This is a genomic window from Streptomyces sp. SN-593 (genome assembly GCF_016756395.1).
GTDB classification, from domain to species: Bacteria; Actinomycetota; Actinomycetes; order Streptomycetales; family Streptomycetaceae; genus Actinacidiphila; species Actinacidiphila reveromycinica.
Genome location: NZ_AP018367.1, coordinates 1 through 46,032, shown reverse-complemented (window position 1 = coordinate 46,032; position 46,032 = coordinate 1). Strand labels below are relative to the sequence as shown.

Below are 46,032 nucleotides of genomic sequence, written 5' to 3'. Positions count from 1 at the left end.
GGCGCCTCGCGCCGAACGCAGATCGCGCCATTACGCTAAAGCGTAATGCGTAGATTCCTCTCTATCCGCTAAAGCGGATAGAGAAAAGCGGTATCCGGCGGGATCGATCCCGCCGGATACCGCTCGGAGGTTACTCCTTGTTTTCTTCAGTTGCGTCGGTCATTTCGTGTGTGAGTTCAATGCTCAATTCTTGAGCGATTGGTGCGAGTCGGTCGTAAACTTCGCAGAGCGTTGCGCTCGGCATGAGCATTGATTGGCCTTGTTCGAGGGTCGGCCCTGTGAGGATGGCGAGTCCGTTCGCGCTGACGGTCTTTCCGTAGCTGTTGGCCAGACGTTCGGCGAGTTCGTTGCGGGGGGCGAAGAGGAAAATCAAAGGGCTGTGGCCGATGTGCATGGTGATTTGCGGTGTCAGCTCGATGGACTGGATTGGGCCCCAACCCGCTTCGGCCATGATCATTCGGGCTCGCATCGTTTCGGTGATGGAACCGATGATGTCGTTGGTGTCGCCTTCGGCTGCGATGCCGAGGACATGCCCTTGGGTGTCGATCACGGTGGTCATGACGGTGTCCTCCTGGTGGTGGGGTATGCCTGGTGAAGTGGGCTGCCACTGCCCGGGACCTGCTCGGCCGTTGGCCGGAGGCAGGTCAGACCTTGCTCAGCGTCGGAGGAGCGGTACGCGCTCGTACGGTCGCACGAGATACGGGCGTCCGCCCTTGCTGATGGTGTACACGTGAATCCACGCGCCCTGATCCGTGACCTTGGCGACGGTTTCGGTGTTCCCGGCGATGGTGACGAGATCGCCCTCGCGCAAGTCCTTGGGGCTCACAACGACCATGAGGTGTCCTCTCTGTGGTGGTGCGTCTGGTGAGGCCGGTTGTGCCACGAACCGGACCAACGAGTTAAATCTATCCGAGTTTCATCAATAGGGCATGTCGACACGCTGTGATCTTTGATGTGGGTTTTTTGGAGGGTGTAGGCCAGTAGGCCACCGGGTTCTCTGTGTTGTATCTGTGCAGGTGGGAGCTACTTTTTGGGGGTGGCCTACTGGCCTACTGGGTTTTTTCGGGGGCGGGTTTTCGGGTGCGGAGCACCCCGAATCCCCTTCGGGCCGGCCGCGTAGTGGCCGGCCTCTCCTGGGGGTGCGGAGCACCCCCAGGAGAGGCGTTGGTGGAGTGCGGCCGCGCAGCGGCCGCGTGTCCCGTGGGGGTGCGCAGCACCCCCCACCCGCTCCCGCGGGCTTGATTCGGAGTGCTGCGCCCAGCCCCCGCCGCTCCCGCCCCGCCGCGCCCCGCCGCGCCCCGCCGCGCCCCGCCGCGCSCYGCCCGCTGTTCGGTGTCGACACGCTGTGATCTTTGATGTGGGTTTTTTGGAGGGTGTAGGCCAGTAGGCCACCGGGTYCTCTGTGTTGTATCTGTGCAGGTGGGAGCTACTTTTTGGGGGTGGCCTACTGGCCTACCGCTTTTGTAGGGTCCCCGGACGGGCCGGGCTCATGGGCAACGGGCAACCCCTTCCGTTGCCGACGGCGCCTCGGGGATCGTGATGGGATGCAGACGACATTCCTTGACGGGCGCGGCCCCGTTGCTGCTGTGATCCGCTCCATTGGCGTCCGCCACGCGGGCGCCCACGACCTAGTGGACACCGGCCTCTACCTTGATCTGCGGCGCGCCCTGCGTAATCCCGCCGACGATCCCGCTTTGCGGGACGGAACCGGGCTGGACGCGGCGGTGCGCGCCCACGTGCTGGCCACATCCGGAGCCCGCGAGCTGATCGCGCGGGCCGCCGTCCAGCTCCAAGTCCTGGCTGACGAGGTGCCCATGGGCTGCCTGGTCCGCCTCACCGTGGCGTGCCAGGGCGGCCGCCATCGATCGGTGGCGGCCGCCGAGGAGATCGCCCTGCGGGTGTGGGCCGCATGGCGCGGCGAGCGAGGCATCGAGGTGGAGCACCACCACATCGACCGCCCGGTGTTGCCAGCTGCGGGTTGCACTCTATTCGGTGGATAATGTTTTATTTGGCGTTCTTATCGAGATGTGTTCTTTTTAATTGGCCGAGGGCGTTTAGTGTCATGACGTTTATCGAGCAGTGCTGCGGCGAGATCTCCGGCTGTTGGGTTGGTGCTGGCAGTCAGGTACTGGATGCCTTTTCCTGTGGGCGGTTCACCGGTGCCTGCGTGTGGGTGTCGACGTCCGGCGGCGGTACGCCATCCATAATGCTCATTCCAGACCAGGGCCGGTGCGGCGGCGTTGTCCCCGAGGAGTAGTACGGCGGTGACGGATTGGCTGCGTACGGAAAATTCGGGGCCGCGGTTGACGGTAATACCGACGTTGTTGAGGTGCGCGGCGACCTCACGGACGTATGGAACAGCAGCGGCGAGCCGATGCAGTGCGTGAGCGTAGGGACGCAGGCGCCGCAGTGTGCCGGCGGCGAGAGCATGTTGCTGAGCCGTCGCATCGTCGCCGACGATCGAAAGGGCGCGGGCTGCGTCGGTGTCGCTGATGTCCGGCTGATCGCCGAGCAGGTCGGCTAGGCGCTGGCCGAGATGCTGCGAGACGGCGCGGCGGGCTGCGCCATATGAGATGCCGAGATGTTGCGAGACGGCGGTCGTCGGCAGGGTGGGCTGGCGGTCGAGCAGGTCGGCAACGGCGCCCTGGATCTCGTCGCGCGGCAGCCAGTCACCCGCCCCGCCTGGTCGCCCGCCGTGCCCCTGCCCGGGCCTGTTCGCTTGCCAGCGTTCGATGGCGTGCCGTGGCCAGTGGTCGACGCCGTGGACAGTGATCGGCTTCTCGGTTTCAGGTGAGCTTGGGTGCATGTATCGGTCCCAGGAGTCCGGGTCGACGCCGACCAGGGCGGCAGCCTCGTTGCGGTCGAGCAGGTCGTCCGGGTGGGCTGCCATGTCTAGGGCAGGGACCGCTGCTCCAGTTCGGTACGCGAGCTGCTGCTCGGCGTCCCAGAGGAGTGTCCGGGCCGTGGGGTGGCTGATGGGGCCGGGCCTGCCTGGTACGCGGGCAAGCTTCTTGGTGCGCCAGCTCCCGATGGTATAGCCCTCGGCAGCTGCCAATTCGGCGCTGGTGATGACGTGCTCTCGGCGGCCAGCGTGGATCACGTGCAGCCCTTCGGGTCGTGGAATGAAACAGTAGAAACTAAAAAACGCTATCCGAATAACATCAATTACGCCACATGGGCGCGCCGACGCAGAGATCCGCACGATGCGACTGGATACACTGACTGCTGCGCATCGCAGTCCTTCGACGGTGGTGTGTCTGGTGGCCGGCGCCCGTGCCACCCGCCTCGGCGGACTGAGGGCGCCGGCTTTTTTCGTCGTCAGTGTCAGAACGTGCTGCCTGGTCCGCCGAATCCCTTGATCTCCATGGAGCGGATCTCGGTGAACTTCCACCCGGTGCCCGGGGCGTAGCGCTCCCCGAACAAGTTGTTCAGTGCATCGAGGGTGCCGGTGTTGTCGCCGGCGAGGAAGGCATCGGTGGCGGGGCCCATCGCGTCGTTGCTGAAATTGACACTGATGTCGCGCCACCGCTCGTCTTTGCGCTTGCCGGTGTCCACGGTCACCTTGGCCCGGATCGCCACGTGTGCACCGGAGTTGGAGATCCGAGCTGCTCGACGGCCGTTCATCGCGGACTGCCGTGCCGTCGGTGACGACAACACGGCCCGCGCCAGTTTGGCCGCGTTGCCGGTGGGCTGATCGGAGACGCGCTTGTCCGCCGCCGCAGCGGTGAGCTTGGCGATGTGCTTCGCTTGTCGCACTCCGGGCACGCGGCCGCGGGCTTCTTGACGTGCCCAGGCCCGGATGGTGCGGGGGGTGACGCCGGCGGCGCGGGCGGCTTCGTCCACTCCGCCGTGGGTCTTGATCGCCCCGGTCACGGTGGTGGTGGCCTGCCGTTCGTCGCGGACCCAGCGCCGCACAGTGCCGGGGCTAACACCGACCGCATCTGCCGCCCGGGCGGCGCCGCCCATGAGGCGCACCCGGTCGGCCACGGTGCGCGGGAGGTCGCCGATCCACGCCTGCCACAGGACCGCCGCCTGGTCTCGGATGGCCATCAGTAGCTCCATTCCTCGGGCGTGGTGAATGCGTCACCGGTGGGGAACCATCGTCCCGGCCGCAGGTGGGGCCAGATGTCGGCGGCGAGCGCCGCGCCCTCGGGCTTGAACGCCCCGAGGTGCGATTCGAGCTTGAGCCCGGGAACTGCGGTGGCGAAGTCCGGGTCGTCGACGACCCAGTAGACGCAGTCGGTCTTGACCGCGATCGGCAGCAGCCCCGATGCGTCGTGCACCTTCATGATCGCGCGGGTGAGGTTCGCCTGGTGGGCCGCCATGGCAGCCTGTTGGACGTCGGGCCGGAACAGCTCCGAGGCGTCGATGTCGCGTGCAGGGTTGCCGCGCAGGTGATCGGAGTTGAAGAGGCCCAGGGAGTGTGTGTACACGTCCTTGACGGTGCCTCCCACGGTCGGGTCAGCGTCGGGACCGAGGGCCTTGCGGGCGGCAGAGAGCTGCTTGTACCAGGGCTCCAACATTCGGTAGTGGTCGGGCCAGATCCAGGCTTCGATCACCTCGATGTCCAGTCCCAGGTCCTTCTGCGCGTAGGCCAGGGTGGGCGTGAGGTACAGGCGCGGCGTTCCGTCCTCGCGGTGCGGGCCGAAGGGGTTGAACGTGCCCCAGTGCTGCCAGGCCGGCGGCTTCGCCAGCCAGTACCCGGGCACCTTGGGGTCGAACGTCGGCGCGGTGTGGTGCTCCACCTTGCCCCGTCCGCACGCCAGCGAGCTGCACACGCTCAGGTACGCGGCCCGCGCGTCGTAGGAAAGGATGAACCGGCGCTTGAGTTCGGCCTCGGTCGGTCGGCGGTCCCAAACCCGGGCGGTGTACAGGTTGCGGAACTCGAGCGCGGGAGGCGGCAACTCGGCGCGGTCCAGCGGCACGGCCCGCCGCCCGCGCTTCGGCCGCATCGCCCGCAGCAGCTCGTGACCGGTGGTGCCGGGGCTGCGCCTGTAGGTGACGCCAACCGTGTCGGCGAGCTGCTGCACACGACGTGCGATCAGGGCTGGGGCGGGGTTGTCCTCCAGGAATCGGTCACCGTGCAGCACCGCGTACGGGGCGATGACGATCTGTGCGGAGATGTTACGGCCGCCGCCCTCCCGGACTCGCCAGATACGCAGGGGGTCGCCCCACCGTTCTACGGTCCAGCCGTCGGCGCGGGCCTGCGCGATGAACGGGTGACCGAGCTGCTGTTGCAGTGCTGCTCGCCGTTCGTCGGCGGGGGCGTCCTCCAGCACCGGCAGGTTCATGGCCTCGGCCAGGGCCTCGGTGACGTAGATCTGGCCGTCGTCGGGACGCCAGCGGGCGCTGACTCCGGTGCCGCGGGCGCGGCCGCCGTGCCCGAGGCCGAGTTCGTCCACGAGCCAAGCCAGGCGCCCGGCGTGCAGCTGGGCGACCGGTGCCGGCAGCGGCAGTACCTCGCCGTCCGGCAGGTGCAGCCCATCGACATCGGCGACCGCCACGGCTGCGCGCCACGGTGTCGGTGCGGCGGAGTCCGTGTCGTCGTCTTGGTCTTGGTCCTCGGGTCCGTCGCTCTCGTAGTACGGCGGCTCAACGCCCCGCTCAGGGCCTTGAGCGGGGCTCTGCGGGCCGCTTGAATCCTCGGCGGCCATCTGAGCCACGGAGGGGGCGGCCGGGTCGCTGGTGGCCTCCTGGCCGTTTTGGGTGGGGGGTTCATCGGTGTTGTCGAACAAGTCGAGCTGAGTCAACGGGTCCTCCGGCTCTTCGTCCGTGACCTCGGGCGCCAGGTTCTCAGAGGCTGGGCGGGTTTGCGGCGGAACGGACGGCTGGGATGTCGGAGCAGCGGCCTGCTGTGCGGTCGGCGGTCCGGCGACGGGAGTGAACGGGGCGGGCTGAGGAGTAGGCGGGGTGTCCGGGCGGGGCGGCAGCCCTGCGGCATCCCCGCTGCCGTCTCCTTCGTCCAACTGCGCTGCGGCCAGGTCCCACACACGGCGGCGGCCGCCGGGCATCGGCCGCCGCGGCTTGACCCAGCGTCCATTGCCGACGGACTCGTACTCCACCGCGATCACGCCGGCCTGGCGCAGAGCGCCGGTGAGCATGTCAGCGGTGGCGGTGAACGCCTCTTCTGCGTCGTGGGCCTCGCGGATCGCGATACGGGTCGCGGTCTTGTGGTCCAGCCACAGCCGTTCCACCGGTTCGGGGTCACCATCCCCTTGCACTCTGGTGACGACGCCCACCCGGGTGCCTCCCGCGCGCAGCACGGGGGGGGTGACCGGGTCGGCGCCGGCCTCGGTGGTGGACCAGCCGTAGCGCATCGCGGTCTGACGGTCCGAGGGGCAGAGACCATCCTGTCCCACTAGGTGGGCGCGCCCGGCGGCGAAGGCGCTTGCCAGGTAGCCGAGCAGACGGCGGTGCGCCGCCTGGTTGGCCAAGAGCTGGCGCTCACGGTCGGCGGCGTCCACCAGCGCGGCCCAGGCGGTGGCCCACCATCCGGCGGCCTCCTCGGCGCTCACGGCCTGGACCTCCTGGAGGTACCGAAGCATCATGTGCCAGCCGCTGGCGAACTGGCCCAGATGCTCAGCGGGCCGGTCGCCGCAGTACGGGCGCAGCCGGTGCGCATAGTGGTCGGCCAACTCGCCTACCTCGGCGTGCAGTTCCTCGTAACGGTGCGCGATCCACTGCACGTATGAGGCGGTCAGCAGGGCGCAGTCCGCTGCGACCTCGGGGCGGGAGATGGCCACTACGTTGTCGAGGTTGATCTCGTCGCGGTTCATGTGGATGGTGAGCATCCGCTGCTGCGCGGAGTCGGTAGACGCGAGCACTTCCGACGTCTGGATGAACGAGCCGCGCGGGCCGCGCTGCTCGTCGAGGTCAAGCTCCCCGTCCTTGTAAACCAGCCGGATGCGACCCTCGCCGTTGTACTGGGTGCGGCTCAGTCGGCTGGTGCGCACTGCGGCGTCTCGGACGCTGCGGTCCGGGGCGCTGTCGTCCCCGAGGACGATTGTGTCCTTGAGGCGGTAGAGCACTTCGTTCGTGCCGAGTTGGGTGGAGCCGGTGTCCGAGATGGACAGCAGGGACTCCGATCGGGACAGCCCTGGTGCGTGGTGGCGGACCACGATGGTGCCGACGCCCGTCTTCACGCTGCCGGGCAGGCCGTACAGGCAGATGGAGGAGGGGCAGCGGCCGAACGGTGCGCGGTAGACGAGCCCCAGCATGGCGACTGCGGCGAACTCTGGCACGAATCCGGGGATGGACAGCGACGACAGGGCGGCGCGGCGGATCTCGCTGGGCTCCTGTGACGGAGCGGGCAGCGCGAGCAGGCCCAGTCGGCCAGGGAACGACGTGCGCAGCGGCACCAGGCCGTCGACGGTGATGCCGCCGGACGCGGTGACGTACATGTGTCGGCCGTCCGGCAGGCGGCGCCAGCCGGTCGCCGCGTACACCGGGACACGTTCGGCGTCCTCGCTCAGTGCGCGGATCGCGTCGCGGATCTGGCTGACGGCGGTCTTGCTCGACTTGTAGTAGACGTTCTGCCAGGGCAGGTTGTGCAGCCACGCCCCGGTGTCAAACGACTTCAGGCTCACGTGCATGAGCACGGGCTGGTCGCTGTGCTTGGGGTGGACGAGCTCCAGGACGTAGCCGCTGGTCGCCCGCTCTCTCTCCGGTTCGTCCTCGGTGGACGCCGTTTGCGGGGTGTCGGCGGTGTCCTTGTACTCGACGCGCACGATGCGGGCCGCCACGCCCAGGATCACGTCGAAATTCGTTTCGTACTGCTTGGTGCCCTCATCGTCGGTGCCCAGCAGCTTCCGGGTGACCTTCACGACTTCGCCGTGGCGCAGGGTGTATTCGTCGCGGCGGTTGGGTCGCCCGTCGTCCCCCGCGATCGGCTCCCCGACCGAGGCCGGCGAGGTGTGCACCGTGCCGGACGCCGAGCTGATGGTAGGCACCGTGGCCCGGTCGGGGTCGAGGACGTCCTCGGGCACGGCGACCAGGCCGTCCAGGTCCAGGCCCGCGTCAAGGTGGTCGACCAGGTCGGCACCCTTCGTCTCGACGGGGGTGTGCAGCACCGAGACCGATGCAGCGACCGGCAACAGCGCATCCCGGATCGCGCGCGCCGACCGGTACCCCGGTGTATCGCGGTCCGCGAGGATCACCACGTGCAGCCCGGTGAACAGCGCGGACCACTCGGGATTCCACCGTGTCGACGCCGACCCCGGCTTCGTCGTCGCCAGCAGCCCCATGCCGACGGCGGCGTCCACGACCTTCTCGCCCTCGCCGACGTAGACCGTCTGCCCTGGCAGGGACCGCAGCAGCTCCGGCAGCCGGTACAGCGGCGGGTCCTCCGGCATGTGGAACTCCACACCCGGACCGGTCTTCTTCGGCCGCTCCCACGAGATGGACTTCGCCGGCTTCTCAGCGGTTTCGCACACGGAGCAGCCTGGGCACTCCCGGCGGATCTTCTCCCCCACCACTACGCCGTCGACGTCGACGTAGGTGTACCGGGCTGTCTCGACACGCTTGCCGGGAGGAGTGGCGCAAACCGGCTTCTTCGGTGCCTTCTGGGTAGGCACTGTCTTGCGGTCAGCGCGCCGGTCCTGAGAAACGCTGCTCAGCGGCCGGCGCTTCCTGCCCTCCGGCATCGGGTCGTCGTACAGGTCCGCCCGGGACAGGCCGAGCGCGCCCAGCACGGCGTCGGCGGCGCAACCTGCGTGGCAGTAAATGAGCGTTTTACGCTCGGATGGGTGGTAGTCGATCGCGAGCGACGGGGCCGCGTCGTCGTGTGCAGGGCAGGTGGCCTTCGCCTTCTGTGACCTGCGATATTCGAAGCGTGACCCACCGGCGCTCAAGCGCGACAGAATCAAGCCGTATGAGGCGGTGCTCTCGGAGAACGCGGCCGACATTGCTACCCTTCAAGGGTTGGGCAGACAACACGCCACACCGTTGACGCGGTGCAACGCCTTGACTTAGCGGTAGGGCTCTGGGTGTGAGGTCAGCTTTTGCGGGGTCCGCCGGGTGGTGCCGGGGGGCCCCGCATCATTCACGGGCTCATACGGCCGCTGCCTTCCGCCGGGCCGCCATCCGGGCGGAACGCTTCTGCATCCCGAGTAGCCGCTTCACGGCCTTCCCGAGAGCTTCCTCTTCGCGAACGCGCTCGATCTCCGCACCCACCCTCCGGGCGAGGTCGGGGTCCGCCGCGTGGATGCGCAGTAGCGCCCGCGTGAGGTCGGTCGTGGTGGCGCGGTGCTGATCGCGCGACGCTTTGAGGAGTGCGAATTCGGTAGCGGGCAGGTCCGCGGTGACGCGGGTCGGCTTAGGGGCATCCGGAGACTCGCCCGCCTGGAGATCGGTGCTGCCCGGCACAGGCGCTGCGTGCTGTGGCATTTCACCCTTCCCATCGCTTGATCTACATCGACGTACTGACGCTATCGGTACGGACGGCGATCATGCCAGACGTACGCGGCGTGTCATGTGGGAATCTTGACAGGGCGCCAGGCGTCCGCCGATATCTCGGCGGAGCGGGTCGCGGACCGCGGGATACCGTGAGGGACGGCGTCCCGCCAGGTGAGAGGCCCAGCCGCGCAGAGGGGGAACGCATGCATCACACCATGACCATTGAGGTGACTGACGGGGGCGTCTGGGTGGACGGCGCCCAACTGCCACTGCCGGGTGGGGTGGTCGACGTCGACGCCGCCCGTGCGGCGGCTCTCCAGGTGGTGGTCGACGCCGCCCGGGAGGGTGGGCGTCCTGTCAACGTCACCGCGCTCGACCCCGATGGCCCCGTGTGGCAGCTCCACGTTCAACCTGACGGCACGGTCCGCGACGGCCACGTGCGCGACGAGCTGCACGACGACCCCGCCGGCCACCGCATCCCGGCGCAGTGGCGGGCCCGCCTCGCCGAAATCGACACGGCCGTCATCGGAGGCCGGCCTCGCGCCGCAGTGGTGCTCGCGCACCAGTTGGTGGACGACATCACCGCCGACAGCGGAGACCGCCATCCGTGGGCGCTCCAGGCCCTGGAGGTCTACGCGCAGGTTCTCCTGGTGAGTGGTGACGCGGCTGCGGCGGTCGGCCAGTACATCGCGGCCGCCCAGCGATGGGCGGAGATCGGTGATCCCGCCGATTCCTACTGGCGGGCCGCATGCCGAGCGTTCGAGGCGTGGCGAGCCTGCGCCGACGTGGCCACCGCTGTGTGGAGTGGCGAGCGCCTGGTCGACCTGCTCCGCCTGCCAGCGGCCGGCGACCGTTCGCTGCCTGCCGTGCGGACCGTTGTGGATCGGCTCGACGGGCTGTACACCCACGTCGGGTGAGAACCCCCGGCTCCTGGTCAGTTGTTGGGCAGACATGGAGCCGGGGGCGTTCCCCTTCAGGCGGAGTCCGGGCGCGGTGTGAGGTGGCGCCGGGGGAGTCCGCCGAGGTGCCCCCGGCCGGTCGGGGGGCGGATTAGCGGGCCGGCCGGGGGCGGACTGGGTGGTCATCTGGTCATCGAGGCCGACCGGATGCAATGCAGGTCTTGCCCAGGAACAGTCGACTAGTCAGCAGGCCGGTGGCGATGTAGCTCTCCACCACTGGGCGGGGGGCGCAAGGCGTGAGTGGGTCCAGGCCCGTCAGGATGACCACGGGACCGCCGTCTGCAACGAAACGCGCCCAGGTAGCGCCGACGGGAGCGTGCATCTGAAAGGGGCAGTCGTCCAACTCCAGCAGGACGGATGCTGTGGGACCCAGCAGCAGGCGTGGACCCACATCCGGCAGTACCTCAGTGGGCAGAGCCAATCCCAGCGCGTCGGCCAGGCCGCACATGGAGGCACAGATGCCGTCGGGATCTTCTCCCGCGCGACGGGCCGGGGGGTGCGCGATCAGGAAGAAGCCGATGTGCCCGGCAGGCGTGGCATCGAGCCACGTCCAGACGGCGGCCGTCGCGAGGAGACCCGCGCTTGGGCGGACGGGCGAAAAGGGAGTCGTCATCACCCCTCCTCACGCTGGTATGAGACGCCGAATTCAGCCCACACCACGTTGCCGACTGCTTCGGGCTCTACAGCCCACTGCCGGGCCAGGGCAGCGACCAGCAGCAGTCCGCGTCCCCGTTCGTCCATAGGGGAGGGGCAGCGCTGATGAGGACGGCCCGACCCTAGGTCGTGGACTTCGACCCTCAACAGGTCGCTGGAACCGGTGAGTTGGACCCGGACCTGGGCGCCGGCCCCGTACAGCACGGCGTTGGTCGCCAGCTCGGACATGCACACCACGATGGTGTCGATCTGCTCAATGCCCCACGTGCTCAGTACACGACTTGCCCAGCGACGTGCGTTTCCCACCTGACGCGGCTCACGGGCGAAGCGCTGAGCGGCGAAGGCAATGCGATCAAGCGTTTGCATCGGCTAACCCCCTGAGTGGATCAGTACCTACAGGTAACCGCCCCGCGGCGCTTCGGAGTACCGTCAAGGGGGGTGTCGAACGGTGTCGGTTCACAGGGGCAGGTGCACATGACGAAGAGGCCGAATGCGAAACTCCGGCAGGCCCTGGAGCTGTCCGGCATGAGCCGTACCGAGTTCGCCCGCCGCGTGCGAGCCGCAGCTCTGACCTGGGGAGAACCGCACATCAGTCCTGATGCAACAGGAGTCCGACGCTGGCTGGATGGAGAGATTCCGCGGGCACCCGCACCGGACATCATCGCCGATGTTATTTCGGGCGAAGTCGGCTATCGAGTTACTACATACGATTTGGGGCTTTCTGACGCACCCAGCACCGACCGGGCGATCCTCTACAACCCGTCGATCGCCGTTACGGTAGAGGCCGTTGCCGATCTGGGGAGGGCCGACGTGGACCGTCGCTCGTTTCTTGCTGCTGCCCCTTTTACCGCTGTCGCCGCTGTCGGGCCCTCCCGAGACTGGCTCCTCTCGACGCTTGACCAAGAGCCCGAATCCGGTCCGCGGGTGCGCTTCGAGGACGTCACCGCGGTGAAGAACATGTTCGGGGAGTTCCAGAAGATGGACGTCCTCGGAGGGGGCGGGAGCGGCCGGCTCATCCTCGCCGCGTACGTCTCGACCCACGTACTCCCGCTACTGCGCCGCACCTACACGGACGACGTCAGGCGTGCGCTCTGTGAGGCGGCCTCTGAGCAGACGTACCTCCTGGGGTGGATGGCATACGACAACGGTGAACACGGCATCGCGCAGCGGTACCTCGTACAGTCGCTCCGCCTCGCAGAGGAGTCACGGAACCCTGCTCTGGGGGCGCACGTCCTCGCCGGGATGGCCGACCAGGCCACACTGCTAGGCCACCCCGAGGAGGGCCGGCGCCTTGCGCAGGCAGGCCGGGCCGGCCTGGGCAAGGCGTCGCCCGCGTGCATGGCGGACCTCTGGGCGCTGGAGGCTCGGGCCCTCGCCCGCATGGGGCAGACCGCCGAGGCGTCCCGTGCCGTCTTCCGCAGCGAGGCTGAGTACGCCCGCGTGCAAGGCGGTGACGAGGCGGAATGGGCTACCTTCATCGACCCCGCCTACCTGCACGGCGAGTACGCAGTGACCTTCCGCGACCTCGGACAGGGCGCGCGAGCCGAAGAGCACGCACGCCAGTCCATCGCACACGCACGGAAACAGAACCGGGCCCGCCGGGGCGCCATGTCGCACGCCGCCCTGGCCGTCTCCCATCTCCAGCGCCGCGACCTGGAAGCCGCGCACGCTGCCGGACTGCGCACGCTGTCCCTGACAACGCAGGTCAAGAGCACCCGCGCGGTCGAGGCAGTCCAGGACCTCCAGACTCGGATGCAGCAGGTCGCCGGCGCTCACCGACTTGTCGCGGACTTCACCGAGCGGGCCCGCACACTGCTGGCTGCCTGAACCCCCTCCCCCGGTGCCCCAGCAGAGGGCTACCGTGGGGGGCATGGCGAAGGAAATTCGGTTCGAGGTCTCGGATGAGGTCTACGAACAGCTTCAGCAGGCAGCGGCCGAGGCCCACGTCGACCCGGCGCAGTATGCCGAACGCGTCGTGGCCGACGACGTTGCGCGGGCCCGCTTCAACCAGGCATTCCAGGCATCCATCGCGGACAACGCGGAGACCTTCGCAGCGGCCTTCGGTACCAACGCGATCGGCGGCCGCGCAGCCTGATGGTGCTGTTTATCGATGAGGGTTGGCTGTCCGCGGCCGCGCACGCGTACGTACCTCACGACCCCGACGTCACCGACTACGGCGCGTTCGGCGCCGCCGTGGCCCGTCATCGCCACGAGACCATGGGAACCCTCGTCTACCCCGAAGCCCATCACCGTGCCGCCGCACTGCTGCACTCCCTGATCAGGGTCTCGGCGCTAGAGCATAGCAACGAGCTGTTCGCGATCGCGGTTGCTACCGCATACCTGGCAGCCAGCGGATACACCGTCAAGGTCACCCCGTCAGACGCGCTGACCTTGGCGCAGCAGACCGCGGTCGGCAACGTAGACGTCAGGGACATCGCCGCCGCCGTCAAGGGGTGGACCGCAACCTAGAGGTCGGGCCGGCCTCTCGCGAAGCCCAACGCGACTGATCATCTTCAATACGCCGGTCGCCGTGTTGACCACTACCTCGCCAAAATGCCGGCCGATCCCACTGTCCCACCGCGGACACCGGGCCGTCCCCCGTTCGGCAGCCCCGCAGGACCGATCGGGACTGAAGCCCTGGTGTTAGCCCGGAATCTGTCGACTGCTGCTGACCAGACCTGTTCCTCCGCAGGCTCGGCCCATTCCGATCCCGACTCCTGATCCTCGCCGTCTCCGGACCGTTCCTCGCCCACAAGCCGGGCGAACGCGGCCTGCTCGGCGGCACGGTCGGCGGCTGGAGCTCCGAGCAGCAATGCGGCCCCCTGACGAAGGAGCAGCCCGCTTCCTTCCAGCACGGCGAGAGCCCGGCCAATCTGGTGCCAGCTGATCCCAGCCTTCGCGGCCGCTTCCACCGCCGGACACGACACCTCGTGAACCGCCATCACCAGCAGCTCGACCGCCGCGAACGCCCCCGCCGGATCTTCTGCGACCTGGCGTCGGAACCACTCCAGCAGCACGTCCTCCGCAAGCTCATGCACCGGCGGAAAATCCCGGGTTGCCTCTACGTCCATGCCCACTCAACGAACCGGAGCTCACTGAGCAACGACACCCCTTGTTCGAATTCCAACCAGCGAGCATCCACGCGAGGTTCAGACGTAGGCACTCAGGTCCTACATCTGGATGTTTGCTGTGATCCAGTCTTTGAGCGGTCGGCCGGTAAGGGCATCCACGAGGAGGTCCGCAGCGTGTGCAGGGCTGATCCCGACGCTTCGAGCCTCGGCAGTGAGCCAGGTGCTGAGCCGGTCGACCTGGGAGGCGCTTAGGACCAGTTCCTCGGGCTCTTCGGCCGGGCCGGCGTCGATGTCGTCGTCGGTCGTTCCCAAATTTGGGAACGAAGGCTGCTGCCTGACTGTGCCAGTGACGGGTGCCTTCGTGCTGCGGGGGGGTACATCATCGGGCGTACTTGCCTCGCCTGGCGGGAGTTGCCGAGGGACGAACAGCGTCTCCAGCTGGGGATCGGCGCCCGATCGTAGGTAATCGCCCAGGTTGGTCACGACATCCGCGGTCACCCGCAGTGCAGCCTGTCGGCCGTGGCGGCACAACTCGGCGTACCAGTGCGCGACCAGCTCGTGCCCTCGGGACTCAGCTGCGCCGAGCAGGGCGCGGATGTGCGAGTCCGGGGCTGGGCGCTCCCATACATCGGAGATCTCTTTTGCGAGTGGCCATTCGCTGATCTCGCGGTAGGCGGCGGACTCGCTGATGCCGTCCCATTCGTCATCGAGGTACTGCTGGCGAGTGCGCTGCCCGTCTTCGCCTCGGTACAGCTTCCGCCGGAACGCGCTTTCGAGGGCCTTGCCGCGCATCCACTTGGCGGCCTGATGGTGGTCGCGGGCGGCGTGCACACGCTCCAGGTCCCGCTGCTCGCGCGCGTCGAGGGGCCCGGTACGGTCCAGGTCCTGCGGTTCGGGGATCAGCTCGGGCACGAACGGCCGCGCCCGGTCCCGGCGGGCCGGGGCCGCGCTGTCGTGGTTGGTGCCGACCGTGCTCACCGCTGCGCCTCGGGCAGGTGTCCGAGGTGGACCAGCTCGGTGACGAGCGCGTCGTACGGGGCTTTGCGCTCGGGTTTGTCGCAGGGGAAGCCGACCGCGGACGCGATCGCCTCGCGCCGGGGGATACGAGTGGACAGTACAGTCCAGGCCGGGTCAGTGCCGTTCTTGCCGCCGTTCGCGAGGAGATCGGCGTACTTCTTCGGGCTGGCGGCCCCGGCCTGGCACCGGTTGAGTAGTACGACCGTGGCCGGCGGCTGCCCGCTCGGCCGCAACGCGGCGGACCTTCGCACGAGTTTCGCCAGCGGGGTGCCGCGCTCCGGCCTGGTCAGCCGGTCGTAGTCCGCCGTGGTGGGCGAGAGTGTCACGATGGCCAAGTCCGCCACCTCCAGCACGCTGTCCACGATGTCGGGGTGGTTCTCGGCGTGCCCGGCGTCCACCAGGTTGATCCGGCTGTGATCCATCGCTGGGTAGATGGTCTCCGCGAATGCTGGGGTGTCGGCCTCATGGACTCGGCACGGGAAATCACTGGCATCACGCGCCCATGCCGTGAGCTGGAGAGACTCGTCTGCGTCATAGCAGGTGACGGGGCGGCCGGCGCGGGCGAGAGCGTAGGCCAGAAGCCCCGTGTTGGTCGTGCCGCCCATGGTCCGCGGCTTCAGGCTGGCAATCAGCATGGCGTCACCCTACGACGCTTCACGCGAGGTCTCCCCCAACCTGGGGTTACTCGGTCCACAGGAGATACAGCGGGATAGAGACGCCATCAGGCGCGTGGCCGGTGAGCAGCCAACGGTGGTAGTCGTAGGCCGAGGTGAGGGTGAGCACGATCTCGCCGTCGTGGCTCTCGTGTGGCTCGCTGATGGCCCGCAGGTCCCACGCGAATCCTAGGGGGGTGACCTGGATGATGCGTCGACCGTGCAGGTGCGGCACGGTGCGCGCGGGCACTGGGGTACGGGCGCTGGGGGAGTCGGGCCCGGCTGCGAGGCGCCGCAGCAGGGCTTGGGGCTCTCCAGCGGGTGGCGGCGGCACGGCGCGGTTGTCGGGCGGTAGACGGTGTTCCACCCAGACATGGTCGATCTGGTGGCGACGGGTTTGGGCGATGCTGCCGGGGTTGATCTGGCGGCGCCAGTAGTCGGCTTCTCCGACGACGTCGAGCCACGCTTTGCCGTCGCCGTCGCGGTGTATGTCACCCAGCACTCTCAGGTCGTGCTGGACGCCTTCACCCGGCAGGACGACTAGCGCGGGCTGCCCGTGGGGCTCGGGGATGTTGGCGGCTGGCACCGGGACCGCCGGCGGTGGCACTGCGCGGAACCACTCACCATCGACCTGGAGGTCCGGGAGCTCGTTACTGCTCATGGACGCAGTATCTCTCGTGTGCCGGGCCGCCTAGTCGGCTGTACGGCAGGTCAGGGCATGCGGCCGGGTGCAGATGAGATCGGCCCCGGCGGAGTCCGCCGGGGCCGATCGGAATCGATTTCCTGACCTACGGCCGGAGCGCGTCCGTGTGGACAGTGCAGACGGCATCGGGGTGCGACCCGGTGCTGTTGGTGTGTGCGGCCAGCAGATCACTGACCGAGTGGACGGCCTGCCACGCGGGGGCGTCGCAGTCGTCGTCATACGGGCAGGCCACGAGCAGGTCGAACCAGATATCGCCCTCTCCGTCGACGTCGACGCGCAGGGCGAGGATCATGCGGTCCGGTCCGAGGCGGATCTCACCGACGCGGTCACCGTCGGCGAGATCCGCGCCGACGCGCCAGCGCCACAACGGCAGGATCTCGGTGCCGAGCACTCGGCGAACCAGCAGCAGGTCGCCCAGGCCATCGCCGCTGTCCCAGCCGAGATCGGCGCGCCGAGTGTCGCTGGCCCGTTGCAGCAGCGCCTCGAGGCGGTGAATGTTCTCCGCGACGACGACGTGATCGAACCCTTCGGCGGGCAGGCGAGCGAACGCGTCGACCATAGCGGCGTGCTGGTCGCGCACGATCGCCTCGGGTACGCGCCGGTTCGCGGGCCGGCTCTTCTGACGGTCGACACACACGGAGGCTGGTGTACCGATGACCAGAGCAACCGTCGACATGCCGTGAAGGCGGGCGGTCGCGATCAGGTCGGCACGCACCTTCTGATCGCAGTTCGTGCTGTCGACGATCGTCATCTTCCGGCGGGACAGGCGGGCCTCCAGGACGGCCTGCAACGCGAACACAGCGTCCCCGGTGGCCTCCTGGCACCCTGGGTCGTCACTAACCAGGGCCCGGAACCTGTCGAGTTCCAGGACCTGCGTGTCGGGCCAGGTGCTGGCCCACGTCGACTTCCCGGCCCCGGCGGCACCGATCATGATCACCAACGAGGGGTCCGGGATGGTCGTGTCGACGGGCAGGAACTGGTGGGCGTTGAGGGCGTCGTTACTGGGCATGGGTGGCGGTCCTCTTCTGGTCGATGTAGCGGGGGAGTGCGCCTTCGGCCCGGACGGCGAGGTGTCTCGCCGCCTGCGGGTCTCGCTGAACGGGGATGCGGCGCAACTCGCTGCGGAGCCGTCCAGCGGAGACGATGACCAGTCCGTCGCCCAGCGAGAGGCGGCCGCGGGCGACCTTCGCACCATGCACGGCGATCAGGGGTGTGACAGGGACACCGAGGGCGAGCGAAGTTTGCTTCGCCTCCCAGCGGGTGGTCTTGATCGTCTCGGCCAGGGAGCGAGATCCGCAGTACGCGGTTCCCCGACGCATAGTTACCGTTGCCCGGGCTGTCCACGCTTTGGTGTCGATCAGGACGGCGGACTCCCCGTCGGGGAGCAGTGCGACGTGGTCGAGGTTGGCGCGGCCGCCGCCGGGGATCGCTCGATCGTGCACGACGTGCCATCCGTCCCACGTCAGCGGAGCCAGCAGAGCCGCCGTACGACGCTCGCCGTCTGCGCCAACCCGCCAACGGCGGACCTCGGGACCGACCTTGTAGATGCGCCGGGCAAGGAGGGTGGGCAAGGCCGCGCCTGCGGCCAGCGCCAGAACGCGGGCACTGGGCAACATCCGCCAGGTAATCAGCAGCACCCCATACCCGATGACCACCGCGGGCGGCAGCCACCACACGGCCGTACGGTGCTGGACGCGGATCTCAGCACGCCGAAGCCGGCGGGCCTGGTGGCGCGCAGATGCGCCGGCGTCGCGCGGCCGGTGTCGGATGCGGGCAGTCACTGGTCGTCCGGGCGCGGACAGGTGCTGGTTGCCGCGGTGACGAGTGCGGGGATCACGTCCTGCAACGCGGAGCTGACCTCGTAGATGGCGTGCATCATGCGGTCCGGCGTCGCGCTGGTGCGGAGACGATCATGTAGTGCCGCGATGGTCCGCGCCGTGGTGAGCGTTTGCTCCAGGGCCTGCCGCACGATGATTTGCGCTTCGGGGGCCGTCACTGGAGCTACGACGGGTGGGAAATCCCTCGGGTCGAATGCGGCGTCGACCTGGGTGCGTAGATGGGTGAGCAACTCGACAGGATCGGGCATAGCGAGGTCGACTGCGGGGCGCTGGCGACGAAGGGAGATGCGGATCATGAATCCTCCGGTGGTGCGAACATGCGGATGCCGGGGCGCGGTGTTGGGCAGACGTGGTCTGGCCGCGCCCCGGCGGTGTTGTGTCGTCAGGGCGCGGTAGGCGTCCACAGCGTGATGGTCTGGCCGAGGTGTGGAATGGTGGCCTTGAGGTGGCGACAGCCGTCGTCGTGCTCGTAGCTGGTGACGGAGCCGCCCAGCACGCGGTGGACGCGGCGGATCGCAGCGACGGGGCCCTCCGGTGGCACAGCGAGGCGCCCTCGTACCTCGCCAGTGGCGTCGATGTGCCAGGCGATGACCGGGGGCAGTTGCATGCCGTAGTGGGTCAGCAACGATGCGAGCGCGGATGCGGCGGCGGCCTGCCGGGGCGTCTGCGCGGTGGTGTTGATCGGTTTCATGGAGGCCTTTCGGCGGGGCCGCAGTGGCGCTGTCGCGGTCGCCCTGTCGGGCAGCGCGATGCCTTCTGCGGCCCCGTAAAGGGGGCCGGGATTCCCCAGCCCCGGCGGGTTGGGGAACTAGCTGGCCCGGGCGGCGGTCACTGCCGCTGAGGTAGCGCGCATGGCCGCTGCGGCGGCATTCGCCGCAGCCAGGTCGGCGGCGGCCTGCTGTCGGGCGGCTTCCAGTGCGGCCGCGGCGGCCGCCGCCTGCTCGGCTTGCTTCTGAGCGGCTTCCAGTGCGGCCGCGGCGGCGCGGAGTGCGTCGTAGGCGTCCATCAGACGGTCGTCCGTCCTTGGCACGTCCCGCAGGTGCGCCACGTTTCGCGGTACACGCCCTCGTCGGTGCTGCTCTCGGGCTCGCCACCGGCACCGTCGCAGTCCGGGCAGGTGGCGGCGGTCGTGGCCGCGCGGGCAAGCGTGATGATGTGCATGGGTAGGGCTCCCTGGTGTTGGGCAGGGTGTGAGGTCAGGTGGTGCTGGCCGTGTACGGGGCGCCTGGTGGTGAGCCGGGCGTGGTGCCCCCGTATGGGCCGGTGGAGCTTAGGTCGTGCTGGTCATGATGGAGACGGTTGCTGCGCTGATGCCGAGCAGTGATCCGGCGTCCCGGGTGGAGACGCCCTTCTTGCGTACCAGCTGTTCAGCTAGTGGCGTGGCCAGTTCGCGGGCCTTCAGGGCGAGTTGGTCTGCCTGGAGCCGCATCGTTCGGGCCTCGGCGATCCGTGCATCGAGGTCGGTGTCTCCGGTGCTGATGGTCACCAGCAGCAGGACCCCGTCCGTGTCCGTGGGTTCGTCGTTTCCTTGTGCGGTGTCCCGGCGGATCAGCACGGAGTCCTTGGGGACTCCGTGCTGATCCGCGATCGCCTGACGCAGTCGCGTGTCCAGTTGGCTCAGGGAGCGGTGCGCCGGGCGCACCTCGGGCAGCTCGTCGACGACCGCTTGCCAGATGCCGCCTGATTTCAGGACGGCGCGGGCGTGGTAGCTGCTCGGGGTGGGGCTCATGAGATCAGTGGGTCCTCTCGCGGACCACGCCGACGGCGTGCGCGAGGGAGAGCCAGTCCGAGTCGTCGGTGCCGAGGCCGGCCGCGTCCCGCAGGTGCGCGGTGAGGGGGATGATCTGGTCGGCGGCCGCGGCGAGCTTGTCACCGTCGTTGGGGTCGCAGGCCAGTTCCATCAGGGCGGCGGCGCCGATCGAGAGTTCGTCAGGGCTGATCCGGAGCGCGTCGGGTACGGCGTGCAGGGTGGTCATGGACAATAGACTTCTCCTCTAGGAGGCGGGGCGCGGCGTTCGTTGGTAGCGGGGCCGCGCCTCGCGTTTTGCCGGACGGCTGCCCGACCTCTCCATAGTGTTTAGTGCCTGAACAGATGTCAAGTCACCATACGATCGTGTCTCAAAAGACATCCGTGCAACAGCGAGGGCCCGGTCATTCGACCGGGCCCTCGCTGCCTCTCCGCGGTCAGGTGCTGGAGCTGGTGTCGGTGAGCGCGGAGTCTGGCAGACGTCCGAACTTCAAGTTCTCGTTCGTGGCGTTGTAGGCACGCACCTTGACGTTGCTCCCGGTGTGCGGGGCCTCCACTACTTCGCCGCGCTTGACGACGATCATCACGTGCCCCGGCCCGGGCCCCTGCTCGCCCCACCCGGTAAACGCCAAATCCCCCGGCTGTTCCTGACCGCTGGCAATCGGGGTGGCGATGTTGTACATCTGCTGACTGGTCCGGACGGTCAGTTCCCGGCCGGCCTGACGCCAGGCGTAGATGACCAAGCCGGAGCAGTCGAAAGCATCGGGGCCGGTGGCACCCCACACGTACGGTTTCCCGACCTGGTCCAGGGCTGCCTGGAGCATGGTGAGGGTGGTTCCGGTGGCCGTGCTGCTGACGCTGGTGCAGCCGGATGTGTCGATCTGGGTGATGTTGCCGGTACTGGGGCCGACATCAGCGACGATCTGCACGGCCTGTTGCTCGTGGTCGGCGTAGGCGTCGGGGAACGCAGAGTGCTGGACACGCTGAGCAGCGACGGTCACCGGCATGTCCTCCCAGCCCTTGATGGTGAGCAGGTGCTTGTAGAACGAGGTGCTGGCGTACGTCGGGTCGAGGATCTGGTCACGAGTTCCCCAGCCTTGTGAAGGGCGCTGCTGGAACAAGCCGAGGGAATCGCGGTCGCCGTGGTCGAGGTTATGCAGACTGCTCTCCTGGAGCGCCGTGGCGATCGCGATCACCTGCCCTTTGACCGACACGTTCATCTGCTGTCCGACGGCGATGATCGTCTGAGCGTTCGTCACCTGGTCCCCGGAAAGGTCGACCGCGGCAGCGCCCTTGGCGTCGCCAACTGATACGCCGCTGATCGGGCAGTCGACGCTGGCCATCTCGCTGGAGGCGTCCGCGCTGAACATCGCACCGGCAGAGACGACCAGCGCGAGGCAGCCAGCGAGGCCAGCCGCGGTCGCGGTAAGAGCGATCCGGCGGCCGGCCCGGCTGGACAGCATCACCGCGGCTGCGGGCATCTACTCCACCGCCTGGGCGTCGGGGCGTACATCGGCGACCTTCCACGCAGTGCCGTCCCACCTCAGCGAGACCGACACCACGCCCTGGTCGGTGCTGACGGCTGCCGAGGTGCTGGCGGTGGCACCGGTGTCGGTGACCTTCGCGGTGCCGGTGACCCGGGTAGCCGGCACTCGGGACGGGTCCACGGTGGCGAGAGCGTCCGCGAATCCCGGTGTGGCGTAGGCGTCGACCCGCACGAGCCACCCCGGGTTGGGCTGGTGAGAGGCCCACGCCGCGACGAACGCTGTTGCCACGTCCAGGGCGTCACCGACGGACGGAGTAGCCGGTGTCGGGGCCGTGGTGTGGGTTGCGTGGGGGGTTACGTGTGCGATGGCTGGCGGTGCCGGGGCAGGCCGTGCGGCCTGCCCCTTGCTGTGGTGGCACGACCCGGACAGGACCAGCAGGACAATCAGGCCGGCGATCACGAGCAGCAGCCGGCGTCGGCTGTAGAGAGGCCAGCGCGCGATCTGGCGGATCAGGTCAGACATTGCCGTCCTCCGGCAGATCGGGAGTGCTGGTGCCGGAATGGGGCCCGCGGTCATCGTGGATCGCATAGCCGTTGGTGGGAGTGAACACGACGTAGACGCTGCTGCCGTCCTCAGCAGTGGTGGGTTCGATGACCGCTGAGGGTGGGCTGCTTGGGGCCGGGGCGTCTACGACAACCGGGCCCGTCGGCCCGCCCCTGTACGGCACGTCGCCGCTGGGGGGCGGAGAACCTGCCGGCGGCGCGCTGGGCAGCGTCCGGCGCGCAGGGGCCGGCGGGCGCGGCATGGGACCAGATCGTGCTGGCCGGGCCTCGGCCGGCACGCGTTCCACGCTGATGTCGAGGTCTTCTGCACGTGTCCGCTGCCCGGGAACACCAGCGCCACCGGGGACGAAGAACCCGCCGCCGCCAGGCCCGGGATGCCCATCCGGTCCGGCGTACCCGTAAGCGCCGGCCTGGTCTCCGGCTTCGTCGTCGCGGGGCCATCCGCGACCTGCGAGCACCAGGTCCTGGCCGACCGGCGTTTCCTCCTGCTGCTCCTCGACCTGTTCTTCGGCGACGGTGTTGGGCGCCACGGCGTCGTCCTCGGAGCCTGCCGTGCCGTTGGTCTTGAGCCATTTGCCGATCTGGCGGGCGTTCCAGCGCCCCTTTGCATAGCCGAGCGCGCCGCCGACCACGGCCGCCTTGGCGCGGGACAGTGTGCCTACGCCGTCTCCGGCCCAGTTGCGATTGGGGCTGACCATCGAAGTGAGGGACCTGAACGGCTTGCTGATGCTCCACAGAATGGCGGTCAGGACGTAGAGCAGGACGACGGCGAACCACTGGGGAACGGCGGTGGAGCTGATCAAGGCGCGGTTGAAGAGGACATCGAGCGCAGCGGCGAGACAGAAAAGGGGCGCGTTGATCACTGCGGCGGCTGCGGATTTGCCCAGAGTCTGGGCGGTGCCTGCCATCCGGCGGTGGATCGCGATAGGCGCGACAGCCGGTGCGAATACCACGAGGAGTTTGATGATCGTGCGGGCACATGCCAGCACGATCGACGCGGCGATGCTGTAGCTGTTTGCGGGAATGGCCGCGAGTGCGGCGATGAACGAAGCCCAGAGCCGTCCGGAGGTGTGGCCGGTGAGATACCCGTAGGCCACGGGGTCCTCCTTCTGGACTTTCGACGCGATGTCTTTGAACGCGGCTGCCTTCGCAGCAATGACGGCGTCCTTCTGAGTGGTAGGGAGACGCGATTCTGCCCATGTCAATGCCTGGGTGTCGTAGAGCTGCATCCCATACTTCTTCGCCACAGAGCAGTCGGAGCAGCCGAATTCACCGTCCAGCCACTGCTGGTAGATGATCGAGCCGACCAGGAGGTTCCCCTCAGACGTCTGAGGATCGGAGCCGTGATCCGGATCGCCAGCTACGCCTTGTTGAATACGCCCGATGGTCTGAGTCATCGCGGTGTCCGTGATGCTGCCAGCCTGAGTGGGATAGCTGAACGCGAACGTGGTGACGACCATGACCAGAGCAGCCCAGCCGATGGCCTGTGCCAGGCCGGGCAAGTTTTTGGCCCGGGCTTGGAACAGCAGAACACATCCGAGCAGCACAATGGATGTCCCGATCCACGGGGTATAGACGGCGTCACGAACTGCCTTTGTCGCCTGGGAGAACACAGGGTTGAGTTTGGACATGTAGCCGGTGCCCGCGCTCTCCCGCTGCATCTTGACCGCGAGATCGGTCCACCACTTGGTGGCGTCCAGCGACCGGTTCGCGAGCCAGTTCTCGAACGAGCTGCCCGGATCGCGGACGTCTCCGCCGCACCCCAGGTCGTAGGTATTCCACTGGAGACCGGCCATGCCGTACTGCTCATACAGGTGCGACGTCGCCGTTGCACTGCTCGGGTCGATCGGAGCGGGTGCCGTAGTGGGTCCGCCCGCAGTCCACGACATGACCCCCTGTCCCGGAGACTGAGCCATGGGTGGGCTCTTGCAGTCGCCGAACAGGTTGTCCAGAGGATTACTGCTGCTCGACGTGCTGCTGCCGCTGCTGCCGCCGTTGGCGTCCTTGCAGGCGTCCTTGGTTGGCCCGCTGAGCTTCTTGCACGGGTCCGAGCTGGGCGTCGGTGTCGGCTGGGGGTTGTCCTTCTGGCACTTCGACAGAGTCGATCCGTTCAATCCTTGACACGGATCAGTGGCGCTAGCGGTGCTGGTGGTTGGTCCCGCCAGCACCGCGCCGACCACCGCCAGGAGGATGCCAAGGAACAGCAGCCGTCGGCGGGATGTGAGTAGCGTCATCGGTTCCCGTCCTTTGCGAGCTCAACGAACGGGTTCGATCGGGATCGGTGGGGGTTGGCGGTCGAGTTGAGGGCGTCGCGTAGCGCCGGCCGGTCCAGGCGGACCGTGATGCGCTCCATGCCGTCGTTGCCGTCGTTGAAGATGAACTCTCGCCACCCCAACCGGGTGTTGGAGCTGCGGGACTGATTCGACAGCCCCTCGAGGATCTCCTCGTAGCCGTGGCCGGGTTCGATGCCCAACAGTCCCAGCGCGGCGCGCTGCGCCTGGGCTCCGATGGTGCGGCCCACAAACACTGAGTCGACCCAGTTCTCGACGCCCGCGGTGAGGATGTCCCCGCCGTCCTGGGTGGCGTATAGGGCCCGGGTGTTGTGTTTGCGGGAGTCGCGGCCGGTCTTCTTGACCAGGGTCCGGCCGGACGGGACCGACAGCAGAGCGTGGGTCTCGTCGAGGAACAGCCCCTTGCGGTCGTTCATGTCCCGGTCGTAGATGGAGCGCTGCGCGTACCAGCCAGCCAGGTACAGCAGGGGCATGCTGTACTGCTCCTCCAGCGTCCATTCGCTGGGAGGGGTGCCGTCGGCGGGCAGAGTCAGGCCGCGCAGGCTCATCACCACCAGGCGCTGGTGCGCGGTCTGGTAGCGGTCGTCACCGTCAGCGGGAGGGAAGATCAGTTGCCCCTGCGGTAGCTCGGCGGCGGCGTGCAGCAGCTTCGCCAGGTGCCCGGCGTGCTCTGCGAGGCCCAGCCCCGATTCGGCTTCCAGCTCCTTGATGATCGCGTGCGGAGAGGAGTGCACGGACGCGTCGGTCCTGCCGGCGGCCAGCAGCAGCGCGGTCTGCGTCTGCTGGCTACCGGTGATCTGGGCGGGTAGCAGACCCCGCATCGCGTCGATCGCCAGGGTGCGCCGCTGCGCGGCCGCGGCCTGGGTGTCCCGCTGGAGGGCCAGGCTGGCCTCCAGCGCCGGGTCGTCGTAGTCGGCGTACTGCTCTGGGGTGTAGTGCTCGGGCCGGGGGTCGGGGATCACGTGGTACGGGTTGAGAGTTCCGGGTTCGGCCCGCATCAGGTCAATCCGTCGGGAGTACGGCCGCAGCTCCGGGAGGTCGCACAGCCGGGTCAGCGGCCCCGACGGGTCGAGCACCACCCAGGGCACGCCCATCCGTGTCGTGTCGTATACGACTTTTCCGCACAGAGTGCTCTTGCCGCCGCCCAGGGTGGACAGGACCACCGTTAGGCCGGAGCGCTCACGCTGCTCGGTGCTCATCCATGGGTGCCACATCACCGCGCGTCGGGATACCCCGGACGTCGAGCCGATGTGGGGGCCCACGCGGTCGCCGACCAGAGCGGTGGCGGCCGGCAGGGACCCGGCGAGGGTGGTCACGGGCATCCGCCGCCGGTAGCCGGTGTGGGCCAGGTCCTCCCCGGGGATGAACTCGCGGGCCATCGTGTACTGGTCTGAGGGACGCTTGATGACGACCTGTGGCGAGTACATCTTGATGACCTGGTCGGCCCGGTTGCGGACGTCCTCGGCGGTGGCCGCGGAGACCGCGATGCGAATCCAGCCGTGCACACGGGTTGCCAGGCCGGAGAATCCGCTCCTCGTTTCGTCTTCGATCCCCCGCCCCTGGTCCCGCTGCCGGGAGAGCTGGAGAGGGACGTCGACGTCGTGCTCGGCGTGGTGGTTGACCTGGTGGCGGATGCGGTCGAGCTGGTCGCGGATGTCGCGGTCGGTCTGCGCAGGTTCCCGGACGTCGAAGACGCCGGAGACCTCGTAGGGGAACCGCAGCCGGTCCAGTCGCTGGAGCCAGGGGCCATACCCGGATTCCGGGATGTCGGGCAGGTCCATGCGGCTCATCGTCAGGATGGTCACGTAGCGTTCCACGCGCTGGCCGTTGCGGTCGCCGGCGATCCGCAGGTGCGGGGCGTAGGGCTCGGGCGCGCTCCACTCGACGCCGTCGGTGTGTTCGGCGAGATCGCTCGGCGACCAGACGCTGTCAGGCTGCGGTGGCGGGTCGAGCGGGGCGGGTAGACCGAGGCCGATGGAGCGGGTCAGCAGCCAGTCCATGTCGTGGGCCTGTGCGGGGGAGGCGTCCATGCCCGGAGCGCTCATCGTCCGGTCGATCTCCGTCAGGTCCCGGCCGAGTGCGGCCAGTTCGCGGTCCAGCGCGCCGCGCAGCACCTTGTTCGCGGCCCGGCCTGCGCCGGAGACCCGGCCCAGGCGCACCCCGTAGTAGATGACCTTGTCATCAAGCGGTAGTCGAGCGACCTGGAGCTGTTCCTCCTGGAGATAGCTCTCCCAGCCGGGCAGCGGGTTGACGACGGAGCGGTGCAGGGCCTCAGCCCAGCGGGCGACCGGGTACGGGCGGTGGGTGATCCGGAGGTAGAGCCGGCGGCCGGTGAGTTCGGCCAGGCGCTGGGCGTGAGCTAGTACGAGCTGGTTGCGCTCGCGGTCCGTTTTGAAGCTCCAGCGCTGAGGTTCGGCTACGTACCAGGCGGTGACGTAACCGGTGCGGGTGACGGTCAGGTTTCCAACGACGTCGGTGAGCGCGAGTCCGGTGCGGTGCCCGGTGTCGGGTGTGCGGCGCTGAGTCGTGAGCAAGCGGTCAAGGAGCCGCGGGCGTAGGGATGTTCGTGTTGATTTCGTAGCATGAGTGGTCATTGATCCCTCATTCACCTGTGTTGGGCAGGGTGGGTGGTCTGAGTGGTGATGTCAGCGAGTCCGGCGGCGTACGGCCCTCAGAGACAGTCGGGCGGTGGTGGCGCCTGAGCGTCGGTCCCGTGGTGCCTTGACCTCGTGCCAGAAGGCGATGACCACGGCCCGAGCGGTGTTCTCGTGGTCGACGTGATCCATGATCTTCATCGTGGTGTAGATCACCGCGAGCAGTGCGTAGAGCGCCGCCCAGAAGCCGATGACGTGGACCTTCACCTCGATGCTGAGCGCGAGTACATAGAGCAGGCTGCCGATGCCGTAGGCGCGATACCGCACGCGGAATGGGAATGTGCGCTTGGTCGGACCGAGGAAGACATCGTCGACGGCATAGACCTCGTCGTCGTTGTGCATCCTCATCTCAGTTCCCTGCGGCCTTCGTGCTGCTGCCGTGCCAGATCAGACTCACGAGCCACGAGCCGATGCTCGGGGCGAAGCCCCCGACGCCCACGCCGATCACGGCGAGGCCGATGAGCGCGCCGCCCACCATGTTGACCGTCGATGCGTGGTCTTTCTTGCGGGCGTTGTACAGGATGATGCAGCCGGTGATCATGACGCCGAGCGGCACGATGTTGTCGGTGAGCCAACTGCGCACGCCGGCGGTGTCCGCACCGCTGGCAGCGGGAGCGGCCAGGACGGCCGCGGCGGCGATTCCCTTCACTCCGCGGGGGGCGAGCGCGGCCTGCAACTGCCGTCGCTGACGCGCCTGTCGGAACTGGTTGGGCAGGCGCCTGATCGTTGTGGGGGCGTGCATGGGGGTTCCTCTCCCGTCGGTGCCACCAGGTGATAGGTAGTCACATGTGACACAGTGAACATGAGTCACTACAGGATAGACGGAAACCGAGCCTCAGATACAGGCATTTCGGCGAACTAGTGAGCTGTAGACGCAGGTCAGCCGGACAGCCCTACCATGTCGCATGTAACAACATGGGGAAGCGATCAGTAGCGGGGGAGTCAGGCGGATGCGAGCGCATGTGGTTGGGCATCGGGAGCGTCAAGGGTGGTGTGGGCTCCACTACGGCGGCGCTGGAACTGGCGTATGCCGCCACCCGGCGACGAGTGGGGCGCCGACATCGGCGTGTAGCCGTGATCGACCTGGACCCGCAGGCCGCGGCGACCGAGGCCGTCGAGCCGGCCAGCCGCGAGGTCGGTGTGAAGGATGTTTTTGCTACCCGCCAGCAACTCTCGCTGCGCGATGTTCTGGTGCCTACCTCTTGGCCTCGAATTCTCATTGCTCCGGCATCCAGGGAGCTGGCAAATCGGGAGGTAGACCTCACGCCCGCGAGTATGCACGTGTTGAGGGAGGCTCGGGACTCCGAGGAGATTGCGGATCTTGTGGACGACGTGATTATCGATATCCCGCGCACGGGGGGAAGGGTCGCATTTTCCGGACTCCTGGCGACCGAGAGGTTTTTCGTTACTGCAAAGGCGACGATGTGGGCATTTCAAGGAGCGGAGGATATGACATACAACGCATTGCGAGTGAAGGGGTTAGGGAATGATCGGCTGAGCGTTTCCGGCTATATCGTTTCCGATTATGAAGAGAGTTCCGCGTCGTTGCGAATCCTCAATGATATGAGAGCGAGGTACGGAAAGCTGGTTTGCGATCCACCAATTCCACGGGCGTCGCTCGTTCCTGATGCGTTGGAGAGCTACCATACTCCTTGTCGCGAATTCGGCGATGGGGATCTTTCGTCAGTCGCTGATAGGTATCAAGAAATCTACGACGCCCTGCTGAAGAGAGAGCGAGAGACCGATGGTGGATGATAAAAAGGCACCTCGCCGGAGACGCCGTCCGGTCGAGCTGCACCCGAGAGTCGAGGCCGATCCGGTCGAGGTCGTGCTCGGTGTCGCGTCACCAGGAGTCGGTGACGCGACACTGCCGTCCGGCGGCGGCGACGCGACGGCGACGCGGCGACGGACGTCACGACGTCGAGGCGACAGCGACAGCGACAGCGACACGACGTCACGACGTCGAGGCGACAGCGACAGCGACAGCGACACGACGTCACGACGTCGAGGCGACAGCGACAGCGACAGCGACAGCGGCGACAGCGACAGCGACAGCGGTAAGGCGGGGCGATCACGACCGCCTACGGCGCGCGACATGACCGCAGCGAGACAAGCGGAGCATGTCGCTCCGGCTGCGCTGGAGAGCGTGCGTACCCGGTCCTTCTCGATGCCCGACAGTCTCTACGCTCGACTCCGGGCCGCGGTCTGGCACACCATGCAGCGGTCGGACGGCTACTACAACCTGTCTCAGCTCGTGTGCGAGGCGGTAGATGCCGAAGTCAGCTACCTGGAGACGCGCTACAACCGCGGCCGGCCTTTCCCTGTGGTCGGCCGGTTGCCCAGCGGACCCAGCCCCCAGGGGGCCGTAAGAGGGGCCCAGATCCGTGCCGAGCGCCGCGCCCAGGCTCGGGCAGTGGTCGACGCGGCGACGAAAAAACCGCCCACGGAGGGGCGGAAGGGGGGGAAACGCTGAGCCCTTAGCTACTCGTTCCTGCGTTGCAGAGTCTCAGCGTAACACCCCCTGTCAAGCCCCGACAGGGAGCACATGCCCAACACCGTTCTCACCCAGGAGGGGATCGTGGCACCACCCACTCCCACACCCGGACCTGACCGCTCACCCGTGGTCGGCGCTGTGATGTATGCCGCCGGCATCGCAGCGATCGGCTACGGCACGGCGGCCTTCCTGCACCGCCCGGCGATCTTGACCTACGCCGTGGCGGCCGCGGCCGCCGTAGCCGTGATCGGCTCCGTAGGCGGGGCGTGGCACCGCAAGCACACTCGCCCAGTCCGTGACCTGACCGTAGCCCTGGCCCCGGTGCTCCGCCCCGAGACGCCCACCGGCATGGTCCGTGCCTCACGCCGCCGACACGGAGTACCCACCAAGATCGTCATCCGATACCCGGCGACATGGGATGAGCGCGACACGAAAGCCCGCGACACTGTCCGGCAGATCGTCGCGACACGGCTGGGAGGGACTGTCGTCGCGACATGGCAGCCGCCCAAGCGTCGCGTCGTATGTCGGATCGAGGTGACGCCTGGGTCCAGCGACATCATCGACCGCGGTGCGACACCGGAGACGACGTCGGACGACAGCGCGGAGCAGACCCGGCTACGTGGCCGAGCGACAAGCGTCGTCCACTCGATCATGGGAGCGACAGCAACCGTGACGCCGACCTTCGACGGCGACACCCTCACCCGCGTCGATGTCGCATACGCCACGACGACACGCGACCTGTCGCGCCAATTCCGGAATCGTGCACTCATGCAGCTCGACAGCAAGCTGCCAGGTGAATGGCGAGATGTCTGGCAGTTCGAGAAGGATCGGGTTTATTTTGAGCTCCGCCCGCCCTTCCCATCCAATGTGCGTTTCCCGCTCATGCACAAGATGAAAAAGAGCGAGCTGCCGTATGCAGTGGCGGAGGACCACTCCATTGTCTCTTGGAAGCTTGGCAGCAAGGACCCCCACTGTCTGGTGATCGGCCCGACCGGAAGCGGAAAGACCGTTTTCATCCGCAACCTGGTCGTGGCGGCTCGCCTGCTGGGAATTCCGGTTGTGCTCTGCGACCCGAAGATGACCGAATACCTGGATTTCGAGGACATGGACGGCGTGCAAGTCGTCTGCGATCCGCACGAGATCGCCTATGCCATCACGGCCGCGCATAACGAGATGATGGGTCGCTATGACCTCATCAAGCGCCGGGTGGCGAAAAAGGACAGTTTCTCTCAGATTCTGTTCATCCTCGATGAGTTCTTCATCTTCAAGGAGCAGATTGACGAGATCTGGGCCGAGATGAAGAGTCAGGATAAAACACTGAAGGGCCGTGAACACCCGTGCATGAGTAAATGGAAGCGGATGGTGGTCCTGGCCCGCACCGCCCGCATCCACATGATCGTCGGTATCCAGCGGCCCGACGCAGCCTTCCTCACCGGCCTCGCTCGCGACTCCTTCCGCAAGCGGGTCTCCCTGGACCGTGCGACACCCGAGGCGGCCCGGATGATGTGGGGCGACAGCTACACCGGCACCGACCTGCCGAGCATCCAGGGACGGGCGATCACCAGCACCGCGGACGGCGCCCAGGAGGTCCAGGTGCTGCGCCTGCTGACTCCGAGCGATGACAGCGACTACGACGGCGAAGACAAAGCGACCTGGGAGACGTTGGTAGACCGGATGCAAGTGCAGTCCGAGGCGTACGCCAAGGCTCACCCAGGTGTGGACCTGCTGGGTTTCCTTGGCTCGTTGCGCTCGGACCGCCCGTCGCGGGGAACTGGCCCGGCTGTCCTGGAGCAGTTGGCACCGCCCGTCGAGCCGGCCGGCGGGGAGGACGTTGAGTTGAGCGAGAGGGACCAGGACCACCAGAGCACCGCAGACCCCGCGCCCCATGGCAGCTACGAGTCGGTTGGGGTGTATGAGCTGGAGCCGGGCAGCACCGTGCTGATCGACGGAGAGCCCGTGGAGATCACCGATATGCACTTCGGCGACGACGACGGCGCGGAATGGGTGGAAGTCGACTACGTCACGTCCGACGGCACCGAGGGCACCGAGCGCCTGGGCCTCGATGATGTGCTGGATGCTCGGGTCTAGGACGACCGCCGTATCCTCGTGCGTGGGCGCCCGCAGCCAGCTCGAATGGCTGCGGGCGCCCTTGTGTCGGGGTGGGCTGGGTCACGTGGCGCTGTACAGGTGGGTGATCAGGGTGTCGAGCAGCCGGTAGAGGTCGGTGTGCTCGGTGATGATGGCCGGGGCGCCGGTGTCGAGGTGGCCCAGCTTCCGGGCGCGGGTGGTGAGCCGGGCGGAGACGAAGCGGAAGCCGTAGGCGTGGTCCTCCCACTGCTCAGGCTCGGGGTCGTAGGCGAAGGTGGCGAGGATGTCGACGCTGCGGTGCCCGTGCTCGGCCCGGGTCTCCAGGGTGAGGCGGATAGTGTCGCGACTGTCGCCGTGGGTCTGGCTGGAGATGGCGGTGAGGCCGGGCAGCGGGCTGGTCCGCTCGGTGAGTAGTGCGGCCTCGCCGGTGACGTAGGCGCGTTCCTCGTCGTCCTGGTAGCGGATGAGCAGCTTGCTCTCGCTCGTCTTGCGCTCCTCGCCCATCAGGCCGGGGAACTGGAACTGGGCGTGGCTGTAGGCGTGCCACTGCGGGCGGGTGGTCTGGACGTCGGCGTGTGTGATCGCGCACCGGTTGCACAGCGGGTCACCGTCGGCCGCGACGACGGTGGAGAAGGCTTCGACGCAGCAGTGGCAGAGGAAGCCGTGGATGTCGCGGTCCCAGCGGGGGACCGGGCTGCCCCCCAACACCAGGTTGCCCCAGGACCCGACGCCCTCGCGGACGGTGTTCTGGCGGCGGCTGGCGTACTGCGTGTAGGCGGAGGAGGCGCGGTCGTGGCCGTGCACGGCGACCAGGGCGCGGGCCCACGCCCGTTGCACCTGCTTGGCCTCCTGGGTCATGTCGGGTCGGCCGTTGTAGCCGAGCAGGGAGCCGAGGCCGGCGTCGACGGCGAACAGGCGCTCCATCTCGGCGATCAGGCGAGCGCGGGCGGAATGCGTCTGGGCGAGGGACACGGTGGTCTCCTTCGGGTTGGTGGGTGTGGTCACTGGGCGGGCTGGGCGATGCGCAGGGTCTGGGCGGCCAGCTTCATGCGGTGCTCGTGGGCCTGGTCGAGGTTGGCCCGCAGCTGCTCGGCGGTCTGTGCCGGCGCCGGATCGAGGTCGGCCAGCGCCTTCTCCAGCGAGGGGTGTCCGGCCTGCTGGATCTGCCGGTATGCCTCCTCGTCCTGGGGGGAGAAACAGAAGAACGGGCGGCTGCCGGCGGCCTCGGCGCGCTCGCGCCACATGTCGATGGCCAAGCCGGCCTCGTCGACCGCGAGTACGTAGGCATGGTGGGCGGCCAGCCACGCGGGCGCGGTGCTCAGTGCCTCCCACCGCAGTTCGACGTGGTGCAGCAGCCGGTTCCGCTCGGCGCGGGCGACCTGCTCGTGGGCGAGGCGGTCGCGGACGTCGGCGTAGCGGTAGGTCGTGTCCATCAGGGCGGCGAGGCGCACCCCCTCGGTCCGGCCCTCCTCCCGGGTGGCGGTGGGGTGCTCGGCCGCCCAGCGCCGCAGCGCAGCGTCGAACTCGGCGTCCATCCGTTCGCCGACACCGGTGAAGCCCTCGATGTCGAGCGGGGACAGGTTCGTAATCACGTTGGTGCCCTTCGGTCGGTGGTCAGGGTCGATGCCCCTGGATCGCAGATCGGCGTACACGGTCGGCCGGCTGATCCGCGCGGCCTCGGCGAGAGCAGAGACGTTCGTCTCGCCCGCCTGCCACGCGGCGGCGAGCAGGTCGGCCCGGCGCCCGGGCTTCGACCAGTCCCGCAGTGCGGCCATCACGTCGTCTCGTCTCGTACTCACACACAAGACAGTGATGTAAAGCTGCTTTACATGGCAAGTGGCTTTACAGTGCTCGGCCGAAACCGGTTGCCGGATGTCCGATTTGCTGCTGTGGCGGGGAAGTTGACCGATTGCAGCCGGCCTGCTCGCGCAGCTCCATCACTGCGGCAGCAGTGGCGGCGTCGCCTTTTTGGGGGACAGCGTGTCGGTGTGGCGGCCGCTCTCGATCGGGAGGGGCAGACTTGCCCGGTACGGAATGAGCGATTCATTCCGATAGTCGGGCTGAGGAGCGGCTATGGCTGCATATGTGAGCTGTCCTGCGGTGGCGTTGCCGGAGCACCAGGTGCCTACCAACGCGGTGCTGGCGGACATTGCCCGGGCGCAGGAGGGGCAGCCGGGGTTGTCGGCTGCCCTGCGGATCGTGAAGTCCCTGCGGGTGGATCACCGGTTCTGGTCGCTGCCGCTAGAGGAGCTGACCCTGCCTCAGGGGATTGAAGCCCGGAATCGGTGGACGGTGGAGGCGGTGTACCAGCTGGGCGCCCAGGCTGCGCGGGACGCGCTGCGTGCCGCCCGGCTGGACGCGGGGGAGGTGGACTGTCTGATCCCGGTGCATTCCAGCGGCATCGCCATGCCGGGCCTCGGGGTGCACCTTGCGCGGGTGCTCGGGCTGCGGCCGGACGTGCTGCACGTGCCGGTGACGCAGGTCGGCTGCACCGGGGGATCGTGGGGCCTGGCGCTGGCGGCGCAGTTGGTGGCGGCGCAGCCGGGGCGACGGGTCCTGTTGGTGGTGAGCGAGGCGCTGTCGAGCTGCTACCGGCCGGCGGAACCGGGGATCGTCTCGGCGATGTACTCCGGGCTGTTCGGGGACTGCGGCGCGGCCGCGGTGGTGACGTCGGACTGGCGCGCGCCGGGCCTGCGGATCGACGACTGGTGGACGTACCTCCTGCCGGATAGCAGCACCTGCTACTGGATGGAGCCCGACGTCGAGGGGCAACGGTTTGCGTCCACCCCGGCGGCGCTGCGGGCGGTGACCGCGTGCATGCCGGATCTGGTAGAGCGGTTGAAGGCGGTACCGCAGTCGGCGTGGCCGGTGTGGATGGCGGCGCACCCGGGGGGCCCGCGGATCATCGAGTCCCAGGCCGCGGGCCTGCCGGACGCACCGGACCTGGCCCACGCCTGGGAGTCGCTGCGGGAGCACGGGAATCCTGGCGGGCCCGCGGTCCTGGACGTGCTGCGCCGGCACTACGCCGACCCGCCGGCCCACGGTGCGCCGGGGTTGGTGGCAGGGTTCGGGCCGGGGTTCTTCGGGGCGGCGGTGTACGGCGCGTGGATGGAGCACGCGGAGAATTGATGGTCAGTCCAGGTCGGCGGATGCCAGGGCCACCGCGAGCACCAAGCACGGGGCGGCTTCCAGGCACTGCTCGGCCATCATGCTCGGGTCGGAGGCTGTGCCCGCGTCGGTCAGTGCCAGCAGCCCGGCGCCGATGGCTGCATCGACCGCCGCATCCAGAACCTCGGCCGCTGTGAACTCCCCGCCGGCCACAAGCTCGTGGACCAGGGCGGCGGCCTGCACCGGGTTGGCGCGCCACAGCTCTACGACCTGGTCGCCGGCGCCCGCCAGGTCGATGGCCGCACCCTGTTCCGCAGTCGGCAGCGGTACGGGCCAGGACGCTCCGGGTTCCTCCACGATCTCCTGAGCCTGCGCCAGCGCCACCCTCGCGGCGCGCGTTCGCTGTGCTTGCTCCCGCTCCCGTGCGACGACGGCCGGCCACCTGTCCTCGTCCTCGGCTCGGGCCGCCTCCAGCAGCGGGGCGGCCGTGCGGCTGAGGCAGACGACCGGCAGGGGGTCCACCACGACCGCCTCCTGCTGGGGCGGGGCATCGGCGACGGGCTGATACAACGCCTGCGCCGCCGAAGCGCAGGCCCCGACCGTTGCGGTCAGAGCAGCGATCAGCCGTGCATGGCGGCGACGACGAGCGGGCAAGCGGTCCGAAGTAGCGGTCACCCCTGCACTCTGCCGCGCGGTGCCCCCAGTGCTGTCCGTTTTCGTGAACATCGACCCAGCCGGGCGGTTCCGGGAAGTTCCCTCAGTCGAGGCGGACTTCGGGATCGGCGGGCACCATGCAGACCCAGCGCAGGTCCGTGGAGCCGTAGGGGCCGACGGCGAGCAGGTGCATCGGGATGGGGTCGGTGCTCACCAGCGGCAGGTACATCGGGCGCGGGGCCTGGTAGGGGAGTCGGACGTGGGTGGTGCGTGCCCACAGGGCTGGTACCTCGGGCAGGGCGCGGACAGTGGCGACCACCTCGGCCAGCCTCCGGTTGTGGGGGTTGCGCTGCCAGGCCGAGCGCAGCTCGCTCAGGATGGGGACGGCCCAGGCGGTTTCCCAGTCCCTCATCTGGTACCGGGCGTCGGCGGAGAAGGCCCAGGTCATGATGTTGGCGCCGGGGCGCGTCATCCACGGGCAGTGCAGGCCGGCGAGCGTGTTGCAGGCGAGGATGTCCCATGCCTCGTCACTGAGGTAGCTGAGGCAGTGCGTCTGGTCCTTCACGAGCTGGACAAGTACCGGGTCCGGCGTTGCGACGCGAGGCTGCGGCGGCGTGTGGCCGTGCACGCGGTAGAGCATCTCCGCCTGATCCTCGGCCAGGTCCAGGACGCGCACCACCCCATCGAGCATCAGGCGGGAGAAGTCGCGCTGTTCACCGCGCTCCAGGGCGCCGTACCACCGTTCGGAGCAGCGCAGCAGCATGGCCATGTCCAGCTGGGTGACGTAGCTGCGGGTGCGGGTGCGGACCGCGTCCAAGCCCGGCACCAGGGCGGGGTCTCGCTTCATCCGCATGGCGCGGAGCAGCGCCCCGATATCAGCGCGCTGTGCCGCGGGCCGGTCCGCTCCTGTGCTCATCAGATGACCTCTCGTGTAAAGCCAGGGTAAATTCAGGCGAAACCCCTGGCATCCGCGCATTCATGCCATGGCGGCACCTGGCAGCTGCCCCACCTGCGGCCATCACCTCCAGTGGTCAGAATAATCACATTCCGCAACCGGAACTGGATAGTGCAGGAACCCAGTCGTTCCGGACTTCGACGGCCCTTCCGAGCAGTGTGGGTGGCATAGCCGCAGATCACAGCCCTGATCCTGGGAGTCAGCATGATCACCGCAGCCGTTCCGTCCACAGACCGGACGTTCCACCGTCACCCGACCGCCGCGCGCCGCGCCCGGATCTGGGCCCGCTCCGCGCTCGCGAACTGGTCCACCTTGGACCGCCCGCTGCGCACCGGCGCCGTCGACGACATCGTGCTGGTGGTGTCCGAGCTGGTCAGCAACTCGGTACTTCACGCGCAGGGGGAGATCCACGCACACCTGGAGCTGGTGCACGCCGCAGTACGGGTAGAAGTCCACGACTCCGGCCCGGCCCCTGCGGTTGCGCGTCCGGACAGCGGCACCTACGGCCGCGGCCTGACCATCACCAACTCCCTTGCCGACCACTGCGGGTGGACCCGCCGGCCGGGACGCGCAACCGCCTGGGCCACCGTGCCCGTCGCCGCCTGACCATCCCCCTTGTGCCCGCCCCCGGCCGAGCCGTTCAGCCAGGGAGGCAGATTCCTCCGGCGCACCCCCGCGAAGGGGGCCTCGGTGCCCAGACCAGGGCCCGCTTCGGCCGGAGACCGCTGGGTCCGGGCCTCACCACCCCGGGCCCAGCGGAGCACCCACGAATTGGAGCCGTAATGAGCTACTTCCTCCCGGAAACCGACCCTGTCCTGACCGCGTGCCGCGGTTTGGCCCTCACCCACCCGGACACCATCGCCCTCTGCGAGCAGCCGCTGTACCTCAAGGCCACCGCGCCCGCACCGACCAGGCGGGTCGCGCTGCTATCGGGCGGCGGGTCCGGACACGACCCCCTCCACATCGGCCTCCTGGGTGCCGGCGGCCTTGATGCCGTGGTCCCCGGCGAGACGTTCGCGAGCCCCTGCAACGCGCAGATCCACGCGGCCGGGCTCGACGTCGCGCAGGACCGCGACGGCGTCCTGGTGATCATCAAGGGGTACACCGGCGACGTGATCAACTTCCGAGCTGCCGCCGAGCGGCTCCACGCCCGCGGCATCCGGGTGGACGAAGTCGTGGTGCGCGACGACATCGCGTCCGCGTCGGCCGGTGCCGGGCGCCGCGGCACCGCGGCCACCACCGTCGTGGAGAAGCTGCTCGGCGCGGCCGCCGATCGCGGGGCCGACCTAGACGACCTCGCCGAACTCGGCCGCCGCGCGGTGGCCCGCTCCCGCACGCTCACCGTCTGCGCCCGCCCCCACACCTCCCCGGCCACGCTCCGGCCCGCATTCGACCTGAAGCCCGATCACCTGGACTACGGCTCTGGCATCCACGGAGAGCGGGCCCCGCGCAGCATCCCCCGCCCGCCCGTCGCCGACCTCGTCCACCGGATGCTGGACGACCTCGGCGCGGGTGAGGGGCCGCCCGCGGAGGAGGGCGTGCTCCTGGTCGTCAACGGCCTCGGCGGTACCGCCCCCGGAGAACTCGCCGCGGTCGCCGCGGTCGCCGCCGAACAGCTCGCCGCTCGCGGCACAACCGTGGCCGCCGTACTGACCGGCACCCTGGCCACAGCACTCGACATGGCCGGCATCTCCCTGACCCTCACCCAGCTCGCCCCCGGCTGGCTCCAGCTGTGGCAGGCCCCGGTCACCACGCCCCTGACCACCTGGCCGCGTGCCGCAGCCGCGCCCGTCCTGATCACTCCGCCGACCACGGACCGCACCTTGATGGCAGGTCGCATGCCCGGAGCCCGGGCCGTCCTGGACCACTACACGCAGATCATCACCCAAGTCCGCACCCCCCTCACCACGCTCGACCAGCAGAGCGGTGACGGCGACTTCGCCGACAACCTCCTCACCGGACTGCGCCACGCGCTCACCCGCGTAGAGGAGACCGGCGAGGACGGCCTCACTGCCGCCGGCGCCGCGTTCCTCGACCACGTCGGCGGCACCTCCGGCCCCCTGTACGGACTCCTCCTCGACCGGCTCGGCACCGCCACCGCCGCATGTCCCGACGGGCACCGCCCTGCCCTGCCCGCGCTCACCAAGGCGTTCGCCGAAGGCGCCGCCGCAATCCGGCGCGTAGGGGAAGCGCAGCCCGGCGACCGCACCATGCTCGACGCGCTGACGCCCGCCGTACGGGCGTTGTCCCTCGCCCGCGAGAGCGACGACAGCCCACTCACCACCGCCGCCCTCGCGGCCATCGCAGGTGCCCGCGACACCGCCGCCCTACTGGGCAAGCGCGGCCGCGCCAGCTACGTCGGCGCGCACACCCTCGGCAGCCCCGACCCCGGAGCCATCGGCGTCGCGCTGCTGTTCGTTGCCCTCGCGGACGTCTACGAGCCCACCTTCGCCGTCCGTCTGCCTGCACCCGGCTACATCGTCAAGCCTGCCCCTGCCCCGTAACGAAAGTGATCACCATGATGTCCCGCATTGCGGCCGCGACCATCCTCGCGGTCGGCTCCACATACCTCATTCCCGCCACCACGGCGGCCGCCAGCGACCAGCAGCAGTCCTGCCCGACCGTCGTCGTGCGCCAGACAGTTGCAGTCCACTACGACCCGAACTTCACCAGCCGCGTCGTACGTACCGCACCCGCGGGCGAACATGACACCACCTGCCTGACCGCCATCGGCAGGGGAGACCCGTACCGCGCCTGCGGCCACATCGGCTACGACTGGTACCTGATCAAGAACGGATTCATCCCCGACGTCTGCGCCTCTAAGGGCGCCTGACTGCCAAGCAGGGTGATCCAAGATCACTACGGCCAGAGATCAGATCTGTCGCGGGTATCGGGTAGTTGAATGCGCCATGCGCGCAACTGTTCAACCGTCCGCTCAAGCTCACTGATCACTCGGTCCAGGCCCGCGGTGGTGCCGACATCGAATGACGCTGGAGACGTCGGCTCCCCGTCCTCCTGGATCAGGCTGACTTCCAAAACTGGAGGAGTGCGTTCCTGCGAATTCTCGTAAGCCACCAGATCGAATTGCACTCGGGGAAAGATCCGGTTCACTGGCATATCCCACACCACGGCATCCGAGATGTGGATGATCGGGTCGTCGTCCCCGGTGACGCGATCGCCGTCGTGCGTACAGGTGCACCATGGCGGGCACGCGGCGGGCCCAGGGAGCGGCATCTGTCGGAGGTGGGGGTCGTCGGTCATCTATGTAGCGTCTCGCCGATCCTGCCATTTCGCATCGGCACAGGCTGCGGTGGGTGGCTTGACGCCCATGGAATGCGCGATCTGGGGCAGCCAGCGGCCCCCGTGCTCGAGGGCCGGAGCAGGGGGGCCAGGGGAGGCACGCCGGGGGTCGGGCCAGCCCTACGACTCGGCGTGCAGGTGGTCGCCCACCCGGGGTTCGTCGTCCCCATCGCGCCAGTCTGCCGCGTGTAGCCCCTACTACCAGTGGGGCGGCACGCGCCCCTGTTGGCCCGTAGCGCCGGGTTGTGCGTTGGGCTCTACCGTTTCCCGGACAGCGTTACAGCGCACCGATGCCGAGGAAGCCGACGAGGGTGTCCAGGGCGGTGTTGACGGCCGCGCGGCGTTCGGTGGGGGTCATGGCCGCGCACTCCTGCCACATCGCGACGTTTTCCCCGTCCACGCCTGCGCGGGCGAGGCGGCGGAATTCCGGAGACGACGCACCGGGCACGCTGTCGTCGGTCATCGAGGGCGGGAGTCCGCCGAGGATCGCGTCGGTGGAGATGCAGGCCAGTTCCACCACCCGCGCGGTGGTGGCTGTGTCCTCTACCAGGAGGGTCAGCAGGGGGTCCTGGCACGTGGTGCAGCCGTCGTACGCGGCCCCTACCAGGCGGCTGAGCATTCCGTGGTCGACGGGTCGGCCGTCGGGGTCGGTGATGTCGTCGGGGATCTCGAACCCCTCGTGTGCATGGCTCTCGGGCTGAGGTTCCGGCCGCGGCCTGCGCGGTTTCCCCGGCTTGTGCCGTCCCATGATTCTCCAGTCCCAGTGTGCGAGTTCGGGCGGTGCCGGCGGTTGAAGTACGAGTGCAGGCGCCCGCATTGTGGTAGGCGGTAGCGCTTCGTCAGCGTATGTCGGGCGGGTTTCGCTGAGTCGCGCGTCGAAGCTTGATGGCCATGGTCACGCGACCTTGGCGGGTTGGTTGGGCGCTTTCGTGTTGAGTGCGGTGCGGATGTGCTTGGGGGAGGGCCCAGGCGGGGGGCTGGGCCAGGTCGTGGAGGAGGCGCAGGGCGGCTTGGGCGTCTCCCAAGGCACGGTGACCGCCGCCCAGGGGGAGCCACCGGGAGATGCCCTCCCAGTCCGACCGACGCTCCATCAGGCAGTCCCAGGTCGAGAGCTGGCCGAGGTGCCCGGCGGACAGCCCCAGGCGCCGGCAGTCGTTGACGATGCACTCGCGGTCGAATGCCTCGTTGTAGGCCAGCACGGTGCGGTCGGCGGTGGCCGTGAGCAGGTCGGGCAGCATCTGGTCGAAGGTGGGTTGGCCGTGGACGTCGGCGTCGGCGATGCCGTGCACGGCGCGAGCGCCTTCGGAGACCGGGCTCTGCGGGTCCACGAGCGTGTTCAGCAGCACCTCGCCCGTTGCGCAGTCCAGCACCGCGATTTCGACCACGCTGCCGGGCAGGTCGGTGGTTTCGGTGTCGAGGACGACGGCGCGGCCGGGGCGGAGCATGGCGCGGGCCCAGTGGACGGTCGCGATCGGACCGCTCAGCAGGGTGACGTCGGCGGTGGACAGTCCGCTGTCGTGGAGCAGCTGCTCCACGTCAGTCTGCGTGGGGCACTGGTTGCCGCTGTGAGGGCCCGGGAGCCAGTTGAGCGTCCATTGGTCGCGGCCGGGGTGGTAGTGGGCCCAGGCGGGCACGCTGTAGCGCTCGGCGATCCGGGCCGCGAGGGCGTGCACGTTGTCGGCGCGGGAGGAGGGGAGCGCGGCGAACTCCCGCAGCGGGGAGGGGCGCCCGGGCCGGGTCGCGCGCACGAGCTCCCAGTCGACGTCGGGCAGCTCCAGCAGCGCGTCCAGGTCCCCGACGCGGTAGAGCGGCACCTCGACCTCCCGCCGGGCGCCGTACCGGCGCAGCGAGCTGGAGACGGGCGCCACCCAGCCGGCCTGCACGCAGTAGTCGAAGTCGCGCCGGCGGATCTCCAGGTGCTGCGCGGCCAACTCCGGCCCGACCAGGCGCGCGGCGCGCACGTCCTCGGCCAGCTCCTCGTTGCCGGCCAGCCGCTCGACGTCCTCCAGCGCCCACCGCCCGAACCGCCCGGCGGTGATGCCGGCGGTCCGGGCGGCCTGCTCGAACTCGGCGACCTCGAACCCGCAGCGGCCCGCGGCTTCCCGGGTGCGCTCCGACGCCTCCAGCCACGCCCTGCGGGTGGCGATGATCTCGCGAAGCGCCGCGCCCATCTCCGGTGTGGGGGAGGCGAGTTGCCGCGCGTCGTACAGGGTGTGGCCCTTGTACTCGCCGACGGCGTCCAGCATGCCGTGCTCGGCCAGGTCCTCGATGTCGCAGGACCACAGCTCGATCTGTTCGTCGGCCAGGCCGAAGGCATCGGCGAGCATGCCCGTGGCCCGGCCGGCTCCGTAGCCCGGGTGGTCGCCCAGGGCCTCGATCACGTCGTCGCGGCGCTCGGCGAGATCGGCGGCCTGCTCATCGGACCAGCGCCCCGAGGGCAGCGCGGGCGCAGGTACGAGTCCGCGGGTCCTCCCCCGTTCGATCTGCCAGTCGGCCAGGCGTACGTGGGTGGCGAGCTGAATGGGCCCGAACCCGGGCCGCTTCTTACGGGTGGTGGCCATCGTTCCTCCGTGGTGTCGATCAGCCGGTCGTGTGCGGGGTGCAGGCGGCGCCCGAGTCGTTCCAGATCGTCCCGTCCGCGGTGTGCCAGCCGCCGGCTGTCCGTTTTTGAAAGTCGGTTTGGTGCCGGGGTCGTAGTGCCCGGCGTCGAGGGTGCAGGTGATCAGGTCGCCGTCGATGTTCACCGTGCGGGCGGTGCACAGGCCGCCGGCCTCGCCCAGCGCGTCCAGGACCCGGCGGCACCATCACGGCCTCCTCGCGGGCGGACCGGCCCAGACGGCCCAGACGGCCCGGAGCCGTCAAGCCGTCATCGCCCGCCGTCCGTGTCGCCGGTGTCGTACAGCCAGGCGTCGTGCAGCCGCTCCAGGGCGGTCTCTTCCTGGTCCTCCTGCGCCCAGGCCCAGTTGAGCCACAGGGGGTCGGCCTCGATGCGTTCGCACAGTACGTAGCAGGCCGGGAAGTCGACTAGCACAACCTCGTCGGCGAACATCCCGCCGGGCCCGTAGCGGGCCCACAGCCGCTCCAGGCGTGCCCGGTTGGTGTTGAGGTACTCCTCCAGCACCTGCGGGTAGGCGTCGCGGTCGGCCAGCTTCACGGTCCGCAGCGCGATCCCCACCACCTCGCGGGACTCCGCTTCCCACTGCTCCGAGCTGCTGCCGGTGACGGCCGCGAAGTGCTGCTCGCAGAGGTCGGAGACCTGCTCAATCAGCTCGGGGACTGCCTCGCTTCCCTCGTCTGCCTCCCGTTGGGCGCTGCGCTGGCCTTCGCTGCTGCGGTCCTCGACGGGCCGGGCGACGTTCGGGGCCTCATCCGGGAGGTCGGCGGTTGCGTGCAGGGCCTCGATGGTGTCGAGGTCGATCTCGCTCGCGGCCGGGGTGCCGGCCGGCGCCAGCGCCATGCCGTGGTGGTCCAAGTAGGCCAGGAGGAACACCGCCAGAGCCCGGCCCGGGTCGCTGGAGTGCTCGATGAAGGGCCGCTCGCTGGTCCACCCGAAGGTCGCCTGGTGGGGCTGCGGTCGTACGCCGTCGTCGTGCGGCTCGGGGAAGACGACCGCGCGGGTGAAGAAGTCGTTCAGCAGCCGGAGTTGGCCCTCATGCGGGTTGTCCACCTCCCGGCCACCGCGCAGGGTGTACTTGGCGTGATCCATGATCGTGGTCAGGTACCGTCGGCGCGCCTCCTCCTGCTGCCGCACCTCGTGGAACGGTCCCTCGTCGGTCACTTCCACCACGCGGTACAGACCCTGCTCCCCGTACACGCAGCCCGGGCCCTCGTGCTGTGCGCGGACCTTCGCGATGGCCTCTTCGGCTGACCGGGCGTAGGTGAAGTGGGTCAGCGTGGTTGCCCCGGGGTGGGTGTCGTCGGTACGCCGCGCCACGATGCGGTACCGGCCGAGATCACCGGGCTCACTCGGCTTAGGGGTTTCTCCTGATGGGGGCTTCTTGTGTGTGGTCATCGTTTCTCCATGGCGTCGAGTAACTACCTAGTGCAATCGATCCTGTAGGGACGGTAGCGCGTCCCAGGGGACAGCGCAATCGTCAAAAGTTCTCTGACCTGCTCTTTTCTAGTTTGCAATCCGTTTTTTGGAGGGCTTGAGCGATTCCGAGTTCCAGGCCGGCGCGGTAGACGACGCCGACGGTCGTGACCTGCTGGGCCAAGCGTTCGTACTCGGCGAGAGCGTCGGTGGGCCCGACGTCGCGGCCCGGGATGGCGTCGGGGTAGCGGTCCCGCCAGTCGCGCAGTCGGCCGATGGCGTCGGCGGACGTGTGCCAGCAGGCGGCCCGGACCTGCTCGGCCAGGTCGAGGGGCAGCCGCAACGGGATCGACTCCGGGTAGCCGCCGTCGCGGCTACCCGGCCAGCGCCCGATGTCTAGCGCCTCGGCGGGCACGGGCGGCCAGTCGATGTTCCACCTGCGCTCGCGCATCTCGTGCCGAGTGCCGGCAACGGCCAACCGGTCGACGGAGTCGAGTAGTTGGCCGGCCGCGCGCAGTTCGGCCAGCGCGGCCCGCCGCTGTCCGCGAACAGCGGCCGCCTCGCGCCTGGACAGCTCGGCAGTTGCCCACCGCACATCAGAAGCGAAGGCGAGCCGTACGGCTCGCTGCTCGGCCACAGCGGCCTTGACTCGGTCCCGCGTGCCGAACGGTGATTTCACAGTGACGGCGACCAGTGCAGTGCTCATGCCTCAAGGGTAGAAGTTTGCAATCCACGAAAAAGGGGCGGTGACCCGGTCGACCGGGTCACCGCCCCTTGGCGAGCGGACAGAAGGGTTTTACTCCTGGGGGAGCACTCCCTCCTCCCGCATGCGCTTGATGTAGCGCTGGACGGTACGCGGGCCCACAGGAAGTTGCTCAGCGATCTGAGGCCCACTCAGCGGCGCGCCCTGCTGCACCAGTTCCACCACGACCTCAACTGCCTTCGCGTAAGTGTCGTCGGCGCGTCGCTGCGCCTCGGCCTGGCGCCGCTCGCGCTCGGCGCGGGTTTCGACGGCGGCCTGGGGGGTCAGGTCGCTGGTGCTGAAAAAGCTGTCAGTATCCACCGCCATGGGTCGATCGCCCTGCGGTTCATGCGTGGTCGACGCGTTGGCGGGAAGGGTGCGGGGCTCGTCGTCGGCCTCCAGCTCTCGCTGTGCAGGCACCGGGAGTGAGACGGGCCGCGGACGGGTGCGGGCCGCAGCAGGGGCGGGCGTTGCTGCGGTTGTGTCCGCCCAGGGTGAGTCGACCGGAGTAGTGCCCAAGTCCTTAGCAAAGCGGGACGTGGCGATCTCGGCGAGCAGCGCCTCACGGCGACCGGGGTCGCCAGCCACCCCAGCCGTACGAAGCGCTTTGCGGAGCCGTCGGAGGAGACGCGCCTGCCGTCGGCCACTGGCCGTCTGGTATCGCTCGGACAGGATGGCTGCCCGGACGACAGCGCGGTCACGCGCCATGTCCACCGCCGTGCGGTCAGCCTCGATGACACCGAAGCGAGAGAGGGCACGCTCGCGCAAGTGCCGCATCAGGACGGAGAAGGTGCCCATGCTCTGGGCACTGGGAAGGCTGGATCGCAGCTCGATCCCCATGAGGAAGTGCCACAGCAGCGCCGCGGCGACAGGGCCAAAAAGCACCCTCACCCACGCCGCGGCGACCGATCCCGACTCCGAGATCGCTGGCACAGCCAGTGCCCCGCAGATCACCCACACCAAGATGCCGGGTGCACCAGCTCGCCGCTTCTCCTCATTGAGGAGATTGGCCCGCGCCATCAGAGCGAAGGTGAAGAGCACCGTCTCACCCACCAGGAAGAGCAGCCCCCGCTCCAGGGGATGACTGATCCCCAGCCGGTTGCCGGCGAAGCGCCAGGCCGTGTCCGCCTCCAGGCCGGTCGCAAGCAGGATGCCGGCGATGCCCGCGCGCTGCGCGGGAGCCGGTGTCCATCCCTTGAGGGCCCTGGACACCCGGCGTTGCAGCAGCCACACAACAACGGCGACCCCCAAGGCGCCGGCTACGGCGGTAGGGACAGCCACCTCTGGGTGATGGCCCGCCCAAGTCATGATCCGGTCTGTCTGCATCGTCGTCCTCTCGCTCTGGTCCGCACGCCGGTAACACATTACTCCATGTCCCGTAAGTCACATGTGACTTACGGGAAAAAGCTATCCGAGAAGAGTCAACGAGTCAAGGAGGCGGCCCCACCGCGCGTCCCCGTTCCCCAGGCGCCCTCTTAGGCCAATTCGAATTCACTGCGCAAAGGCGATTAAATCGAGGAAAGAAAGAGCATTTCTGTATTTAGTTTTGCAGCTTGTTCGCGAAGCGAATAAGCAAGGTTTTCAAATCTCCGGCGCTTTAGCGCCGGAGCATGGTTTTGAATTGCGCAAGG

Annotated in this window: 48 protein-coding genes; 12 read left to right on the top strand and 36 right to left on the bottom strand. The window is 68.6% G+C overall.

Translation table 11 applies throughout. The annotated features are described in order from the left end of the window. Positions 1–130 precede the first annotated feature (130 nt). On the bottom strand, positions 131–559 hold the full coding sequence (locus RVR_RS37225) for a hypothetical protein (RefSeq protein ID WP_202240037.1): 429 nt from the start codon (positions 557–559) through the stop codon (positions 131–133). Between the two features lie 96 nt (positions 560–655). Next, the gene (locus RVR_RS37220; protein WP_202240035.1) at positions 656–835 is read right to left on the bottom strand and encodes a hypothetical protein; all 180 of its coding nucleotides are present in this window, start codon (positions 833–835) and stop codon (positions 656–658) included. Between the two features lie 751 nt (positions 836–1,586). Between RVR_RS37220 and RVR_RS37215 the strand changes: the two genes are divergently transcribed. Beyond that, complete coding sequence (locus RVR_RS37215; protein ID WP_237405509.1) at positions 1,587–2,000, top strand: RapZ C-terminal domain-containing protein; 414 nt, start codon at positions 1,587–1,589, stop codon at positions 1,998–2,000. Positions 2,001–2,017: 17 nt separating this feature from the next. Here the strand turns inward: RVR_RS37215 and RVR_RS37210 are convergent, their stop codons facing one another. The 4 genes from RVR_RS37210 to RVR_RS37195 all read right to left on the bottom strand — a co-directional run bounded on the left by RVR_RS37210 (position 2,018) and on the right by RVR_RS37195 (position 9,363). Next, positions 2,018–3,202 carry a hypothetical protein gene (locus tag RVR_RS37210; RefSeq protein WP_202240031.1) on the bottom strand — a complete coding sequence of 395 codons (1,185 nt, stop codon included), beginning with the start codon at positions 3,200–3,202 and terminating at the stop codon, positions 2,018–2,020. 122 nt (positions 3,203–3,324) lie between these two features. Continuing rightward, positions 3,325–4,050 carry a MerR family transcriptional regulator gene (locus RVR_RS37205; protein WP_202240029.1) on the bottom strand — a complete coding sequence of 242 codons (726 nt, stop codon included), beginning with the start codon at positions 4,048–4,050 and terminating at the stop codon, positions 3,325–3,327. Continuing rightward, positions 4,050–8,903 (bottom strand): hypothetical protein, encoded by a 4,854-nt coding sequence (locus RVR_RS37200; RefSeq protein WP_202240027.1) that lies wholly within the window; start codon positions 8,901–8,903, stop codon positions 4,050–4,052. The genes RVR_RS37205 and RVR_RS37200 overlap by 1 nt, the downstream gene beginning before the upstream one ends. Before the next feature lie 145 nt (positions 8,904–9,048). Continuing rightward, entirely contained in the window at positions 9,049–9,363 is a 315-nt protein-coding gene (locus RVR_RS37195) for a hypothetical protein (RefSeq protein ID WP_202240025.1), read from the bottom strand. 233 nt (positions 9,364–9,596) lie between these two features. Here RVR_RS37195 and RVR_RS37190 point away from each other — a divergent pair, with 233 nt between their 5' ends. Further along, on the top strand, positions 9,597–10,310 hold the full coding sequence (locus RVR_RS37190) for a hypothetical protein (protein ID WP_202240023.1): 714 nt from the start codon (positions 9,597–9,599) through the stop codon (positions 10,308–10,310). A 172-nt stretch (positions 10,311–10,482) separates the two neighbouring features. Here RVR_RS37190 and RVR_RS37185 read toward each other — a convergent pair whose 3' ends face one another. Then, positions 10,483–10,965, bottom strand: coding sequence for a hypothetical protein (locus RVR_RS37185; RefSeq protein ID WP_202240021.1), 483 nt, complete (start codon positions 10,963–10,965; stop codon positions 10,483–10,485). Next, positions 10,965–11,372, bottom strand: a complete 408-nt coding sequence (locus RVR_RS37180; RefSeq protein ID WP_202240019.1) for an ATP-binding protein — start codon at positions 11,370–11,372, stop codon at positions 10,965–10,967. The genes RVR_RS37185 and RVR_RS37180 overlap by 1 nt, the downstream gene beginning before the upstream one ends. Before the next feature lie 108 nt (positions 11,373–11,480). Here RVR_RS37180 and RVR_RS37175 point away from each other — a divergent pair, with 108 nt between their 5' ends. Genes RVR_RS37175 through RVR_RS37165 form a run of 3 tightly spaced genes read left to right on the top strand, consistent with a single transcriptional unit; the run spans position 11,481 to position 13,475 of the window. Continuing rightward, entirely contained in the window at positions 11,481–12,833 is a 1,353-nt protein-coding gene (locus RVR_RS37175) for an NsdA family TPR-like regulatory protein (RefSeq protein WP_202240045.1), read from the top strand. Positions 12,834–12,876: 43 nt separating this feature from the next. Continuing rightward, positions 12,877–13,101, top strand: coding sequence for a hypothetical protein (locus tag RVR_RS37170; RefSeq protein ID WP_202240017.1), 225 nt, complete (start codon positions 12,877–12,879; stop codon positions 13,099–13,101). Beyond that, entirely contained in the window at positions 13,101–13,475 is a 375-nt protein-coding gene (locus RVR_RS37165) for a fic family toxin-antitoxin system, toxin component (RefSeq protein ID WP_202240015.1), read from the top strand. The genes RVR_RS37170 and RVR_RS37165 overlap by 1 nt, the downstream gene beginning before the upstream one ends. Positions 13,476–13,546: 71 nt before the next feature. On the opposite strand, the gene RVR_RS37160 is transcribed toward RVR_RS37165, so the two are convergent. From RVR_RS37160 to RVR_RS37075, 18 genes are all read right to left on the bottom strand, one after another. Next, complete coding sequence (locus tag RVR_RS37160; protein WP_202240013.1) at positions 13,547–14,077, bottom strand: hypothetical protein; 531 nt, start codon at positions 14,075–14,077, stop codon at positions 13,547–13,549. 99 nt (positions 14,078–14,176) lie between these two features. Then, positions 14,177–15,055: a hypothetical protein gene (locus RVR_RS37155; protein ID WP_202240011.1), complete on the bottom strand. Its 879-nt coding sequence runs from the start codon at positions 15,053–15,055 to the stop codon at positions 14,177–14,179. Continuing rightward, positions 15,052–15,729, bottom strand: coding sequence for a P-loop NTPase family protein (locus tag RVR_RS37150; protein ID WP_202240009.1), 678 nt, complete (start codon positions 15,727–15,729; stop codon positions 15,052–15,054). The genes RVR_RS37155 and RVR_RS37150 overlap by 4 nt, the downstream gene beginning before the upstream one ends. A gap of 46 nt (positions 15,730–15,775) precedes the next feature. Beyond that, on the bottom strand, positions 15,776–16,408 hold the full coding sequence (locus RVR_RS37145; RefSeq protein ID WP_202240007.1) for a hypothetical protein: 633 nt from the start codon (positions 16,406–16,408) through the stop codon (positions 15,776–15,778). A 127-nt stretch (positions 16,409–16,535) separates the two neighbouring features. Then, positions 16,536–17,459 carry an ATP-binding protein gene (locus RVR_RS37140; protein ID WP_202240005.1) on the bottom strand — a complete coding sequence of 308 codons (924 nt, stop codon included), beginning with the start codon at positions 17,457–17,459 and terminating at the stop codon, positions 16,536–16,538. After that, positions 17,449–18,126: a nuclease-related domain-containing protein gene (locus tag RVR_RS37135; RefSeq protein ID WP_202240003.1), complete on the bottom strand. Its 678-nt coding sequence runs from the start codon at positions 18,124–18,126 to the stop codon at positions 17,449–17,451. Before RVR_RS37135 ends, RVR_RS37140 begins: the two co-directional genes overlap by 11 nt. Positions 18,127–18,227: 101 nt before the next feature. After that, the gene (locus tag RVR_RS37130; protein ID WP_202240001.1) at positions 18,228–18,692 is read right to left on the bottom strand and encodes a hypothetical protein; all 465 of its coding nucleotides are present in this window, start codon (positions 18,690–18,692) and stop codon (positions 18,228–18,230) included. Further along, complete coding sequence (locus RVR_RS37125) at positions 18,671–18,979, bottom strand: hypothetical protein (protein ID WP_202239999.1); 309 nt, start codon at positions 18,977–18,979, stop codon at positions 18,671–18,673. The genes RVR_RS37130 and RVR_RS37125 overlap by 22 nt, the downstream gene beginning before the upstream one ends. Before the next feature lie 117 nt (positions 18,980–19,096). Continuing rightward, on the bottom strand, positions 19,097–19,294 hold the full coding sequence (locus RVR_RS37120) for a hypothetical protein (protein WP_202239997.1): 198 nt from the start codon (positions 19,292–19,294) through the stop codon (positions 19,097–19,099). Further along, complete coding sequence (locus RVR_RS37115; RefSeq protein WP_202239995.1) at positions 19,294–19,449, bottom strand: hypothetical protein; 156 nt, start codon at positions 19,447–19,449, stop codon at positions 19,294–19,296. Before RVR_RS37115 ends, RVR_RS37120 begins: the two co-directional genes overlap by 1 nt. A gap of 109 nt (positions 19,450–19,558) precedes the next feature. Beyond that, the gene (locus RVR_RS37110; protein WP_202239993.1) at positions 19,559–20,017 is read right to left on the bottom strand and encodes a hypothetical protein; all 459 of its coding nucleotides are present in this window, start codon (positions 20,015–20,017) and stop codon (positions 19,559–19,561) included. Positions 20,018–20,021: 4 nt separating this feature from the next. Beyond that, positions 20,022–20,264 (bottom strand): hypothetical protein, encoded by a 243-nt coding sequence (locus RVR_RS37105; RefSeq protein ID WP_202239991.1) that lies wholly within the window; start codon positions 20,262–20,264, stop codon positions 20,022–20,024. 208 nt (positions 20,265–20,472) lie between these two features. Next, positions 20,473–21,516, bottom strand: coding sequence for a C40 family peptidase (locus RVR_RS37100; protein WP_202239989.1), 1,044 nt, complete (start codon positions 21,514–21,516; stop codon positions 20,473–20,475). Beyond that, positions 21,517–21,810 carry a hypothetical protein gene (locus tag RVR_RS37095; protein ID WP_202239987.1) on the bottom strand — a complete coding sequence of 98 codons (294 nt, stop codon included), beginning with the start codon at positions 21,808–21,810 and terminating at the stop codon, positions 21,517–21,519. It abuts the gene before it with no gap. A gap of 226 nt (positions 21,811–22,036) precedes the next feature. Beyond that, positions 22,037–24,319 (bottom strand): hypothetical protein, encoded by a 2,283-nt coding sequence (locus RVR_RS37090; RefSeq protein ID WP_202239985.1) that lies wholly within the window; start codon positions 24,317–24,319, stop codon positions 22,037–22,039. Continuing rightward, complete coding sequence (locus RVR_RS37085; RefSeq protein ID WP_202239983.1) at positions 24,316–26,910, bottom strand: ATP-binding protein; 2,595 nt, start codon at positions 26,908–26,910, stop codon at positions 24,316–24,318. The genes RVR_RS37090 and RVR_RS37085 overlap by 4 nt, the downstream gene beginning before the upstream one ends. Before the next feature lie 111 nt (positions 26,911–27,021). After that, the gene (locus RVR_RS37080) at positions 27,022–27,372 is read right to left on the bottom strand and encodes a hypothetical protein (RefSeq protein ID WP_202239981.1); all 351 of its coding nucleotides are present in this window, start codon (positions 27,370–27,372) and stop codon (positions 27,022–27,024) included. Between the two features lie 7 nt (positions 27,373–27,379). Beyond that, positions 27,380–27,772 carry a hypothetical protein gene (locus RVR_RS37075; RefSeq protein ID WP_202239979.1) on the bottom strand — a complete coding sequence of 131 codons (393 nt, stop codon included), beginning with the start codon at positions 27,770–27,772 and terminating at the stop codon, positions 27,380–27,382. A 173-nt stretch (positions 27,773–27,945) separates the two neighbouring features. On the opposite strand from RVR_RS37075, the gene RVR_RS37070 reads away from it, so the two are divergent. The 3 genes from RVR_RS37070 (at position 27,946) to RVR_RS37060 (ending at position 31,612) form a co-directional block, all read left to right on the top strand. Next, positions 27,946–28,785, top strand: a complete 840-nt coding sequence (locus RVR_RS37070; RefSeq protein WP_346731516.1) for a ParA family protein — start codon at positions 27,946–27,948, stop codon at positions 28,783–28,785. Next, positions 28,775–29,503: a ParB family protein gene (locus tag RVR_RS39275; protein ID WP_430393261.1), complete on the top strand. Its 729-nt coding sequence runs from the start codon at positions 28,775–28,777 to the stop codon at positions 29,501–29,503. The genes RVR_RS37070 and RVR_RS39275 overlap by 11 nt, the downstream gene beginning before the upstream one ends. 72 nt (positions 29,504–29,575) lie before the next feature. Then, positions 29,576–31,612, top strand: a complete 2,037-nt coding sequence (locus tag RVR_RS37060) for an FtsK/SpoIIIE domain-containing protein (RefSeq protein WP_202239974.1) — start codon at positions 29,576–29,578, stop codon at positions 31,610–31,612. Positions 31,613–31,693: 81 nt separating this feature from the next. Here RVR_RS37060 and RVR_RS37055 read toward each other — a convergent pair whose 3' ends face one another. Both RVR_RS37055 and RVR_RS37050 read right to left on the bottom strand, forming a co-directional pair. Next, positions 31,694–32,584, bottom strand: coding sequence for a hypothetical protein (locus tag RVR_RS37055; protein ID WP_202239972.1), 891 nt, complete (start codon positions 32,582–32,584; stop codon positions 31,694–31,696). 29 nt (positions 32,585–32,613) lie between these two features. After that, positions 32,614–33,411 carry a hypothetical protein gene (locus tag RVR_RS37050; protein ID WP_237405508.1) on the bottom strand — a complete coding sequence of 266 codons (798 nt, stop codon included), beginning with the start codon at positions 33,409–33,411 and terminating at the stop codon, positions 32,614–32,616. Between the two features lie 274 nt (positions 33,412–33,685). Between RVR_RS37050 and RVR_RS37045 the strand changes: the two genes are divergently transcribed. Then, positions 33,686–34,741, top strand: coding sequence for a beta-ketoacyl-[acyl-carrier-protein] synthase family protein (locus RVR_RS37045; protein WP_202239970.1), 1,056 nt, complete (start codon positions 33,686–33,688; stop codon positions 34,739–34,741). Between the two features lie 3 nt (positions 34,742–34,744). Here RVR_RS37045 and RVR_RS37040 read toward each other — a convergent pair whose 3' ends face one another. Both RVR_RS37040 and RVR_RS37035 read right to left on the bottom strand, forming a co-directional pair. Next, a complete protein-coding gene (locus tag RVR_RS37040) occupies positions 34,745–35,245 on the bottom strand; it encodes a hypothetical protein (RefSeq protein ID WP_237405507.1) in 501 nt (166 codons plus the stop codon). A gap of 232 nt (positions 35,246–35,477) precedes the next feature. After that, a complete protein-coding gene (locus tag RVR_RS37035; protein WP_202239966.1) occupies positions 35,478–36,290 on the bottom strand; it encodes an MmyB family transcriptional regulator in 813 nt (270 codons plus the stop codon). Positions 36,291–36,533: 243 nt separating this feature from the next. Between RVR_RS37035 and RVR_RS37030 the strand changes: the two genes are divergently transcribed. The 3 genes from RVR_RS37030 (at position 36,534) to RVR_RS37020 (ending at position 39,162) form a co-directional block, all read left to right on the top strand. After that, positions 36,534–36,935 (top strand): ATP-binding protein, encoded by a 402-nt coding sequence (locus RVR_RS37030; RefSeq protein WP_202239964.1) that lies wholly within the window; start codon positions 36,534–36,536, stop codon positions 36,933–36,935. Between the two features lie 176 nt (positions 36,936–37,111). Then, entirely contained in the window at positions 37,112–38,833 is a 1,722-nt protein-coding gene (locus RVR_RS37025) for a dihydroxyacetone kinase subunit DhaK (protein WP_202239962.1), read from the top strand. Between the two features lie 14 nt (positions 38,834–38,847). Continuing rightward, positions 38,848–39,162: a hypothetical protein gene (locus RVR_RS37020; protein ID WP_202239960.1), complete on the top strand. Its 315-nt coding sequence runs from the start codon at positions 38,848–38,850 to the stop codon at positions 39,160–39,162. 26 nt (positions 39,163–39,188) lie between these two features. On the opposite strand, the gene RVR_RS37015 is transcribed toward RVR_RS37020, so the two are convergent. The 6 genes from RVR_RS37015 to RVR_RS36990 form a co-directional block, all read right to left on the bottom strand. Then, on the bottom strand, positions 39,189–39,590 hold the full coding sequence (locus RVR_RS37015; protein WP_202239958.1) for a DUF6907 domain-containing protein: 402 nt from the start codon (positions 39,588–39,590) through the stop codon (positions 39,189–39,191). A gap of 316 nt (positions 39,591–39,906) precedes the next feature. Continuing rightward, complete coding sequence (locus tag RVR_RS38500; RefSeq protein ID WP_237405506.1) at positions 39,907–40,377, bottom strand: hypothetical protein; 471 nt, start codon at positions 40,375–40,377, stop codon at positions 39,907–39,909. Between the two features lie 91 nt (positions 40,378–40,468). Beyond that, positions 40,469–42,190 (bottom strand): 3'-5' exonuclease, encoded by a 1,722-nt coding sequence (locus RVR_RS38825; protein WP_202239956.1) that lies wholly within the window; start codon positions 42,188–42,190, stop codon positions 40,469–40,471. A 305-nt stretch (positions 42,191–42,495) separates the two neighbouring features. After that, entirely contained in the window at positions 42,496–43,641 is a 1,146-nt protein-coding gene (locus tag RVR_RS37000) for a hypothetical protein (protein ID WP_237405505.1), read from the bottom strand. A gap of 82 nt (positions 43,642–43,723) precedes the next feature. Continuing rightward, complete coding sequence (locus RVR_RS36995; protein ID WP_202239954.1) at positions 43,724–44,365, bottom strand: hypothetical protein; 642 nt, start codon at positions 44,363–44,365, stop codon at positions 43,724–43,726. 90 nt (positions 44,366–44,455) lie between these two features. Beyond that, entirely contained in the window at positions 44,456–45,727 is a 1,272-nt protein-coding gene (locus tag RVR_RS36990) for a helix-turn-helix domain-containing protein (RefSeq protein WP_202239952.1), read from the bottom strand. Positions 45,728–46,032 lie beyond the last annotated feature (305 nt).

What these genes read in the sequence shown, in the direction of transcription:
- RVR_RS37225 (WP_202240037.1), bottom strand. Translation starts at nt 559, where the DNA reads ATGACCACCGTGATCGACACCCAAGGGCATGTCCTCGGCATCGCAGCC.
- RVR_RS37220 (WP_202240035.1), bottom strand. Translation starts at nt 835, where the DNA reads ATGGTCGTTGTGAGCCCCAAGGACTTGCGCGAGGGCGATCTCGTCACC.
- RVR_RS37205 (WP_202240029.1), bottom strand. Translation starts at nt 4,050, where the DNA reads ATGGCCATCCGAGACCAGGCGGCGGTCCTGTGGCAGGCGTGGATCGGC.
- RVR_RS37200 (WP_202240027.1), bottom strand. Translation starts at nt 8,903, where the DNA reads ATGTCGGCCGCGTTCTCCGAGAGCACCGCCTCATACGGCTTGATTCTG.
- RVR_RS37190 (WP_202240023.1), top strand. Translation starts at nt 9,597, where the DNA reads ATGCATCACACCATGACCATTGAGGTGACTGACGGGGGCGTCTGGGTG.
- RVR_RS37185 (WP_202240021.1), bottom strand. Translation starts at nt 10,965, where the DNA reads ATGACGACTCCCTTTTCGCCCGTCCGCCCAAGCGCGGGTCTCCTCGCG.
- RVR_RS37180 (WP_202240019.1), bottom strand. Translation starts at nt 11,372, where the DNA reads ATGCAAACGCTTGATCGCATTGCCTTCGCCGCTCAGCGCTTCGCCCGT.
- RVR_RS37175 (WP_202240045.1), top strand. Translation starts at nt 11,481, where the DNA reads ATGACGAAGAGGCCGAATGCGAAACTCCGGCAGGCCCTGGAGCTGTCC.
- RVR_RS37170 (WP_202240017.1), top strand. Translation starts at nt 12,877, where the DNA reads ATGGCGAAGGAAATTCGGTTCGAGGTCTCGGATGAGGTCTACGAACAG.
- RVR_RS37165 (WP_202240015.1), top strand. Translation starts at nt 13,101, where the DNA reads ATGGTGCTGTTTATCGATGAGGGTTGGCTGTCCGCGGCCGCGCACGCG.
- RVR_RS37160 (WP_202240013.1), bottom strand. Translation starts at nt 14,077, where the DNA reads ATGGACGTAGAGGCAACCCGGGATTTTCCGCCGGTGCATGAGCTTGCG.
- RVR_RS37150 (WP_202240009.1), bottom strand. Translation starts at nt 15,729, where the DNA reads ATGCTGATTGCCAGCCTGAAGCCGCGGACCATGGGCGGCACGACCAAC.
- RVR_RS37145 (WP_202240007.1), bottom strand. Translation starts at nt 16,408, where the DNA reads ATGAGCAGTAACGAGCTCCCGGACCTCCAGGTCGATGGTGAGTGGTTC.
- RVR_RS37140 (WP_202240005.1), bottom strand. Translation starts at nt 17,459, where the DNA reads ATGCCCAGTAACGACGCCCTCAACGCCCACCAGTTCCTGCCCGTCGAC.
- RVR_RS37125 (WP_202239999.1), bottom strand. Translation starts at nt 18,979, where the DNA reads ATGAAACCGATCAACACCACCGCGCAGACGCCCCGGCAGGCCGCCGCC.
- RVR_RS37120 (WP_202239997.1), bottom strand. Translation starts at nt 19,294, where the DNA reads ATGGACGCCTACGACGCACTCCGCGCCGCCGCGGCCGCACTGGAAGCC.
- RVR_RS37115 (WP_202239995.1), bottom strand. Translation starts at nt 19,449, where the DNA reads ATGCACATCATCACGCTTGCCCGCGCGGCCACGACCGCCGCCACCTGC.
- RVR_RS37110 (WP_202239993.1), bottom strand. Translation starts at nt 20,017, where the DNA reads ATGAGCCCCACCCCGAGCAGCTACCACGCCCGCGCCGTCCTGAAATCA.
- RVR_RS37105 (WP_202239991.1), bottom strand. Translation starts at nt 20,264, where the DNA reads ATGACCACCCTGCACGCCGTACCCGACGCGCTCCGGATCAGCCCTGAC.
- RVR_RS37100 (WP_202239989.1), bottom strand. Translation starts at nt 21,516, where the DNA reads ATGCCCGCAGCCGCGGTGATGCTGTCCAGCCGGGCCGGCCGCCGGATC.
- RVR_RS37090 (WP_202239985.1), bottom strand. Translation starts at nt 24,319, where the DNA reads ATGACGCTACTCACATCCCGCCGACGGCTGCTGTTCCTTGGCATCCTC.
- RVR_RS37080 (WP_202239981.1), bottom strand. Translation starts at nt 27,372, where the DNA reads ATGCACAACGACGACGAGGTCTATGCCGTCGACGATGTCTTCCTCGGT.
- RVR_RS37075 (WP_202239979.1), bottom strand. Translation starts at nt 27,772, where the DNA reads ATGCACGCCCCCACAACGATCAGGCGCCTGCCCAACCAGTTCCGACAG.
- RVR_RS37070 (WP_346731516.1), top strand. Translation starts at nt 27,946, where the DNA reads ATGGGGAAGCGATCAGTAGCGGGGGAGTCAGGCGGATGCGAGCGCATG.
- RVR_RS39275 (WP_430393261.1), top strand. Translation starts at nt 28,775, where the DNA reads ATGGTGGATGATAAAAAGGCACCTCGCCGGAGACGCCGTCCGGTCGAG.
- RVR_RS37060 (WP_202239974.1), top strand. Translation starts at nt 29,576, where the DNA reads ATGCCCAACACCGTTCTCACCCAGGAGGGGATCGTGGCACCACCCACT.
- RVR_RS37045 (WP_202239970.1), top strand. Translation starts at nt 33,686, where the DNA reads ATGGCTGCATATGTGAGCTGTCCTGCGGTGGCGTTGCCGGAGCACCAG.
- RVR_RS37035 (WP_202239966.1), bottom strand. Translation starts at nt 36,290, where the DNA reads ATGAGCACAGGAGCGGACCGGCCCGCGGCACAGCGCGCTGATATCGGG.
- RVR_RS37030 (WP_202239964.1), top strand. Translation starts at nt 36,534, where the DNA reads ATGATCACCGCAGCCGTTCCGTCCACAGACCGGACGTTCCACCGTCAC.
- RVR_RS37025 (WP_202239962.1), top strand. Translation starts at nt 37,112, where the DNA reads ATGAGCTACTTCCTCCCGGAAACCGACCCTGTCCTGACCGCGTGCCGC.
- RVR_RS37020 (WP_202239960.1), top strand. Translation starts at nt 38,848, where the DNA reads ATGATGTCCCGCATTGCGGCCGCGACCATCCTCGCGGTCGGCTCCACA.
- RVR_RS37015 (WP_202239958.1), bottom strand. Translation starts at nt 39,590, where the DNA reads ATGACCGACGACCCCCACCTCCGACAGATGCCGCTCCCTGGGCCCGCC.
- RVR_RS38500 (WP_237405506.1), bottom strand. Translation starts at nt 40,377, where the DNA reads ATGGGACGGCACAAGCCGGGGAAACCGCGCAGGCCGCGGCCGGAACCT.
- RVR_RS38825 (WP_202239956.1), bottom strand. Translation starts at nt 42,190, where the DNA reads ATGGCCACCACCCGTAAGAAGCGGCCCGGGTTCGGGCCCATTCAGCTC.
- RVR_RS37000 (WP_237405505.1), bottom strand. Translation starts at nt 43,641, where the DNA reads ATGACCACACACAAGAAGCCCCCATCAGGAGAAACCCCTAAGCCGAGT.
- RVR_RS36995 (WP_202239954.1), bottom strand. Translation starts at nt 44,365, where the DNA reads ATGAGCACTGCACTGGTCGCCGTCACTGTGAAATCACCGTTCGGCACG.
- RVR_RS36990 (WP_202239952.1), bottom strand. Translation starts at nt 45,727, where the DNA reads ATGCAGACAGACCGGATCATGACTTGGGCGGGCCATCACCCAGAGGTG.